This window comes from Thioalkalivibrio sp. ALJ3 (assembly GCF_000377205.1).
Lineage (GTDB): Bacteria > Pseudomonadota > Gammaproteobacteria > Ectothiorhodospirales > Ectothiorhodospiraceae > Thioalkalivibrio.
Genome location: NZ_KB897907.1, coordinates 111082 through 167916 on the forward strand (window position 1 = coordinate 111082; position 56835 = coordinate 167916).

The window sequence follows — 56835 nt, forward strand, 5'->3', positions numbered from 1 at the left end:
GAGGGCCAGTTTGTCGGCCCGGGCGATCCGATCGTGGTGCTGGAGTCTCTGGATCCGCTGTATGTGAACTTCACGCTGCCCGAGCGCCGCCTGGCACTGGTCGAGCTGGGGCAGGATGTCGAGATCACCGTGGATGCCTACGGCGAGACCTTCGAGGGGCAGATCACCGCGATCGAACCGCGTGTCCGTGCGGCCTCGCGGATGTTCCGGGTGCAGGCGATGATCTCGAACGAGGATCATCGCCTGCGGCCGGGCCAGTTTGCGCGGGTGACCCTGCAGCGAGGCGAGCCGGAGGAGGGTCTGGTGGTTCCGCAGACGGCCATTCGCTTTGCGCCCTGGGGTAATTCGGTATTCGTGATCTACGAGGACGATGACGGCCAGAAGCGGGTGGAGCAGCGCCTGGTGGAGATTGGCGAACGCCGGGGTGATCTCGTGCGGGTGGTTGATGGCCTGGAAGAGGGCGACGAGATCGCGGTCAGCGGTCTGCTGAAGCTGCAGAACGATACCCCCGTGAAGGTCACGGAGGATGCTCAGCCTGACGCCGCCCGCGATCCGCGGCCGGCGAACCGCTGAGCGGACCCGAAACGATGCGCTTCACCGATATCTTCATCCAGAAGCCTGTGCTGGCCACCGTGGTCAGCCTGTTCATCCTGTTGTTCGGAGTGCGGGCGGTGTTCGACCTGAACGTGCGCCAGTTCCCCGAAGTACAGAACGCGGTGGTCACGGTCAGCACCGCTTATATCGGCGCGGATGCGGACCTGATTCAGGGGTTCATTACCACGCCGATGGAGCGCGAGATCGCCGAGGCGGAGGGCATCGACTACATCGTCTCGAACAGTCTGGCGGGCGTGAGTACCGTGCAGGCATTTCTGGAGCTCGATTACGACCCGAACCAGGCCCTGACACAGATCTCCGCTCAGGTGGACAAGATTCGCAGTGATCTGCCATCCGAAGCTGAGGACCCGGTCGTGGACCTCTCGGTGGGTGACGATGTCGCGGCCATGTACCTCTCGTTCTATTCCGAGCGACTGTCCAACAATCAGACCACGGACTACCTGATACGCGAGGTCCAGCCGGAGCTCGCCACGGTCAATGGCGTGCAGCGTGCTGAGATCCTGGGAGATCAGAGCTTTGCGATGCGTGCCTGGCTGGATGCCGATCGCATGGCGGCCTATGGCGTGACCGGGCGCGATGTTCGCTCGGCACTGGAGGGAAATAACGTCCTCTCTGCGGTGGGGCAGACCAAGGGCTCAATGGTGAGTCTGGATCTGACCGCGGATACCGACCTCCAGACGCCCGAGGCCTTCGAGGAACTGATCCTGTTCGAACGGGATGGTGACCTGGTGCGTCTCGGCGATATCGCCGAGGTGGAGCTGGGCTCGGAGAACTACGACACTTCGGTGCGCTTCAACGGTCAGGCGGCGACTTTTATTGGTATCGAGCTGGCGCCGGATGCCAATGCCCTGGAGGTGATCGCCGAGGTGCGCGAGATCTTCGAGGAACGTATCGAGCCGCGGCTACCCTCGGGGCTGGAGGGCGAGATCGTCTATGACTCCACCGAGTACATCGAGAGCGCAATCAACGAAGTACTGACAACGATCGGCCTCGCGCTGCTGATCGTGCTGTTGGTGATCTATCTGTTCCTCGGGTCGTTGCGCAGTGTGCTGATCCCGGCCGTTGCGGTACCTCTGTCCCTGATCGGCACTTTCATGCTGATGCTGCTGATGGGATTCTCGCTGAACCTGCTGACGCTGCTGGCCATGGTCCTGGCGATCGGCATCGTGGTCGATGACGCGATCATCATGCTGGAGAATATCTCGCGGCACATCGAGGAGGGAATGTCGCGCATGGATGCGGCAATCCGTGGTGCGCGCGAACTTGCCTGGCCGATCGTCGCGATGTCGACCACGCTGGTCGCGGTATTCCTGCCGCTTGGCTTCATCGGCGGCCTGACCGGTACGCTCTTCATCGAGTTCGCGTTTACTCTCGCGGCGACCGTCGTGATCTCGGGGATTGTCGCGATCACGCTGTCGCCGATGATGTGCTCGAAGATCCTGCGCGATGGCACTGTGGAACGGCGCGGGCGTATCGAGTCCTGGCTGGACGCGCGTTTCGACAGCCTGCGCGAACGCTATCGCCGACGGCTGCACGGGGCGTTGAACGACCGCTTCACCATTGCTGCGTTCGGGGCCATCGTGCTGGTGTCGTGCTATTTCCTGTTCGTGACCTCGCAGACCGAGCTGGAGCCACAGGAGGACCAGGGCTTCGCCTTTTCGATCATGGAGGGCGACGCCTACATGGGGATCGACTATCTGGAGCGCAACACGGCGCTTACCGACGGCTTCTTCGACCGCATCCCCGAACTCGACAATATCTTTATCGTGAACGGCTTTGGCGGCGGCCCCGGCATGGCCGGGGCGACCAACCAGGCCCTGGGCGGCTTTGTGATGGCGCCGTGGGACCAGCGTGAGCGTTCAACCGCGAAGATTCTGGAAGAGGATCTGCAGCCGGCGCTGGAGGGGCTGCCAGCGCTGGAGGTGTTCGCCATACAGCCGCCGCAGCTGCCGACCCCGGGACAGGGCGCGCCGATCAGCGTTGTGTTTGGGTCGACCAGTTCGTTCGAGGAGTTGAACGAGCTTAGCCAGGAGATCAAGGACCGGGCGATGGCGACAGGCCGCTTTATCTTCCTGGATACCGATCTCAACTTTGACCAGCCCCGGGTGGATCTGAAGATCGACCGCGAGCGGGCCTCGCAGCTCGGCATCGACATGGCCACGCTCAATGCCGACCTGGCCACGTACCTGTCCGGCGGCTTTGCCGGGCGGTTTGCGATGGAAAACCGCAGTTATCGAGTAATCCCGCAGGTCCAGCGTTCCGACCGCCTGACCCCGGAACAACTGGAAGAGTTATATACACGCACTGCGGATGGCGAACCGGTGCCGTTGTCCAGCATCGTGACGCTGGAGGAAACGGTCACGCCGCGCCAGCTCAACCGCTTCCAGCAGCTCAATGCCGTGACCTTGCAGGGAGTGCCGCGACCGGGTGTTACGCTGGGCGAGGCGCTGGACATCATCGACGAGATCGCGGCCGAGGTGCTTCCGCCGGATGTGAACGTGGACTATGCCGGCGAGTCGCGCCAGCTGAAGGCCGAGGGTGGGGACCTCGTCGTTACGTTCTTCTTCGCGCTGGTCGTGATCTTCCTGGTGCTGGCCGCGCAGTTCGAGTCGTTCCGTGATCCCTTGATTATTCTGACCACGGTGCCGATGTCGATTGCGGGCGCGTTGATCTTCATAAGTCTCGGCGTGACCTCGTTGAACATCTACACCCAGGTGGGACTCTTGACGCTGATTGGGTTGATCGCCAAGCACGGTATCTTGATCGTGGAGTTCGCGAACCAGTTGCAGCGACAGGGCCGACCGCTCCGGGACGCGATCGAGGAAGCGGCCAGTCTGCGTCTGCGCCCGATCCTGATGACGACGACCGCCACTGTTGTGGCCATGGTGCCGCTGCTGCTCGCCTCTGGCGCGGGCGCCGGGTCGCGCTTTGCCATGGGTCTGGTCATTGCGGCGGGAATGGCCATCGGTACGCTCTTTACCCTGTTCGTGGTGCCAGCGATCTACACTTATGTCGCCCGCGATCACTACGCCGACGCCCAGGCGCGCGGCGAGGACCCGGATCCGGCGGCTTCCGTTTGAGCCTGATCTTCGAGCGCTCGATCCGGGGCGTTGCAATAAAGGCATGCATTGACTCCGGTCATGGACTACAATCCTGCTCCGCATCCCGAGCGTCGTGCCGTTGACCCGCCAGCGCTCGTGCGAGCCGAACCCCCACGCCGGTCCGCGGACACCCGCCGACCGGCCCTTTTATAAACGAACGTCTATTGGTCGTATCTAGATTATTTATTTGTTATTAGTAGTGTGCCTTCCTAATCTAGGCGACCGTCACGATTAACCAACGCGTAGGAGAAAGCCACATGGCCGCCAAGAAGTACTCCGCGGGCGTCAAGGATTACCGCGAAACCTACTGGATGCCGGAATACATGCCGCTGGATACTGATCTGCTGGCATGTTTCAAGATTACCCCGCAGCCGGGCATCGACCGCGAAGAAGCCGCGGCTGCCGTGGCCGCCGAGTCCTCGACCGGTACCTGGACCACGGTGTGGACCGACCTCCTGACCGACATGGATTACTACAAGGGTCGGGCGTACATGATCGAGGACGTCCCGGGTGACGACGAGTCCTTCTACGCGTTCATCGCCTACCCGATCGACCTGTTCGAAGAAGGCTCGGTGGTGAACGTGTTCACCTCGCTGGTCGGTAACGTGTTCGGCTTCAAGGCCATCCGTGCCCTGCGTCTGGAAGACGTGCGCTTCCCGATGGCCTACGTGAAGACCTGCGGTGGTCCGCCCGCCGGTATCCAAGTCGAGCGTGACCGCATGAACAAGTACGGTCGTCCGCTGCTGGGCTGTACCATCAAGCCGAAGCTGGGTCTGTCCGCGAAGAACTACGGCCGTGCCGTATACGAGTGCCTGCGTGGCGGTCTCGACTTCACCAAGGATGACGAGAACATCAACTCGCAGCCGTTCATGCGCTGGCGTGACCGCTTCGAGTTCGTGCAGGAAGCGACCCTGAAGGCCGAAGCCGAAACCGGCGAGCGCAAGGGTCACTACCTGAACGTCACCGCGCCGACCCCGGAAGAGATGTACAAGCGTGCCGAGTTCGCCAAGGAGATTGGCGCACCGATCATCATGCACGACTACATCACCGGTGGCTTCTGTGCCAACACGGGCCTGGCCAACTGGTGCCGTGACAACGGCATGCTGCTGCACATCCACCGTGCCATGCACGCGGTGCTCGACCGTCATCCGAAGCACGGTATCCATTTCCGTGTGCTGGCCAAGATCCTGCGTCTGTCCGGTGGTGACCACCTGCACACCGGCACCGTGGTCGGCAAGCTGGAGGGCGACCGTGCGGCGACCTTGGGCTGGATCGACCTGCTGCGCGAATCCTTCGTGCCGGAAGACCGCTCGCGCGGCATCTTCTTCGATCAGGACTGGGGTTCCATGCCGGGTGTGTTTGCCGTGGCCTCCGGTGGTATCCACGTCTGGCACATGCCGGCCCTGGTCTCCATCTTCGGTGACGACTCCGTGCTGCAGTTCGGCGGCGGTACGCTGGGCCATCCGTGGGGCAATGCCCCGGGTGCGACGGCCAACCGCGTCGCGCTGGAGGCCTGTGTCCAGGCGCGCAACGAAGGTCGGGATATCGAGCGCGAAGGCAAGGAGATCCTGACTCAGGCGGCGCAGCACAGCCCCGAACTGAAGATCGCCATGGAAACGTGGAAAGAGATCAAGTTCGAGTTCGACACCGTCGACAAGCTGGATACCCAGCATAAGTGATCGCCCGAGTGCGGGCAGTCTGAGGGGCTGCCCGCACCCAGAGAGAACCAGAGCATAGGATTACCGACATGTCCGATATTCAGAACTTCAAGCCGGTGCAGAAGTACGAGACCTTCTCCTACTTGCCGGAGATGAACGCCGACCAGGTCCGCAAGCAGATTGAATACTGCATTGCCCAGGGCTGGAACCCGGCGATCGAGTACAGCGAGAAAGAAAACGCCATGTCCCACTACTGGTACATGTGGAAGCTTCCTTTCTTCGGCGAGCAGTCCGTGGAAGCGGTGCTGTCCGAGATCGAACAGTGCCGCCGCGCGAACCCGGGCATGATGGTGCGCTTCATTGCGTACGACAACTACGCCCAGAGCCAGGGTATGGCCTTCGTGGTTGACCGCGGTCGCTAAGACCCCGGTTCGGTAGGAGGGCTGGGGCTCTGTGCGGGCTCCAGCCATTCCACCAAGCGTTATTACCGTTGCTGCCGCCAACTGTAAGGAAGTGCCATGAGTAATCCGACATCCGCGTCTGAAGGTCTCTCGGGTCGCGAACTCGCCCGGGAACGGCGCAAGGCCATGTCTCACAATGGCAAGGCTGCCGTGAAGAAGCCCGGCCAGACCAGGGAAACGTCGCGTTCCGCCGCGGCCGCGCAGAAGGCGCGCCAGGCCCAGCCCGTTTCCGAATCGGCCCCCGAAACGCGGGAGCCGGAAGTGCACTCCAACGAATCTTCGTCGTCGACTTCGTTTGTCGCTGACGAACGCTCCCGCGAGCGACGCCCGGAGCCGGGCGCGCATGCCGGGGCCTCCAATGGCCGCCAGGCCGCCCTTGAGCGTCGCCAGAAGATGGCGCGCCAGGGCAAGAAGGCCGTCGGTCGTTCCAACACCCGTGCGCGCGCGCTCGGTGGCCTGGCCCGTGCCGGTGCCGATCGTTCACGCCAGCTCGACGCACTGGCGCAGAGCCAGGGCATGGACATCGACTGCGCGAACATGAGCGGTCGCGAAATCTGTCGTCTGCGTCGCCAGGCACTGGCAACTGACGGCAAGAAGGCCATGGCGCCGGAACCCCGCCGCGAGGATCTCCTGAAAGGCCAGGGATCGTTTGCGGAGACCCGCCAGGACGAGAAGTCCGAGCGTGACGACAGCTACACCGCCGCCTCGAGTCAGCAGGACACTGTCGTCGAGAGTGGCCTCGACCAGCTGTGCGACAAAGTGGAATCCGGCGGTGAGGCCGCTGGGCCGCATCCGATGATCTCGGAGGTTCGGGCGATCTGCATGGCCCGCCGCGAGGCCCTGGCCCAGAACGGCAAGCGGGCTACCAAGCGCCGCTTTAACGGGTCCAAGGGCCGTGGCGCCATGCCGCAGGAAGGCGCCTGGAAGGCCGCGAAGCGCAAGGGTATGTCCACCCGTGAGGTGGCCCGCCAGCGCCGCGAAGAACTGTGCACGATTGGCCGCGGTTCGTCCGATCCGGGGCGTCCTTGTGGCCGGCCGCGGGGCGAGGTCAGCGAAGCCCCGCCCAAGGTGGAAGAGGGTACGACCCTTGCCGGCGGCCACATCAGCGGTACTCAGGTCGAGGCGACCCCGAGCGTGACCGGAGCGGAAGCAGGGAGTTGCTCGAACATCACCGGAACCGAGTATCTCGGTCTGGAACACTACGAGCGTTACTGCAACGTGCGCCCAAGAGCCAACCCGGCCAAGGTGGGGCACTCTCACACAGGCCGCGGCCAGGAGGTCAGTGGGACGGAAGTCGGTCGCTCGCCGCGCGTAACTGGCGACGAGTCGGGGTCCTGCGAGGCGATCACCGGAACGGAGTATCTGAGCAGCGAGCAGTACGAGGGCTTCTGCGGAACCCGTGCGCCGGCGACCAAGCCACGGACCAGCGTGATGATTACGCGCCAGGGCGAGGGTGTCTCCGGCACTAGCGTCGGCCGCAGCCCGCGGGTAACCGGTGACGAATCCGGCTCCTGCCGTGACATCACGGGCACCGAGTACCTGAACACGCAGGCGAGCGAGGTTCCGTGCAACACGGGAAAGTCGAACGGAGCGCCGATGAAGGTCGGCGTCATGCATACGCTTCGCGGTCGTGAACTGACCGGGACCGAAGTCGGGCGCTCCTCGCGAGTCACCGGTGACGAATACGGCAGCTGCAAGCCGGTCACCGGCACCGAATACATCGGTACGGAACAGTTCAAGGGCATGTGCGGTACTCGCCCCGAGCCGACGCCGGCCAAGGTGCAGGAGCTGCACACCATGGAAGACCAGAGCGTGACGGGTACGGCCGTGGGCCGGAGCCCCAAGGTGACCGGCGACGAATCGGGTTCCTGCCGACCTCTGACCGGTACCCCGTACTACAACCAGGCAGATTTTGGCGAGCTGTGTGATCGTCCGGCCGCCGGTGGTGTGCCCAAGGTGGGCGTCATGCACACACTGCGGGGCCGGGAAGTGTCCGGCACCCAGGTGGATAGCTCGCTGCGCGTGACCGGTGACGAGTACGGTGGCTGCAAGCCGATTACCGGTACCGAGTATGTCGGCTCCGAGCATTACGACGCCTTTTGTGGAAGCCGTCCGCAGCCGGGTGCGGAGAAGGTCTCCGTGAGCCGCACCTGGAATCAGCAGAACGTCTCCGGTACGTCCGTCGGCAGGTCTTCACGGGTGACGGGGGATGAGTACGGGGCGTGCAAGCCGATTTCCGGAACGCCGTACATCGGCGCCGATCAGTACGAAACCTACTGTGACCCGCGTGACGCACAGAGCGCCCAGACCCGAGTGGCCGAACGCCACGCGACGCCCGGGCATCCGGTATCGGGCAGCCAGCCTGGCTACGACGAGCGTGTGACCGGTACCGAACGCGGCGCTTGCCAGAATGTGTCGGGCGCGCCGTACGTGGGAGCCAATGAGTTTGCCGCGACCTGTCCGTCGGCCGCGAGCAGCCTGCATCCGCGGCTGCGTCCGGAGGGTCAGGCGACTGTGGCCGCGCCGGTCGCCGAAGTGCCGGCCTACGACATGCCCCACGCCGGTTTCAGTGTGCAAAGCCCGGCCCGCGAGGCCTGGGCGCGCCGCGAACGTCGTGTGACGGGTACTGCGTACGGCGCCTCCGGTGGCATCACCGGCCCGATCAACAAGGCGACGGGTCTGGTGTCCGGTACGGAAGAGTTCCGTTATCAGCCGGATCGTCACCAGCCGGTACCGGCTCAGGCCGAAGACACGGCCAAGGTGGGCGCCGAGCGCGTGACCGTTAACGGCAGCAGCAACGGCGTGACGATTACGGGCGATGACTGGGGTCGTGGTAGCAGTGTCACCGGCACCGAAGGGTTTGCCACGCGGCGCAATGCGACGCAGAAGGGCAACCCGCGGGGTGAAGGTCGCAGTGCGTATGCCAATCGTGAGCTTGAGCGAAAGGAAGTGCCGATGAGCAAGATTACGGGCTCATCCGGGAATAGTGGCAGTGGTTCTCTCGTGACCCTGTCCGGTGGTGCCCGCGGCTAAGCGGCGAGTAAGGAGGCAATACGACCACGATGGTGCGCCGAGGCCGCCGCAAGACTTCGCCTTTTGGCACGCGCTACGCGACGCCGCGGGGAAGTGCCGCCCGCGCGCCGGCAGCACAGGCGTCCACTGGGGTGGCGTCGCAGCCTCTGGTGAGTGCGGTGCCGCCGAAGGCCGCCGCGGCACTGGAAACGCCGGCCGGGCTCAAGCCCGGGCATCCACTGGCGGATGTGGCGGATAACGAACGGCTGTATGCGTTCGAGAGCGGGTTTCGTGATCGTTTTGCGAACCTGGTGCCGGTACTGAAAGAGGTCCATGCGCTGCAGCATGAGCGGGACTTCGAGGAAAAGGCGCAGCGGATCGTCGAGGACAACCTTGGCTATCGCTTGCCGGAACGTGTCCTTGAGGATGCGTGGATCAATGATCTGGACACGCGTGAACTGTACCTGCACGGGACGTTCGAGCTGTTCGATCAGCTGGTCAACGAATACTGGGCGGGTCGGGATGACCTGGTGGACGAGGCGGAGCGCGCGATTGCGTATTTCCTCGATTGCGATTTCCACGAAGTGGACATCTCGCCCTGTTCCGATGGGCGGCTGTTGAGCCTGCGGCGCTTTATTCTGCGCCTGCCGGATCTGGCCGTTCGGGTGAAGAGCTATGCCGGGGCGCAGTTCGATATCGAGGAAGATGTGCGCCACTGGACGAAACGGGAGCTGTTGCGCTTTCGCGAAGGACGGCCGACCACGGCGGATGTGCCGAGTCGCTACCTGAAGATCGCGGCGTATCACTACAGCAGTGCGGATCCACATCACCAGGGGTGTGCGGCGCACGGCAACAGCGAACGGGATGCGGCGGATGCGGCGTTGCGGCAGCTGCGGGCGTTTCGCCAGGCGATCGAGAACACCTACTGCTGTGGGGCCTCGGTCGACACGCTGCTGATCGGCGTGGATACGGATACGGATGCAGTGAAGATCCATATTCCGGATGCCGAAACGCGCATGAGTCTGTACCGCTTCGTGGACAGCGCGAAGCTGTACCGGGAGACGCAGGACCAGGATGCCCATAACGCGGAGCTGCGCGTGTATCAGGCGATCCAGGACGCGATCCACCAGCAGGGCTGGGGACACGGGAACGGGGCACCGCACGAAGGGATGCTTCGGCTGATCTCGCGGCTGCTGCTGAACAATATCTCACAGCTCGATTACGTGGCGCGCTACCACAACGGGCACTACGCCGATGTGGGCCACCGGGAGCGGGTGATCATCGTCGGCCAGGAAGTCGAGGAGATGCAGGTACGCAACTTTGCCTACTTCGCGCATCTGGAGACGATGGAAGAAGGCGCCCACGGCATGGATGTGGGGGTAAACAAGATTTTTCGGCAGTTGAATGTCGAGCGGGGCCTGCCGGTACCAGTGGTGATCCATTACCGCTACGACCGCAAGGTGCCGGGGTCGCGCGAGCGGGTCGAGGCCCGCTGCCGGCGGATTCGCGACCAGATTATGGCGCGCTACCGCGAACTGGCCGAAAAGGGCCTGATCGGGTGCCACATGGTGATTCGCGACAAGCGCAGCGGCAGCCAATTGGAACCGCTCGCCGGTTGAGCTAACGGGACACGGAATGAAAATCTGCAAGGTAGAGAAGACGCTCGTTTCGACCAACCGGATCCGGGATCTGGGCCACCGTCCCTTGCTGGTGGTGCAGGAAAAGGCCGGCGGGCCGCGCACGGTCGCGGTGGATGCGGTCGGCTGCATCCCGGGAGACTGGGTGATCGTGGTCGGATCGTCCGCGGCGCGCGAGGCGGCCGGCAGCAAGGAATACCCCAGTGACGCGACGATCGTCGGGATCATCGATTACTGGGAGGAGCAGTAGCTCCATGGAAATTATGCAGGTGCAGGACGAACTGGTGGTGACCCGTCGCGTGGACGGACTCAAGACCACGTCGCTGCGCGTGCTGGTGGATCAAAAGGGCGCGCTGAGCGTGGCCGTGGATCCGGTGGGAGCACACCCGGGCAACTGGGTGTTCACGATCTCCGGATCGGCGGCGCGTTACGCGCTCGATGACCCCAGGGTGACAACCGATCTTACGATCGGCGGCATCATCGATCACTGGGACGATGGTGGAAAGAAGGCGGAAGGGTCGAAGGACAAGGCTGGACAAGACCAGACCGATGCACAGCGCTCTGCTAGTGCCCGCAAGGCGGCTTGAGCGTCATTTTAATTGGAAAAACTGTAACTCCAGGAGAAAGAGAAATGGCAACTGAACGTTTTGGTGTGGCGCTGGGCATGATCGAGACCCGTGGTCTGGTCCCCGCGATTGAAGCCGCCGATGCGATGACCAAGGCCTCGGAAGTGCGTCTGATCGGTCGTCAGTTCGTGGGTGGTGGTTACGTGACCGTGCTGGTCCGTGGCGAGACGGGTGCCGTGAACGCCGCCGTGCGTGCCGGTGCGGATTCCTGCGAGCGTGTGGGTGACGGTCTGGTGGCCGCGCACATCATTGCCCGCGTGCATTCCGAAGTGGAAAGCATCCTGCCCGAGCAGGTTGAAAAGTAATTCATCAGTAACGCTTGATAGGAGTTGAGTAATGGCTAGCGAAAACTTTGGTGTGGCCCTCGGCATGATCGAGACCCGTGGTCTGGTGCCGGCGATTGAAGCCGCCGATGCGATGACCAAGGCCTCGGAAGTGCGCCTGATCGGTCGTCAGTTCGTCGGTGGCGGTTACGTGACCGTTCTGGTGCGCGGCGAGACCGGCGCTGTGAACGCTGCGGTGCGTGCCGGTGCGGATTCCTGCGAGCGTGTGGGTGACGGTCTGGTGGCCGCGCACATCATTGCCCGTGTGCATTCCGAGGTGGAAAACATCCTGCCGGAAAAGCCGTAAGTCCTTACGGCGGATGAACGCTGCCGCGGCCGACTGGCCCGGCAGCCCGTTTGTAGAAGAGGTTAGCAATGGCGAGCGAAATTTCTGGTGTGGCCCTGGGCATGATCGAGACCCGTGGTCTGGTGCCGGCAATTGAAGCGGCGGATGCGATGACCAAGGCCTCGGAAGTGCGCCTGATCGGTCGTCAGTTCGTCGGTGGTGGTTACGTGACCGTGCTGGTTCGTGGCGAGACGGGTGCCGTGAACGCTGCGGTGCGTGCCGGTGCGGATTCCTGCGAGCGTGTGGGTGACGGTCTGGTGGCCGCGCACATCATTGCCCGCGTCCACTCCGAAGTGGAAAGCATCCTGCCGAAGGCCCCGACCGCCGACGGCTCGGCCAGCTGAGGCAACCTCGATGGCGGATCCGCGGATCGTGGGGTACCTGAACCGCGCGGTGGCGCATGAGCTGTCCGCGGTTCAGCAGTATCTGGCCCAGGCGCGATTGACCGCGATGTGGGGCATGAGCGATGTCAGCGAGTGCCTGCGTCGGGACGCCCAGGAGGAACTGGACCATGCGGATCGTTTCATGACCCGCATGTTTCACCATGGAGTGACTCCCAACGGGAGCCAGTTGGCGCCCGTGCGTCTGGGACGCTCGATGAGGGAGTTGCTGGAACGCAACCGCGAACTCGAGATGGAGGCCGTTCGCCTGTATGACGAGGCGGCGGTGTACTGTCGACGCGTGGGTGCCGCGGCGGATGCCGAGTTGTTCGAGAGCATTCTGGAGGATGAGCTTGAGCATGTACGGGAGATCGACGCACAGGATGCGGCCGTTCGTTAAGGACGCGCCCGTCCAACGTTCTGGAGTAGTACATGGCGGATAGCGATCTCGTGGTGCCGGCCGGGTGGGAGCCGGGCAAGGGTTCCTCGGCGACCATCAGCAAGCAGTTCACCTTTGACCGCTACGGCATCACGCGGGAGTTTCTCGATCGCGTGGCCGAGTTGTCGGAGGAGGATGGCTATCATCCCAATATCAGTTTCGGTACGACGTATGTGAACATCACCATTGATGCGCGCGACGGCGACCAGATTGGCGAGGCGGATCAACGCTTTGCCCAAGCGGTGGATCGACTGGCCAGCGAGACAACTGGCTGATCGATCATCACGTCAGAGTCCAAGGAACCGGGCCGCCCGGTTCCCCAGGAGGCTAATTCGTGGGTTCCCGGGTATTCGCGGTAGTCAATCAGAAAGGGGGCACCGGCAAGACCACCCTCTCCATGAACCTCGCCGCCGGTCTGGCGCGCCGCGGCCGGACCCTGGTCGTCGATGCGGATCCGCAGGGATCCGCCGGTCAGTGGGCGCGGATGTCCTCCGACGAGCGGCCCTTTCCAGCCTCCGTGTTCGCAGTGGCGGGCCCGCTGGAACGCGAACTCAAGGCATTGCGCAAGGATTATGATCACATCGTGGTGGACTGTCCGCCAACGCTTGAGGGTGGCGCGGTGACTGCCGCACTTGCGGGATCCGATGTCGTGTTGATCCCCGTTCTCCCTTCCCCCGTCGACCTTTGGGGCAGCGTCCGGATGGGGCGCGGCCTGGAGGAGGCGCAGATGAAAAACCGTTCGCTGCGCCCCTATATCGTGGTCAACCAGCTCGAGGTCCGCAGTGCACTTTCGCGCGCGATGAAGCACGCACTGATGGAGATCGACATCCCCGCCCTGGAGCAGTCGCTGCGGCGGCGGGCCATCTACCGGCGCTCCGCGCTGGAAGGCTGTTCCGTGTATGACCTGGGCAAGCCGGGTGAACCGGCGGCCGAGGAGATCGAAGCCATCATCGAGGAGGTGTCGCAATGAGCAATCTGCAAGACAAACTGGCGGCCGGAGTGCGCAGCGCCCGAGAAGATCAGAACAAGGACAGCAGCGCGGCCGCGGACAGCGCGCCGAAGAAGGACACGAGCACGACCCCCGCGAGTGCTCAAAGCCGTCCGGCGGCGAGCACCAAGGCGGGTGCGACAAAGAAGGCCGCAGCCCCCAAGCGTTCGACCCGTAAAACGGCGACCCGCAAGGCCTCCACGACCAAGCGCAAGGCTCCGGCCCGAAAGCCCGCGGCACAGTCCGCGCGCAAGGCGACCCCAGCCAAATCCGGTGGATCTGCTCCGAGCAGCCGGGGACGTCGGTCAGCCGAGCTGGATCCGAACAAGGCCAAGGCAACGGCCGACGAGCCGTGGAAGAATCTGCACCCGAATCGTATCTGGCCGGACTAGGGCTGGGTGGTTCGGGGCCGGGGATGGCCGGGGAAGCAGCGATCCCGGCCCCCGGCCTTTTTTGATTGAGGAGTCTGGGCAATGCAAGACGATCTGCGCGATCACCTGATCACGGAAGAGCCGTATTACCAGCCGGTCGCGGACGAGATCGAGCTGTACGAAGCGGCGTACTCGGTGCGCATGCCGATGATGCTGAAGGGACCGACGGGGTGCGGGAAGACCCGCTTCGTCGAGCACATGGCCTGGAAGCTCGGCAAGCCGCTGATCACGGTCGCCTGTAACGAGGACATGACTGCATCCGATCTGGTGGGACGCTACCTGCTGGATGCCGATGGCACGCGCTGGCAGGACGGCCCGCTGACCCTGGCCGCGCGCCATGGTGCGATCTGCTATCTCGACGAGATCGTCGAGGCCCGGCAGGACACCACGGTGGTGATCCATCCGCTGACCGACAACCGCCGTGTGCTGCCGCTGGAGAAGAAGGGCGAGATGGTCCAGGCGCACGCGGACTTCCAGGTCGTCATTTCCTACAACCCGGGTTATCAGAGCCTGATGAAGGATTTGAAACAGTCGACCAAGCAGCGCTTCGGCGCGCTGGATTTCGACTATCCGGGTCACGAGACCGAGGCGAAGATCGTCGCCCACGAGGGAAAGATTAACGAGGAGATGGCCGGCAAACTGGTCAGCGTGGCCGAGCGCGCGCGCAACCTGAAGGGCCATGGTCTGGACGAGGGCATCTCCACCCGCATGCTGGTCTACGCCGCCTCGCTGATCGCCAAGGGGGTGGAGCCGCTGGGTGCGTGCCGCATGGCCCTGGTGCGCCCGATCACCGACGATCCGGACATGCGCGACGCGCTGGATTCGGCCGTCACCACGTTCTTCTAGCGCAGCTCGGGGCGCCAAACCCATGAGCATCCATCTGGAGGACTACCAGGACCTCCTTGACGATCTGGGGAACCACGCCGCGGGGGTGCTGGAAAGTTCCTGGCAGGAGGCCAGCCGCGCCTTCAGCGCCAGCGGGCTCAAGCGCTACTACCTTGAAGGTGCGCGTAGTCTCCAGGCCCTGGGGCGCGGTTCCGAGATGGTCGTGGCCTTTGTGCAGGAGGCCCCGGCACTGGCCCAGGAGCTGGGCGAGGATGCGGTTGCGGAACTGCTCAGCTCCGCGATCAAGATGTACTCCAAGACCTCCGCGGCGGTCATCACCCTGGTGATCGAGACAAGCCCGGTTGCGGCCCAGCGCTTGGGGGACTATTCGCTGTTCGAAGGTTATCTGCGCCTGCTGGACAACCTGCTGGGGCAGGCGCCGCGTGGCGTGCGTCCGATGCTGGAGCACCTGGACGAACTGCTGACCCACCTGACGCTGGGCGGGCTGAGGCGTTGGGCCTCGTGGGGTGCGCAGGCACACCGCACGGACCTGGAGGCCCAGATTGCCTACTTCGGCCTGGAGTCGCCGGAGTCACGCTCGGTGTTCCAGAAGGAGCGCCGCGGCACGCTGTTCGTGGACGTGCAGCGGCGCATCAACCTCTACTTGCGCTCGCTGTGGGCACGTGATTTCTTCATGCGCCCGACCAGTGGCGACTTCGAGTCCCGTGAGGGGTACCGCCCCTACATCGACGGCTTCACGATCTTCCTCCCGGATGCCTATGACGATGTCGAGGGCCTGACCGGGCTGGATCTCTATCGCGCGGCGGCCGCGCATGCGGCGTCGCATGTGGTGCACACCCGCGAGATGCAGCCGGAGGAAGCCCCGCGGGGCGTGGTCGGCATCCTGACCGAACTGTTCGAGGACGCGCGCGTCGAGTCCCTGGCCATCGCCGCCTTCCCGGGCCTGCGCCAGATCTGGGTGCCACTGCATACCGCCACGGCGGAGGATGGCGAGACACCGCAGGCACTGCTGGCGCGCACCGCGCGTGCCCTGCTCGATCCCGATTGCCACGACCCGCATGCGTTCGTGCAGAAGGCCGTGAGTGCGTTTGCGAAGCGCATGGACGATCTCGAGGCCGCAGGGTTCGCCCGCGAGCTGGCCGAAGCGCTGGCGCCCGAGTTCCCCGAGCAGGGCTACATGAATCCGGCCAAGGTCGCGCCGGATGTCCTCTATCGGGACGACAACCGCTATCTCTGGAACTTCGGCCGCGAGGAGGAAGAGGCGGAGGTCCTGGCTGCGCATGGCTCCGGGCAGGAGCGTTTCTACGTCACCCCGATGCAGATGATCAATACGCTGGACGTGCCGAATGCCGGCGACGATGCCCAGCAGATCCTGGTGCTGGCGACCGAGTGGTTCCGCGACGGCGAAAACGAAAGCATCAACCAGCAGGAGGGCAAGGAGCCGATTTCCCTGCCGTTCCACTATCACGAGTGGGACTACCAGATGCAGTTGGAACGGCCGCACTGGGTCACGCTGCTGGAGCGGCGCCCGAAAAAGGGCGAGATCGAGGAAATCGAGGCCATCTACGACAAGCACAAGCCGCTGGTCTCGCGCCTCAAATTCCTGATCGAGGCGATGCAGCCCCAGGGCGTGCAGCGCATGCGCAAGCAGCCGGAGGGCGACGAGCTGGACGTGAACGCGCTGGTCGAGGCACAGATCGATGTCCGCATGCGGCGCCAGCCCGACGAGCGCATCTATGTGCGCAATCTGCGCCATGTGCGCGACCTGTCCGTGCTGGTGTTGCTGGATCTGTCGGAATCGACCAACGAGACGATCGGCGACGGCGAGACGACCGTGGTGCAACTGGCACGCGAGGCGGCCACGCTGCTGTCCGGTGCGATCTCGCGCATTGGCGACCCGTTCGCCATCCATGGCTTCGCCTCCGACGGGCGCCACGATGTCGAGTACTACCGCTTCAAGGATTTCGACGCCCCGTTCGACGATACCGCGAAGGCCCGCCTCGCCGGGATGCAGGGCCAGCTCTCCACCCGCATGGGGGCGGCCATTCGCCACGCCGGCCAGCAGCTGCACAACCAGGGCACGGCGAAGAAGCTGTTGCTGATCATCACCGACGGCGAGCCGGCGGATACCGATGTTCGCGACCCGCAGTACCTGCGTCAGGATGCGAAGCGGGCGGTGGAGGAGGTTGGGCGCAAGGGGGTGTACACCTTCTGTATGAGCCTCGATCCGAACGCCGACGAGTACGTGGAGCGGATCTTCGGGGCCCAGCACTTCATGGTGCTGGACCAGATCGACCGGCTGCCGGAGAAGCTGCCGATGCTGTACGCGGGCCTCACGCGGTAAACGATACCTCACGTATGTCCCAGTCCCCTACGCCAAAGGAGTCCGGTCTCCCGCAGGTGATGCTCAAGTCGGAGCTGCCGGCGCACCTGATCCGGCACGCCACGCTGCGTCAGCTGCAGGTGTTCGAGGCGATCGTGCGCTTGGGGAGCTTTACCCGCGCGGCGGAAGAACTGCATCTGACCCAGCCAACGGTCTCGATCCAGATCAAGAAGCTCTCCACGGCGCTGGGGCTCCCCCTGTTTGAATATGTGGGGCGCAAGGCCTTCCCGACCGAGGTCGGTCTGCTGCTGTACGACACCTGCCGCGAGATGCTCGGCGCATTGACCAATCTCGAGATGAAACTGGCCGAAATGCACGGCCTCAAGCGCGGGCGTCTGCGTCTGGCGGTGATTACCACGGCGCAGTACTTCGCGCCGAGCATCCTCGGACAGTTCGCCCGGCGGTATCCCGATATCGAGCTGTCGCTGGAGGTCAGCAACTTTGACCGGGTGCTGGAGCGGCTGTCGAACAACGACGACGACCTCTACATCATCGGGCATGTCCCCGAGCGGCTGACCGATGTCGCCGTGCACCCGTTCGCGCCCAATCCGCTGGTGGTGATGGCCAGCCGCGACCACCCGCTGGTCGGTCGGCGCAATATCCCGCTGAAGGAGCTGGAGCAGGAGACGTTCCTGATGCGCGAGCCCGGCTCGGGTATCCGCGAGGCGACGCTCAAGCTGTTCCAGGAGCACGGGATCAGCCCGCCCGTGCGCATGGAACTGGGCAGTAACGAGGCGATCAAGCAGGCAGTGATCGGTGGCCTGGGGATTGCCGTGCTGTCGCTGCACACCCTGAGCGCCGAAGGGGCCGAAGGCCCGGTGGCGCTGCTGGATGTGGAACATTTCCCCATCCATCGCCAGTGGCACATCGTCTACCCGAAGAAGAAGGTCCTGTCCGTTGTCGCCCAGACCTTTCTCGACTTCGCCATCCAGGACGAGGCCCGGGTGCGCGGGCAGGTCGAGGACCTGCTGGCCGCGTTCAAGGCCCAGGCCGGCTGACTGGCGGCCATGACAGGCCCGGGAGGGTCCCTTGGGAAACGCTGATTGATCGGCGTTTCCCTGCGGCACGGGGATGTGCCGCCGGAATCGACCACCGTAGGCGGTTGATTCCGAAGCAAGCTGCAGACCGCGTTTGCAGCGCCGCGTGCGCTGAGAAAGCCAAGATGGCTTTATTCAGCGCTTTCTTTAAAATTCACGCTTTACCCGGCCGTCAGCGGCCCGAGTGGGAGAACACGCAGTGAGCACCGTGACCCGTCCGCGTATCAGCGGCACCCAGTTCATCAATGCCGACGAGGCGCCGCGTTCGCGCCTGAGCCTGAGCGCCTCGCACCGCGACCAGCATCACCCGGTGACCGGGACGGGCAGCGACATGCTCGCCGCCGCGATCGATACCCCGCCGAATGAGAGCTGTGTGGTCTGCGCACCCGCCACGCGCCGTCTGGCCGAGGAACTGTTCGACGCCTGGAACGACGCCCTGCAGACGGGCGATGCCCGTCGCGTGACGGAGCTCTACGCCGATGACGCGGTGCTGCTTCCGACCGTGTCCAACGTCCCGCGTACCAACCACGCCGAGATCCAGGATTACTTCGAGCATTTCCTCGAGAAGAAGCCCTTCGGCACGATCAATACGCGCAATGTGAAGCTCGGGTGCAACAAGCTGACCGACGCCGGCACCTATACCTTCCGCGTGACCGACGGCAACGAGACGCAGGAAGTTCCTGCGCGCTATACCTTTGTATACGAGAACCGCGACGGGGAGTGGAAGATCGTGCATCACCACTCTTCGATGATGCCCACCGCTTAAGCCGGCAGATCCCGATGTTGCACAGGGGGGGATCGACGGCAGGCTCGAAGGGCCGCTTTCACGCTGATTCGCGTTCCCGGTTGCCGATGACAAGGCGGCTTATGGCTGCGGCCCTGGTTGCGGCCGTTCTCGTGATGCCGGGCGCCGCGTTGGCGGCGGAGTGGCAATTCCTGCTGGGTGGCTGGACCGCGCACGAGAGGGGCTCGGAACCGGCCGTGCAGGGGCTGCCTGTGGGCACTTCTCGCTGGGTGGATGGTACAGGGGGCTGTCCTGCCGGGCGTTGCGGCTGGAACGAACGCCACGATGCGCTGATCGCGATTTATCGACCGAATGATTCGCGCTGGGGCGTTGCGGGGGGAATGATGCGTGATTCGTTTGCCTATCGCGGACCGGTCGCCGGTATCACCTACACTGTTGGGACCTATCAGCGAGATGACCTCCGGGTTCGCCTGGACGGGGTCGTGGGTGCCCATTACCGACAGACGACCTGGCGTGCCGAGGACGTGCATCTCGAAGGCAATACCGCGCGGGTGAATGCATGGTCGCGTGAGACCCAGTGGACACCCCTGGCGATGCCCGCGCTCACGGTGGATTATCGCGGCGTCGGCTTCACGGGCTTCGCCATTCCTCCCTTGCGTACCTCCGGCTGGGATATACCGGGTGTGGTTGGGGTCTTCCTGTCCGTCAGCCTGGGGGGTGACTGAGGGGCCGTTTGCGCCGTTCAGTAATGACGAGCGTTTGTCCCTCGTGGGACGAGCCGCGATACTGGGCGTTCGCCACCATCGGGAGAAAGGGAATGTCCAAGCGCTCACTCGTGGCCCTGGCCGCCGCCGGCGTGGTGCTGGCCGGCGCCGGCAGCGCGCAGGCCTCCAACAGCGCCGAACTGGAACTGGACGGCGAAACCTACACCCTGGATGTTCAGATCTGTGACTTCTCCGGCGAGGCCGACGAAGGCGACCTGCAAACACTCGTTGGCGATGCCGAGACCGATGATGGCCCGATACGCGTGTTTGTCTCGCGCAATGAGGTCAGCGGCATGCTGATGCATACGGTCAGTGTGCAGGTCGGGGACGTGATGTCGCCGGAGGGCGAGGTGCTGGAAGCCAATCGCAGCCGCTCGGGCGATCAATGGTTTTCCGCTGCCGACGGTCCCTCCGAACCCCTGATCCGGATCGACGGTGCGGAACTCACCGCCGAGGGCCTGTTTGCCGATACCGGCATGACGCGAGACCCGGTCGAGGGCCGCCTGACGGCAACCTGCAACGACCCGGGTGTCTGAGCCCCGTTGCAACGAATCGCAGGCGGCGATAGCCGCCGCCGTATGCGCGGCCACGGGCGCGCGCCGAGCGATCCCCATCGAGCACGTCCAGACCCTCTGGAGTGGCTACGGCGAGATCGTCCGCTATAGCCTCGAAGGGGCGTCCGTCCCCACCGTTATCGCGAAGCACATCGTGTTCCCGGACGATCGCCGCCACCCGAGAGGGTGGTCGGGCGCGCGGGGACACGAGCGCAAGCGGCACTCCTATCAGGTCGAGATGCACTGGTACCGTGACTGGGCGAGGCGCTGCAGGGACGCCTGTCGCGTGCCGCAATGCCACCTCACGCAGGATCTGGGCGATTCCCACCTGATTGTGCTGGAGGACCTGGACGCCGCCGGTTTTCCGCTTCGCCACCATCACCTGTCGCTGGAACAGGCCGGGGTCTGCCTTGCATGGCTCGCGGCCTTTCACGCGACCTTTCTGGGTGCCAGACCCTCTGGGCTCTGGACTACGGGTACCTACTGGCACCTCGCGACCCGCCCGGACGAGTGGGCGGCCATCGCCGATCCCCGACTGCGCGACGCGGCCCCGAAGCTCGATCAGCGACTCAATGCGGCGCGCTTTCAGACGCTGGTGCATGGCGATGCCAAGGTCGCGAACTTCTGTTTCAGCGAGAGTGGCGATCGGGTGGCTGCCGTGGATTTCCAGTATGTCGGGGGTGGCTGCGGGATGAAGGACGTTGCGTATTTCATCGGCAGCTGTCTGGGCGAGGCCGATCAGGAGCGCTTCGAGAAGGACCTGCTGGAAGGGTATTTCGCAGCGCTGCGCTCGGAGGTTGTCACCACGCACGGAGCGGGTGTGGAACTGGACGCACTGGAGGATGAATGGCGCGAACTGTTTCCGCTGGCCCAGGCGGATTTCCAGCGTTTTCTGGCCGGCTGGAGTCCGGACCACTGGAAACGCAATGGCTACGCCGAGCACCAGACGCGCAGGGTCCTCGATTGGCTCTGATGGGGCTGCCGTCCGGGGCCGGAGACGGGAAACGTGTGGGCGGTTTCCATTTGCAGGCCGCGCGCCCACTGGCTAGTCGGGTGGTCGTTGCGGGCAGCGTGGGTGAGTGGCGCAGGAGGGACTTGGCAGGATGGCACATGCGTCCGAGCGCGTCTTCGAGCATTATGAGACCGTTGTCACGTATCTGGGCCGCAAACCATCGTGACGGCGCTTCGACCAGGAGGGGGCGACTCCGGTGAGTGGCTGAGCCTTCGACCTTGTACTCACGGCAGCTTGGCAGCCCGCATGACCGATACGTCCGAACAACACGGGAGTGTTTCTCCACACCTGGTGGTGTTCACTCGGCAGGCAGAGTTGGCCGAACAACTCGCAGTCGATCTGGCAGCTACGGCGTTTCCCGGTCTGGAGGAGTATGACGCCTCCCGGGGCGAATGGGGTCCGGTGACGGCGTTTGTAGTCGACGCCGATTCATTGAACGACGCTGCAGCGATCACCCGAACCCTGCGACAGCGCGATGACACCCGGATGCGCCTTGTCTGGCTGCATGGGGAGGCAGATGCGGAAGCGCGGGCGCTGTCCGACGGTGCGTTCAGTTCCGTTGACAATCCCCGTGAGCGTATTGGCGACTGCGCGGGCCGGCTCGAGGCGGTCAACGGGGGGCGTACACCGCGCAGCCAGGACGAAATACTGCTGGCGCTCCTGTGGAGTCACCCGGGGCTTTATCTCGTGCCGGTGCGGGACTGGCGCGCCCAGCAGCTGTATCGCTACCCGTTGCTGGAGGCGCTGATCGAAGAAGACACCCCGGAATTCTGGCTGCGCGGCCTGCGCCAGCGGCGCCTGGTGGAAGGGCTGGAACTGCTGGATCGCGTGCGTCTTTGCCCGGGCTGCAGACAAGGGCATCTGAGCTTTGTGGATGTGTGTCCGGAGTGTGATTCGCTGGATATCCGCACGGAGCCGGGGTTGCACTGCTTTTCCTGTGGGCATGTGGGGCCCCAGCGTGTGTTTCAGGATGGCGGCATGCTGCGCTGTCCCAACTGCACGGCGGTGCTGCGCCACATTGGCGAGGACTATGATCGACCGCTGGAGAACCACGTTTGTGGAAGCTGCCAGCACATGTTCATGGAAGGCCGTGTCCGGGCGCGATGTCTGGGCTGCGGTCAGGCACACGATCCTGACGATCTCGAGCCGCTGAGCGTTTACCGCTATCGCTTGTCCGAGGCGGGTCGGTTGTTGGCGCGTACCGGCGAACTGGGGGATCTGTACGGCGCCTTCGACGAGATCAACTACGTCAACCCCGAGCATTTCGAATACTTTCTCGACTGGTCCCTGAAACTTCGGCGCCGCCACGGAGAGATACGGTTCGGGCTGATCCTGCTGCACATGGGCGGAATGCCCAAGGTGATTGATGCGCTGGGATACGGGCGTGGCGTGGCCCTGGTGGATTCATTTGCCGAGCGAACCAAGGCACTGGTGCGTTCCACGGACCTGATGACGCGCACGGGCGAAGATCGGATCTGGCTGTTTCTCCCACAGACCACCGCGAGTGGCGTGGATGTGCTGGCGGGGCGGCTGTCGGAGTTGCTGGAGGACATCGTGAGCGAGGCGGGCATAAAGCGCCTTGGCAGTGTTTACCACGAGTCCTCCATGGGAATGGCCGAAGCCGAAGACGCGGCAGCCGTGATGGCTCGCCTGGTGTCGCGTTCGCAATGACCGACGCGGTGCTCGATTTCCTGGCCCATGTGGTTGCCGCATTGACCGGGCTGTTCGCGGATTCGGACGCGCTGGTTCTCGCCTACATGTTCATCCCGTTCGTGCTGTTTCTGGAGCTGCCGCTGAATCTGCTGATCTGGCTTGGGGTGCTGCGCCATTACACGCGCCAGATTTATGCCGTGCCGACCTGGTATCCGTATACACCGCGCATTACCTGCATCGTGACCTGCTATGCCGAGGGGTATTCGGTCCAGGGAACCGTTCGCTCGCTGCTGGAGCAGGTCTACCCGGGACAGATCGAAATCATCGCCGTGGTGGACGGGGCCGACCAGAATCGTGAAACCCTGCAGGCGTTGCGTGCCATGGAGGCTCATGTCGATGAGTATGCGAGCCGCCGGTTGGTCATTGTGCCCAAGGTGCCACGGGGTGGTCGGGTCTCGTCGCTGAATGCCGGACTGAACCTGGCCCGTGGAGAGATTGTGATGGCGGTGGACGCCGACACATCCTTCGACAACACGATGGCCCAGCAGGCGGCTGGGCACTTTCGCGATCCCAACGTGATCGCGATGGCGGGGTCCTTGCGCGTGCGCAACTGGCGGCAAAACATGCTGACACGGTTTCAGGCGCTGGAGTACATGATCACCATTCACCTGGCAAAGGTGGGCCTGGGCGAGTTTCGCAGTATCAATAATATCTCGGGGGCGTTCGGGGTTTTTCGCACCGAGATGGTGCGCCAGATCGGGGGCTGGACCACGGGCTCGGCCGAAGACCTCGACCTGACACTGCGCCTGAAGCAGTATTTTGGCCGTCACCCGGGGTTCTACATTCCCTTCGAGCCGCGCGCGATCGGGCACACCGATGTCCCGGGCACGGTTGGGGGGTTGCTGAAGCAACGTCTACGCTGGGACGGTGATTTGTTCTACATGTACGTGCGCAAGCATCGTCATGCGTTCTCGCCCCGCCAGATGGGCTGGTGGAATCTGATCATTGGCATATGGTTCGGGATGCTGTTCCAGATGGTGATGCCGATCCTGATCGTGCTCTATACGCTATGGCTGGTCGTGGTCGCGGAGCCGAGTGTAGTGGCAGCCGCGTTCGTTGTGATCATGGGCCTTTACGCCGTATTGACCGCGTTGCTGTACATCACCGCCCTCGTGTTCATCTCGGAGCGCCGCATCACGGATCTGCGGCTGGCGTGGTTGATTCCGGTATTTCCCTTCTATGCACTGGCGGTCCGGGTCTGGTCACTGGTGGCCATCGTCAACGAATGGTGGCGCCACTCGAACCAGGAATCGTCAATGGCCCCGTGGTGGGTGCTGCGGAAGAGCAAGCGTTGATGGTGATCCGAAGCTCGGCAATTCGGGGCCTGTTGCTGGCGGGGCTGCTGCCGGTGGCAGCCGCCGCGGACAGCCTCCCGCAGTTGCTGGATGCTGCGGAGCAGGCGCCTTCGCTCCTGGCGGACCAGGCGGCGTTCGAGCGGGCCGAGGCGCTGCGTGAGCGCCGGCATCAGGAAGGTGGCTGGGAACTGTTCGGGAACGTCGGGGCGGGTACCTACCGTGAACCCGTCGTGGAGGGCATCAATCGGCGCTATCGGGGCGGGAGCGGGTCGATCGGCGTACGCCGTCCTCTTCTGGGAACGGACGAACAGCAGCGTCGAGCACAATGGCAGGCACAGGGCGAGGCCGGTGCCGCCTGGTACCGCTACGAAGAAGCGCTGCAGTCCCTTCGTCGCGATATCGCGGAAGCCTATGCACAGGTATGGCATGCGCGACAGCAACAGCGCCTGAGCCAGTCGATGCTCGCGGTTGCCCCGGAGCTGGATCGGGCCCTGGGTGAACGTCGTGACGAGCGCTTGATGCGCGAGGACGAAGTCGCAGCTTTGAAACGCATGCTGGACGGTGCGCGCCTCGATGCGGACGAGGCAGCGATGGAGGAACGCGAGGCCCGTGTCGAACTGGAGGCCCTGCTGGGCCGGACGGTGCGCCTGGACGCGACCCCGGCATGGTTCGACCCGAGCAGGGCCTCCTGCCCGGCGCCCGACCTCGAGGCCGCGCCCGAGGTGCTGGCACTGGAAGAGGAATTGCGGGCGGCGGAGAAGCGTGAATCCCTGACACGCTTCCATGCCCTGCAATCGGATGTGCAGCTGCGCTACAACTCGACCTACGAGGATGATGTCAGTCGTCTGGGCAGCGGGCTGGAAATCGTATGGTCCGTCGCGGTCCCGCTGCGCGCGCTCAGGGGCGAAAATGCCCTTCGAAGGGAGGTCCGGGCAGAGCAGAGCCAACTGCGCTACGAGCGGGCAGCGGCCACCGATGCGGTTGCCCAGCGTCGCGAACTGGCACGGGAGCGTCTGGGCATCCACAAGCGGCGCCTCGACGCGAGCGGGCGCGATATGGAGAACGCGGCGCAGGCCCTTAAGGTCGTGCAGGAACGCGCGCAAAGCGGCACCGCAGGTTCATGGGACGAGGTCCTGTCCGCGCGTGAGGCCTTTTATCGGGCGGCTCACGGCTGGCTGGACGCGGCGCTGGGCGTGTGGCGCGCCCAGATCGGTTGCGACCGGCTGGCCAGCGATCGTCCGCAGCCGGTCAGCCGGATGAAGGACGCAAGGGGTGTACTGGAGGAAGGTTTGGTGCGCGAGTCGATGCTGCCGGGGCCCGTGCGGATTTACCTGTGGGACAGCGAGCCGGTCATTCAGGGAAGCGACCCCGACTTCTGGCCGATACTGGATCGGGCCGGGGTGGACCATGTGTGGCTTTCTCTCGACGCGGACCAGATTGCGCGTTACGCGGAACGTCCCGATGCCCTCGAGGCCCTGATGGGCCGGGCGCGTGACCGGGATGTCGAGGTGGGCCTGCTGCTCGGTGAACCGACCTGGGTTTTCCCCAAAACGCGACAGGATTTGCTCGACATCATCCGCAAACTCGAGCGGATCGGGTTTGCCGACCTGCATCTGGACATCGAGATCGATCAGCTCGACACCGAGGCTTATGGTCGAGAACGTCTGCTCGATTACTGGCTGGAGACAGTGGAGGCGGTCGCGGAGATCACCCCGTGGCCCGTTGGGCTCAGCGCACATCCGCGCGACTTCGGGCAACCGGATCGCTGTCTTGTCTGCGAATTCGAGGAAATGGGCGTGGACGAGGTGGCGTTGATGACGTACGTCACGCAAATCGACGGTATTACGCAACGACTCGAGCCGGTGCTGGATCGGGACTCCGCAGTGACGATTACGCTGGCCCAGAGTGTTGAATCGGCCCTGCCGGCCAGAAACAGCTGGTTCCATCATGGCTGGGAGCCGATGACCCGGGGCCTTCGTGCCGCCATGGACGTCCTCGATGAGCCGCGCCTGCCGGTGGCCATCCAGAGCTATTCCGATCTGAAGGACATGTGGGCCGATGAAGATACGCTTTGATTCCAGCAGCCGCAGGCAGGCGAATCAGGACAGCGGACTCAAAGTGCGCTACGGGTCGGCTCGCCGTGTCGCATTCCGTTTGCGCTGGTACCTGATCCTGCTGTTGGTTGCCAGTCCTGTGCTGTACTTCCTGTACACGCTCGTGGACGACGCCCTGTCGACCGAAGTGCCGGCGCTGGTCTGGTACCCGCAGCATCAGCTCCTGGCGCAGGTGCCCGGGTTTGTCGAGTCCATTGAAGTGGAGCCCTGGGACCGTATAGCACAGGGCGATGAAGTGGTACGCCAGCACAGCCCGGAGCTGGAACGCCGCGAGCGCCAGATCGAGGATGACCTGGAGCGCCTGCGCACGCGAGCGGAGCGGACCGGTCAGGAACAGCAATCGGACCTCGAACGCCGTATCGAACTGCTGCGCGACAGCCTGAGCGAATTTCGCGCGCAGGAGCAGCGCCTGGAGGCGTTGTTCGAACGCGGCTCCGCCAACCGGGGAGAGGTGTTGCCGGTGCGCACGGAGCGGGCCCGGGTCGAGGAACGTATCGCCGAGCTTGAGGGCGATCTTGCACGTGTGCCGCGGGGAGACGCGGTGGAATCGTGGCCCGAAAGCCTGCAGCTGCGTCATGACGACTTGTTGAGCGATCAGGCGGAGGTTCGTCAGGAGCGTCGTCAACTGGTCAAGAAGGCTGATCTGGACGGGGTGGTGACGGAACTGCTGGCAGAGCCTGGCCAGTTCGTCGCGATGGGCACGCCACTGTTGCGTTACAGCGGGACGCGTCTGCGCGTAGTGGCCTATGTCGAGCCCCGCCACCTGGAGCGCCGGATCGAACGTGGGCGAGAGGTCACGCTGATCCTGCCGGACGGAGAGCGCCAGAAAGCCACGGTGACCGCAACCGTCGGGGCTGCCGACCGATTGCCGGCTGCCTTGCGTACCGGTCTCGGCAGCGCCGACAGCACGGTTCCGGTGATCGTCGAGCCGGCCACGGACTTGCCGGAGATCTGGCGAGTGGACCGCCTGCCGCTGCGTGTGAAATTCTAGAAAGCGCTGAATAATCAGCGCTTCCCTTTCCCTGGCCGTCGTCCGGCCAGTCCCTGCGCCCGAGCCGCGACTTGATCCCGATCAGGAGGCGAGGCGCTTGTACTTCACCCGGTGGGGCTGGTCGGCCTCGGCGCCCAGGCGCTTGCGGCGGTCCTCCTCGTATTCCTGGTAGTTGCCGTCGAAGAACACCACGTTGCCATCCTCCTCGAACGCGAGGATGTGGGTGGCGATGCGGTCGAGGAACCAGCGGTCATGCGAGATCACGATCGCGGAGCCGGGGAAGTCCAGCAGGGCTTCTTCCAGCGCGCGCAGGGTCTCCACGTCCAGATCGTTGGTCGGTTCGTCGAGCAGCAGGAAGTTGCCGCCGCTCTGCAGCAGCTTGGCCAGGTGCACGCGGTTGCGTTCCCCCCCGGACAGCTCCTTCATGCGTTTCTGCTGATCGGTGCCCTTGAAGTTGAAGCGGCCGACATAGGCGCGTGAGGGCATCTGAAAGTTTCCGACCTGGATGATGTCCTGTCCGTTGGAGATCTCCTCCCAGACGGTCTTCTCGTCCTGCAGCGCGTCGCGGCTCTGGTCCACGTAGGCCAGCTGCACGGTCTCGCCCAGCTCGATCGCGCCGTCGTCCGGTTGGTCCTGCCCGGCGATCATGCGGAACAGGGTGGTCTTGCCGACGCCGTTCGGGCCGATCACACCGATCAGTGCACCGCGCGGCACGGAGAACGACAGGCCCTGGTAGAGCACGCGGTCGCCAAAGTGCTTGGACAGGTTCTCCACCTCGAGCACCTTGTCGCCCAGGCGCGGGCCCGGCGGGATGTAGATCTCCTTGGTTTCGGAGCGCTTCTGGTAGTCGCTGGAGGCGATTTCCTCGAAGCGTTTCAGGCGCGCCTTGCTCTTGGCGCCGCGGCCCTTCGGGTTGGAGCGCACCCACTCGAGCTCGGATTCCATCGCTTTCACGCGGGCGGCCTCGGCCTTTTCTTCCTGCTTCAGGCGCTTTTCCTTCTGTTCCAGCCACTGCGAGTAGTTGCCTTGGAACGGGATGCCCTGGCCGCGGTCCAGCTCGAGGATCCAGCCGGCCACGTTGTCGAGGAAGTAACGGTCATGGGTGACCGCGACCACGGTGCCCTGGAACTCCTGCAGGAAGCGCTCCAGCCAGGCCACGGACTCGGCGTCCAGGTGGTTGGTCGGCTCGTCGAGGATCAGCATGTCGGGGCTGGATAGCAACAGGCGGCACAGCGCCACACGGCGGCGTTCACCCCCGGACAGGGTCTTCACGTCCGCATCCCACGGCGGCAGGCGCAGGGCGTCCGCGGCGACCTCCAGCTTGCGCTCGAGGTTGTGCCCATCGGCCGCCTCGATCTTCGCCTCCAGCTCGCCTTGCTTGGCGGCCAGGGCATCGAAGTCGGCATCGGCCTCGGCATAGGCGGCATACACCTGATCCAGCTCGGCCAGCGCCTCCTTGATCGGGGCCACGGCCTCCTCGACATTGCCGCGCACGTCCTTGCTCTCGTCGAGCTGGGGCTCCTGTGGCAGGTAGCCGATATTGATGCCCGGCTGCGGCCGCGCCTCGCCGACGATCTCGGTGTCCACGCCGGCCATGATGCGCAGCAGGGTGGATTTCCCCGCACCGTTGTAGCCCAGCACGCCGATCTTGGCGCCCGGGAAGAAGTTCAGGTTGATGTCCTTTAGGATGTACTTCTTCGGCGGGACGATCTTGCCCACGCCGTTCATCGTGAAGATGTACTGCGCCATGATGCTCCTGCGACCAATGCGGTTTGAATGATGGGCAGGCCACTGACGACCCGCGCTGGGCCCGCACTTTACCATCCCAGCCGGTGGGAAGCGCATGAGGACCGCGTTCGACCTGGGCGATGGTCGGCGTTTCAGCCGGTGGCTGTGCCAGAGGATGCCTTTGTGGGGGGCGACCTTGCCGCCTGTTCGGCAATGACTGACAGCTTCATCCAGCGCCCGATGCTGCGTTCCAGCTCCAGTCTTCCGAGAACCCGAATATCCCTGCGTTCGATGACCGGCGCGAGGGGTTGCTGGCCAATCCATACCGGGCCCATCACCCGCACGGTAGTGGCGATGTACAGGTCGACCTCGAATCCGGGGTCGGACTGGCAGAGGTCGACATCATCGTCTTCGATGACTAGCCACCAGCGTCGAAGTTCGGGCGGTGCGTCGCTGTAGTCGAACTGGACGACGGTTCGCCCAGGGGGAAGGACCGCGGTATCGATGCGCCGGCGCATGTCCCACATGAGAACGCCCGCGTCCCAGTCCGGGCCGTCGGCAGCGCTTTCCACCCAGCGCCGCCCCCACAGGCCCATCGAGATGATCACAGGGCCCAGGGCCTCGCCGGCCTCCGTCAGACGATAGTCCGTACGTTCTCGGACTACGACGCCGTTGGCAATCAGGTCCCGCAGACGGCGGGCCAGCAGTGCACGCGACATCAGCGGCACGCCGCGATGGATCTCGTTGAAACCCGAGGACCCGCTGATCAGCTCACGCAGAATCAGGGGGGTCCAGCGCGTTGTCAGGATCTCCGCCGCCTTTGCCACAGGGCAGAACTGACTGTATCCCGTTCGGTCGGTCATGGCGCTTCTCCGCAGCCATTTTCCCGATTATGGCTCCGCCAACGGGTGTTTTCCGGTTCATTTTCTGAACTAGCGGGGCGGGTCTCCCCTTCGCAATGCTGATCTCACGGCGTGCCTTGTCTTGCCGTAACCCATCGCAGCCGAAACCAAGGGGAGCCGACGATGACACTCACATGCGAATCGATCGCCAGTCGAGTCCTTCCACATCAAGCCGCACGGAGTGCGTGCGCGACATACGGCGCCGAGGGTGCCGCTGTCGGGGAGTGCTCGCCCCAAACAAACTCAAAGGAGAATGTCATGAACAATCCCGGATTCCTTGCCAGGACCAGAGCCGCCATATCCCTCACGGCGTTTACGCTGCTGGTGCTCCTGGCCACGCCACTGGCACACGCGGACCCCGATCCGATCACGGCCAAGCCATTGACCGAACGTCACGCCTTTAGCGGCGAAGTCTCGATGCAGATCACGCAGGAGCTCGACGGTTTGCCCAGGAAGACCTTCGACATTGAAGACGCATCGAATGTCAGCGTATTCGAGTTCACCATCCAGCCGGGGGCCGTGTTTCCCTGGCATACCCATCCGGGGACGGTACTCATCATGGTCACGGAAGGTGAATTCGTATTCATGTTCGCGGAGGACTGTGTAAGGCGCGAGCTTGAACCCGGCATGGCCCTGGTCGATCCCGGGAACAGTGTGCACACGGCCTACAACCCCAGCCGGGATGAGCCCACGGTGGTGATTGCCACGCTGCTTGGGGTTCCGGAAGAGGGTCCGCTGACGATGCCCGTCGACGCGGACGACAACTCCGAACTGGACGAGAAGTGCGGTATTGAGCGCACGGACGAAAGCCGGCTCCAGGGACATTGAGGAGGTGATGTTCGGCCACCACGGCCGTGACGGGGGCGGCCGTGGTTGTCGTTGAGCCGTGTGCAGAAGGCACGGCGCTCGCTTTCAGCCCTTGAACTTCACCAGGCGGCTGACCTGGATGTCGGAGATGAAGACGACACCACTGTGCTGGTTGAAGAAGGGCGTGAACCCTTCGAGGATCGGCTCGACCAGTTCTTCGGGGATCGCCGCGATGATCATGATCAGGACTTCGTCCTCGTTGAACATCAGGTGCCCCGAGTGGAAGCCCTGGCTACCCTTGCCGGAGAGATTGCCGATGATGGTGTAGCCCTTGACGCCCGCCCGATCCAGCAGATCGGTGGCAAACGCCTGGTGTTCGCCTTCGAGAATGATCTCGATCTTTTTCAGTGATTTGAGATTCAGGTCGTTCATGCGCGGTTTTCCTCCACGGCAGGTCGGTCGGCCGCATCTTGTGTGGAACGGGGCGGGGGTTCCTCGCGCCAGTCGCCGTCGGCGAATCGGTACAGCCGGTCGGTTTCCGGGTCGAGGATGACGCACAGTACCCAGCCATTCGCAATCAGGCTCCGGACCTTGGGCACGTTTTCAATGGCCCGGCGCGCATGCGCGAGTGGGGCCTCGATCAGGGCCAGCAGCCGGATCGGGTCGTGGTAGGGCAGCCCGTCGTAGAGTACGGTCTGGGCGGGCAGGCCGGTGCGCAGGTCCGAGAGGTTGCCGGTCATCACCCCGACGCGACAGGCGACGTTATGGTAGGCCTTGCTGCCTGAACCGTAGCGTTCGTTGTCGACCGCCGAGAAATAGTGCTCCATGTTGATCCACTGGGCGACGATCAGCGGGCCGGTGAGAATGCTTTCCAGGAGTCGGCCTTTGGGGTCGACGCGATAGTCGTAGGAATGCAGGAACGTGCGTCCCTGCAGGTCGCTCGCCGCGGTCAGGTGTCGCCGGCCGATGATGAAGCCCGCATTGCGTGCCAGGCCCCATTCGGGGCGGACCTGGGCCCAGTCGACCGTGTTGCGTCGTGCCCGCCGAGCGGCCGTTATGGTATCGGGGGCGTCCTCGAGATCCGGTTCCAGGGTCTGCAGCCGCTCGCGTGCCGTTCGGCGCGTGGCGGCGCGCAGGCCGTTGCGCAAGCGCTCGAGATAGACCAGGTGGCTGGCCGGCAGCAGGTCGAGATCATGCAGCCGGATCTCGTCGGATGTGGTGTTGTGCATGGCGGGCAGAAACCAGGCGTCATCGGGGATGTCGATGCCCTGGATCCGCAGTCGCCGGCGAACCTCGGGCTTGTTGCCCATGTGTGCGAGTACTCGCGCGCTGACGATACCGTGGCTGCCGCCGCAGGCACCGCAGTCCAGCGCCGATTCGTAGGGGTTGTTGTCCGACTGGCTGCCGTGCCCCGTGAGGATGATGAAACGCGAGAACTGTTCGGTCAGGCCGATGGAGCGCAGCGCCTGGGCGACAAAGTAGGCCTGCTCTTCGAGGGAAAAGCCGATTCGTCCCAGTCGCTCGAGCTGCATATGGGCATAGGAACGGTTGATCCGATAGTCGCTCCGCAAGGTCTTGATGAAATCCCACTCGGCACTCTCGCTCAGGCCGAATTCGCGGGCGAAGACGGTCGGTCCGCTGCTGTTTCCCATTGCCGTCTCGCGCAACTCGCGGATCATGGAGTCGGTGATCGCTTCGCGTTCGATGTCGAACTGCTGGTGAATCGCCTGAACGATGATGACCCGCTGCTGGGCGCGAACCACCGAATCCGCCTGTTCACGGGTAAGCTTGTCGACCATCAGACGAGTCGAGGGCTGGTCCGACTCGATCTTGTCACGCCATCGGTGGTAGGCCGCCGGTGCGACGGTCTTGCCAATCATGTCGAATCCGAACAGCAGACCAATGGCCTCGACGGTGAAATACGGCGACAGCACGGAGTGCTTCAGGTCGTGCAGCAGGTATTCCGCCGAGGAGTACAGGTCCAGGTCCAGTTGCTCGGCGCCCGTGGTCACCTCCAGCACGAGGTTTTTCGGTGTGACCACGACCGGGCAGAGGTGATCCTCGCTGCCCTTGCCGAGCGCGATGAAGCTCACCGGTACCCCGAAGAAGCCGGCAATGCCGTAGGTCTGGTAGTCGCCGATGGTCTCGAGTTGACGCCGGACACGTTCGGAACGCACGTCGATGCAGAACAGCAACTGCGCGAACGGGCGTTTTTCGCGCGGCGCGGGCGGTTCGAGTCTCAGGCCGGACAGAACGCTGCGGCGGTAGGTCGCCTCCATGGCCTCCAGCCAGACCATACCCTCGTGCCGCTCGAACTCGCCAAGCTGTTCCAGCACGGCGTGAAGCTGTCCGCGCTCGAGCCCGTCAAACAGCGAGGGATTCCCGGCGAGCGACGCCAGGGCGTGAAGCGCGCGGGCCTGGTCGCGGCTTTCCGCGCGGCGTTTGGCCGGCAGGTAATGCTCCAGCTGCCGGGCGATCTCGGCCGGCCTGCCACGCGCGATGGCGTCTTCGACAAGCTCGGCCTGAGTCGGCAGTACGGCTCCGGTGAACAGTTCGTGGCGCAGGTAGGCCTCGCCGGGCCGCTCGGTCAGGAAGGCCTCGAGCGCCTTGCGGTCACCGGGCAACTTGTGCCGACGGCCATGTTCGCGGATCAGCGACAGCGCGAGCACCAGGCGGATGGCCAGGAAATCAATCAGGTCGGCCGGATGTTCGCGTGCCCAGTGATAGTGGCTTGCCGTCGAGCGCCAGCGGATGAAGCCGGCCCAGCCGTGCAGGCGAGTCAGTTCGTGAACGATCAGATCGGGCCAGGCCTCTTCGGGGATCCCGATCGCGTCCAGGACATGGGCGATGATCGCCTCGGGACTGTCACACTCCGCCAGGATTTTGTGAGTGTGCTGGCCGCGCAGGAACAGGCGCGGATGGTGATGGACGACGGTCTTCCACGCGGCGAACAGGCCTTGTTCGCGGCCGGGCATCTGCCATGCCGACTGACCTTCGTCGAAGTAGTCCAGGCAGATCCTGATCAGTTGTTCGTCCAGCGTGGGCCCGACACGTGTGCCGAACAGCGAATCGAGCGCCTCGTAGAGCGGCCGCATAGCCGGAAACGCTGCGTGCAGCCGTTTGGCGAGTATCCCGGTATCCGTCGCAGAGGGTGTGTGTTCGCGACCGTTCAGGGCGGCCGCCACGTCGTCGGCATCGGCGAGCGTGCGCGGCGTGATCACCGGATCATGGCATTCGGTCAGCAGCGTGCAGAGCAGGTCGAGCCCGCCAATCGCCCTAAGGGCCGGGTGGCTCTCAAGAGCGGCATCGACGCGCGCCTCGAGGGTGTCGCGGTCCACGCGGCCCTCGCGGAACAATCGCTGGTAGTCGGCTCGGGGCAGGAATCCCCGCCCGTGAAACAGCTCTTCACCGCGCCGGATCGCGTCCGGGAACGGCAGGTCCTCCAGCCCGTGAAGCGGGTTGTGATGGATGAAGGTGCGCATGGGCCAGAAGTTGGCAATCGGCTCGGCCGCCATGTGCACCATCGAGCGGATCTTGAGCTTGCGTCCGAGGGTCAGCTTCACGGGACACCTCCAGTCCACAGCAGTCCGGATACCACCAGCAATGCCACCAGTCCGGCGAAGGCCCATACCGATGTGGCCGGCAGGTCCTCGGCGATGGCGCCACTGCGCGGCCCGAACACTGTTCCTTGCAGCAGCCGCGCCCCTGCCCAGCTCCACAGCAACCAGGTCAGCAGGACCCCGAGGGCAGCCCCGGGCGTGGCACCACCCAGCAGCGTCAGCAGAGCGAAGAAGCCGGGGAACAGTGGCAGGGCCATTGCGCAGAGCGTGGCTACCACGATCATGCCCGACAGGCGGGGGAGATCCCGCGCCAGTCCGCCATGCAGTCCGGTATAGGCGGTCTCCAGCCGTCGAACAAGCGCATCGCGTACCAGGAGCATCAGCAACGGGGCGGCTGTCATCGCGAGGGCGAAGCCGATCACGTCCGTTTCAGCCGGCAGCTGCAAGGCGAACAGCCACACCAGGGGCCAGGTGGAGCTGGCCAGCAAGGCCGCCCAGCGCCCGACGTCGCGGATGGTCAACAGGCGAAAGGCGTACAGGATCGCACTCAGGGTCGCCCAGACGACAAGCACTCCAGCGAATGGTGCGATATCACCCCACAGGATCAGTGCCACGCCGATCTGCGGCCAGGCCACGAAAAGCGCCACCTGCACGTAGGTGTTGGTGATGCGCGCAGCCAGCGCATTGAACGCCAGGCTCATCGGGAACAGTGGCAGGAAGAATGCCGCGACGAGGATCAGCAGAGCGGACATCTCAACCCCACCTCAGCCAGAGATTCAGGCGCCGGGACAGCGCCAGCAGCGAGACTGTCATGCGAGTGTAGAGCTCGGCGACGTAGAACTCGCGGGAGAACAGCGAGTACAGCGTCAGCCAGGTTCGTCCATGTTCGCGGTCGACTCGCTGGCGGCGCACGTGGGTCAGATAGGCGCCCATCCACCCGGCCACCATGACCAGCGCCAGCAGCGCGATCAGCACACCGAAGGTGATTTGGTCGATGCCTGCCGCGGTATAAAGCGCTTCGCGGAACTCGGCATCCGGATACAGGAAGCCCTCGAAGCTGTGCCCGACAAAGCTGTAGCCGACCACGATCACCGCGAATGACAGGACGATCAGGGCCATCATGCGCAAGGGATTGCCGGTATCCAGCCGGTGCGTGGCGAACAGCACCTGGACGCCCGTGATCCAGCCAAAGAACAGGAGCACGATCGCGCCCTGTTTCTGGAAGAAGTCCGGGGCTACCCAGTAGTGTGCCAGCACCAGGATCACCAGCGGCACGATCAGCATCGCAGCCCCGATCAACAGCCACGGCAGTCGGGCCGGGGCCGACTTGCGTTCGACCAGAAAGTCGTAGAGGGGATCGTTGGGCACGCCGTCGTGTTTGCGCGCGGCGCCGATCACCTTGCCGGCACCGAGGAACAGGGTTCCCTTGAACAGGCCGTGGGCAATCAGGTGGAAGATCGCCAGCGCGAACGCACCCGCACCGGTCTCCATGATCATGAAGCCCATCTGGCCCACGGTGGAATAGCCCAGCGACTTCTTGATGTCGTTCTGCGCGAGCATCAGCATCGAACCGAGTACCGCCGTGAACAGGCCCACGATGAACAGCAGATGCAGGACCTCGCTGCTGTGGACGAATACCGGCGCGAAGCGATTGATGATGATGCCGCCGGCGTTGACGATACCCGCGTGCATCAATGCCGAAACCGGTGTCGGTCCCTCCATGGAATAGGGCAGCCAGGTGTGCAACGGAAACTGAGCGGATTTGGCAAACGCCGCCAGCGCCACCAGGAAGGCCACGGTTCCGGCGACCGGCAGGTCCAGGAACGTACGGGCGTCCGGCGTCGCTTCGATGCGGGCGAACAGGGTGGGGAAGTCCAGCGCCCCGTAGGCCTGGAAGAGCACCATCGCGGCCAGTACCAGCGGCAGGTCACCCAGGCGATAGGTAATGAACGTCCAGAACGCGTAGCGCTGCGCGTTGACGGGTTCGGTGTTGTGCGCCAGCAGGAAATAGAGGAAGACGCCGATCAGGTGCCAGGCCACCAGCAGGGTGATCAGATCGCCGGCCATGACCATCAGCAGGATCGAGCCGGTCATCAGGTCCAGCAGCATGAAAAAGCGGGCGTAGCCCGGCTCCTCGATCATGTAGCGGATCGAGTAGATGTGGACCACCAGACTGATGCCGGCGACCACCAGCGCCATGATCGCGCTCAGCGGGTCGATCTGCAGGCTGCCCAAACCGCCGGCGAGGGCCGCCCATTGGGGCCCTGTGTCGTTGACGATGTAGGCGGTCAGCTGGAATGCAGCCACCAGCACCACGACCAGGTTGATGCCGACACTCAGTTGCGCGACGCGCTTGCCCAGCCGGGCACCAGACAACTGGACCAGTAACGCCGAGAGAAAGGGGAGGAGAGGGATCAGCCACTGCGTCTCGATCATCGTCTTGACCACTCTTGGGGCTGTTGACTGACCGTCGGGGCGTTTACTGCTACTCCCCGGATAATAGGGTAAAGCGGCCCTCAAACCCACGGGGTTCGGAAGTAGAACAGGAGGCGGATTGCAAAGTCTGGGCTTTCGTCACGGGCGGCCTGACAGTGATGACGCGTGTGCGGCCCCGGAACATCCGCACCGTCAGGTGGCTGAACAAGCCGGACACCGCGATCAGGCCTGGAGCCAGCCCGGCGGCCGTCTACTGGTGGGGGTTGAAACCACGGCGTCGCAGCACCGTTTTTTCGAGCTCGACCAGAGTGAACAGGATCAGGCCGAACGCGAGGATGCGCAGCCACTCTTGCGGTCCGATGGCGGTGGTGCCGAACAGGAGTTGCAGTGGCGGGGCATAGGTAAAGAGGCTCTGGAGTACGATCAGGATCCCGATTGCGATCAGGGCCGGCCGGCTGGCGACGAGGCTTGCATGGCTGAGAGCGGGCGCCAGAAGAGAGCGGCTGGTAAGCATGAAGAACAGCTGCCCCATGACCAGGGTGTTGATGGCCACCGTACGGGCGAACTCGTGTTCGGCCCCCTGCTGCTCCAGCCACAGGAAGTGGCCAAAGGCGCCGGCGACCAGCAGGGTGGACACGAAACTGACGCGCCAGAGCAGGAAGCCGGACAAGATAGGCGTATTGGGCGGGCGAGGAGGGCGTTGCATCACGCCCGGCTCGGTCGGTTCGAAGGCCAGCGCCAGTCCGAGGGTAACCGCACTGACCATGTTGACCCACAGGACCTGCACCGGGGTTAGCGGCAGGGTCAGACCCAGCAAAATGGCAGCGACGATCGTAAAGGCCAGTCCCCCGTTGCTGGGCAGCAGGAACATGATCGCCTTTTTCAGGTTGTCATAGACCGTGCGGCCTTCCTCGACCGCATTGGCGATGGAGACGAAGTTGTCGTCGGCCAGCACCATTGCGGAGGCCTCGCGTGCGGCCTCGGTGCCCTTCAGCCCCATGGCCACGCCAACATCGGCGCGTTTGAGTGCAGGGGTGTCGTTTACGCCGTCACCGGTCATTGCCACCACGTCGCCGTGGCTCTGAATCGCGCGAACGAGCCGTAGCTTGTGCTCCGGTGTGGTGCGGGCAAATACGTCGACCCGCTGGACCATCGCCTTGAGGTCATCGTCCGAGGTGTCGTCCAGTTCGTGGCCGACCACCACACCGCCTTCGGTGCTGATGCCCAGTTCGTCGGCGATCGCCCGTGCGGTGACGCCGTGATCGCCGGTGATCATCTTCACGCGGATCCCGGCCCCCTGACAGTGGGCTACCGCTTCGATCGCCTCTTCGCGCGGCGGGTCGATGATCCCGCAGACAGCGACCAGGGTGAGCCCTCCGTTCTCGATGTCGGCGAACTCGAGTTCTTGGCAGTGCCCTTCCACGCGCCGGGTAGCGAGAGCGAGCAGGCGCTGACCGCGGGAGGCGACATCATCCATCCACTGCTGCCAGTGTTCGGTGTCCAGCGGTTCATCCTCATCGTTGGTGCGCTGGTGGCTGCACAGCGCCAGTACGCGTTCCGGCGCGCCCTTGAGGAAGAGGAAGGCGTGCCCCTCATGATCGTGGTGCAGGGTGGCCATGAACTTGTAGGACGATTCGAACGGGATCACGTCGTCGCGCACGAATTCCTTGTTCACGAGCTTCGGCTCCAGCCCGCCCTTCATCGCCGCGGTGATCAGGGCGCCTTCGGTGGGGTCGCCCTCCATGGTCCATGTGTCGTCCTTGCGGTAGACCTCGGCGTCGTTGCACAGGAGGATGCCGTGCAGCACCTCGGCCAGCAGGGGGTCGGTCTCCGGGTCGGCCTCCTGGCCGTCGCGGGTGATCCCGCCGTGCGGTTCGTAGCCCACCCCGCCCAGCTCGTACTCCGCCTGGGTGGTGATGATGCTTTTTACCGTCATCTCGTTACGGGTGAGGGTGCCGGTCTTGTCCGAGCAGATGGTGGTAACCGAGCCGAGGGTCTCCACCGCCGGCAGGCGGCGGATGATCGCGTGACGGGCAGCCATGCGCTGCACCCCGATTGCCAGGGTGATGGTCATGATCGCCGGAAGGCCCTCCGGGATCGCCGCCACTGCCAGGCTGGCGGCGGCGAGGAAGGTCTCCACCAGGTCGTAGTCGCGCACCCAGAACCCGAATGCAAAGGTAAGTGAGGCCAGTACTCCAATCGCGACCGACAACCAGCGGCCAAACTGGGCGATCTGCTGAAGCAGCGGGGTGGTAACGCTCTCGACCTCGCCGAGCAGGGTGGAGATGTGGCCGATCTCGGTATTGGCGCCCGTGGCCACCACTACGCCGCGCCCCTGGCCGGAGGCGACCAGGGTCCCGGAGTAGGCCATGGACCGACGGTCGCCAAGATCGGTGTCGCTGTCCACGGGGTCGGTCTGTTTGTCGCTGGCGATCGACTCGCCGGTCAGCGTGGCCTCGTCGACCCGCATATTGTGCGCCCCGATCAAGCGCAGATCAGCCGGGACTCGGTCTCCGGCCTGCAGATAGACGATATCGCCGGGGACGAGCTTCTCGGCGGGGATGCTGCGGCGTTGTCCGTCGCGCAGCACCTGTGCCTGGGGCGAGAGCATCCCGCGGATGGCTTCGAGGGCCTTTTCGGCCTTGCCCTCCTGGATGTGGCCGATGGTGGCATTGATCAGCACCACCCCGAGGATCACGCCGGTATCCAGCCAGTGACCAAGGAGCGCTGTGCCAACGGCTGCGGCGATCAGTACGTAGATCAGTACGTTGTGAAACTGCCCCAGAAAGCGCATCAGCGGTCCACGGCGTGGCGGCTGGGGCAGCCGGTTGTACCCGTGTTCTTCCAGCCGCTGCTGGGCGGTTTCGCTATTCAGGCCGTCAGCGTTGGTACCAAGGGCATCCAGGGTCCGATCGGCACCCCGGCTGTGCCAGTCGCGGTCTGATTCGCGATCGCTCATGTGTACCCCTGATGGGTGGAGGCTGTGCATTGCTTCCGGTTGTCCCGATCACGCGCCGGGAAAGGCGATGTGGCAGGGCTTGTCGATGAACAGGCGCACCAGCGTGAGCCAAAGCATGGCCAAATTGCATTTGAACAGATCCGTGGAGGGCGGTGAATCGCCGCGCCGAATGCAAATGCTCGACAGGGCGGCTGCGGGCACAGACAATGCCGCCATGATCGTCTGGTGGGAGGGCCTTGTGCTGGTGGGGGCAGGGGGCGCGCTGGGAGGGCTGGCGCGCTTCTGGCTGTCGCAGTGGATTGATAACCACACCGGAGGCCGTTTCCCGTGGGGAACGCTGGCCGTGAACGCCTCGGGCGCGCTGCTGATCGGCGTGGTGCTTGGGGTCGTGGCGGACCCCTCCGGAGCGTCCTGGCTCTGGTTGTTGCTGGTGGTGGGAGTGCTCGGCAGTTTCACCACGGTCTCCTCGTTCAGCCTGCAGACGGTGGGTGTTGCGGAACGCGACGGCTGGCGCCCGGCGATTGCCTACGTCCTGTTGACACTGGGCGGTGGGCTGACGCTGGTGTTTGTCGGCCATGTCCTGGGCCGTGCCGCGGGTGGCGCGGGATGACGGGGTACTCGCTGCGCCTGTCCGCGTTCGTCGCCCTGGGCGCCGCATTGGGCAGCATGGCGCGCTATGCCCTGTCGTGGACCGGGCTGCACCTGATGGGGGCCGGGTTTCCCTGGGACACGCTGGCGGTGAATGTGGCCGGGTCCTGGCTGATCGGGCTTTACGCCGTGATCAGTGCCCCGGAGGGGTGCCGGCCCGCCGATCCGGTGATCCGCCAGTTTGTCCTGGCCGGCTTCTGCGGGGGCTTTACGACCTTCTCGGTATTCAGCCTGGAGAGCCTGTGGTTGCTGGAGACGGGCGATCCCGGACGTGCGGCGCTGTATGTGTCCGTATCTCTGGTGCTGTGGCTGGCGGGCGTGTGGCTGGGCAGCGCGCAGGGGCGCCGCTGGAATGCCGCCGCGTTACGTGGCTGAGGCCGAGCGGGCCTGACGGCCCAGCCATGGACGGGGCGCGGCCGCGACCGTAGACTTCCCGGTCGTTTGTGAACGGATGACCGACATGCTGGATATTCGCAGTCTGCGCCAGGACCTTGACGCGACCGTGGCGGCCCTGGCCAGCCGCGGCTTCGAGCTCGACCGGGAGCGCTTCGAGTCGCTGGAAGCGCGGCGCAAGGATCTCCAGGTTCGCACCCAGGAACTCCAGAACGAGCGCAATACCCGCTCCAAGGGGATCGGCCAGGCCAAGGCGCGGGGAGAGGACATCGAGCCCCTGAAGGCCGAGGTCGGCCGTCTGGGTGACGAGCTCAAGCAGTGCGAGGCCGATCTGCACGCCGTGCAGCAGGAGCTGGACGCGCTGCTGATGCGCATCCCGAACCTGCCGCAGAAGGACGTGCCCGTCGGCCAGGACGAGGAGACGAACGTCGAGTTGCGTCGCGAGGGCACCCCGCGCGAATTCGACTTCGAGCCCCGTGACCATGTGGATCTGGGTCTGCCCGGCGGCTGGCTGGATTTCGAGGCGGCGGTACGCGTGGCCGGCTCCCGCTTTGTGGTGATGCGCGGCGAGATGGCGCGTCTTCACCGGGCACTGACCCAGTTCATGCTCGACCTCCACACCCAGCAGCATGGCTACCAGGAGACCTATGTCCCGTACCTGGCGAACCCGGAGTCGCTGGAGGGAACGGGTCAGCTGCCCAAGTTCGACGAGGAACTGTTCTCGGTGGACTGCGACCAGCGTTTCCGGCTGATCCCGACCGCAGAGGTCACACTGACCAACCTGGTGCGAGAGCAGATCCTCGATGCTGGTGCGTTGCCGCTGAAGATGACCGCCCACACCCCGTGCTTCCGCTCGGAGGCAGGCAGCTACGGGCGTGACGTCCGCGGCCTGATCCGTCAGCACCAGTTCGAGAAGGTGGAGCTGGTGCAGGTGGTGCATCCGGAACAGTCCGACGCGGCCCTGGAAGAGCTGCTCGGGCACGCGGAGGCGGTGCTGCAGGCGCTGGAGCTGCCCTACCGCGTGGTGCTGCTGAGCACGGGCGACATGGGCTTTGCGGCCGCGCGCACCTATGACCTGGAGGTCTGGCTGCCGGGTCAGCAGGCCTACCGCGAGATCTCCTCGTGCTCCAATTTCGAGGCCTTCCAGGCGCGGCGCATGCAGGCGCGCTTCCGCCCGGAAGCAGGCAGCAAGCCCGAGCTGGTGCATACCATCAACGGGTCCGGCGTCGCGGTGGGCCGGGCCCTGGTCGCGCTGCTCGAGAATCACCAGCAGGTCGACGGCTCGATCACGGTCCCGGAGCGGCTGCGTCCCTATCTCGGTGGAACCTCGATCCTGAAACCGCCGTCTGAACAGTAAGTTGATTCAGTTGGGGTGGATGTGAGCCAATTCGGAAAGCTAGGTGCGTTCGTCAGTCTGCTGGCGCTGTTGCTGTGCTGGCCGCTGTGGGCACAGGCCGAGATCGAGGAGGGTTTCGATTTCGACGATGCGCCGCGCATCATCGGCCTGCACACCCCGGACTGGTTTGAACTCAGTTTCCTCGACTTGCCGGAAGACCTGGAGCGCGCGGTGGAGCGTGGCAAACAGGGGCTGGCGGTGTACTACGGGATGGACGATTGTCCGTACTGCGAGGCCCTGTTCGAGGTGAATTTCGAGAAAGACGACATTCGCGCGCAGCTATCGGACAACTTCGACGTGGTGGCGATCGACGTCCTCGGGAGCCGCGAGGTCACCGGGCTTGATGGCAAGGTCAGGTTCGAGCGCGAATACGCCTCAGAACAGAGGCTTAATTTTACGCCTTCGATTGCTTTCTATGACGCCGAGGGCGAGCGCATCCACCAGATGCGCGGCTATTATCCGCCATATCGTTTCCGCGCGCTGCTCGACTACGTGACCGAACGCCACGACCGCGAGATGAGCTTCCGCGAGTACTTGGATCGCGCCGACCCCCCGCCCAAGTTCGATGTCGAGGACATCAACGAGCGCGATTTCTTCATCAACAAGCCGTATGCGCTGGATCGCAGCAGGATCCGCGCTCAGCGCCCCTTGGTAGTGTTCTTCGAGCGCGAGGCCTGCCATGCCTGCGATATCCTGCATACCGAGCCGTTGCAGGAAGACGCGGTGCTGGACCGCATCGCCCTGATGGATGCCGTACAACTGGACGCCGAGGACAGTGACACGCCGGTCCTGACCCCGGATGGTCAGCGTACCAACCCGCGCGACTGGGCGGCGGAACTCGACGTGCACTGGGCCCCGACACTGATCTTCTTCGACGAGGCAGGCGAGGAGATCATCCGCATCGACTCGGTCGTGCACCTGAACCGGCTGCGCAACGTGATGGACTATGTGCTCACGCGCGGTTACGAGGATTATCCGACCTTCGAACGCTGGCGCGCCCAGCAACCATAGTCGTAAGGGAAACACTGATGAATGTACACACTCGCATTGGTACCCCAGGTTTTCCGAGACAAGTCGCGTCGCGTAGCGGGTAGTGGTTCTACCCGCCCGTTTTTGATGAATGCGGGGCGCAACGCAGGATCGGGGAACCTGGGGTGTCAACCCCAAAGGGGCTCGGCCTCTTTGGCGTGGGAACGGCGTCGCGGTTCCCTTGTGCAGAATGACTGCACGGCAGTCACTGCGCCTTGTTCGCACGCAAAAGCGACTCGAGCGCGAGCGTGTACATTTATCAGTGTTTCCCTAAGGACCGTACTGCATGCATTTCGAACGTGACTTCGTCCTGCGCAACCGCGAGGTGCTGGAGGGCATTGTGGCCCGTGCCCACCGTGTCGCGCTGGGGATCTTTGTGCTGACCTTCAGCGGCTACGGCATTGCCGTCTGGCTGTGGTTCCAGGATCAGATGTGGGCGGCGCTCATTACCGCGACCGTCAGCTATCTGGTCTTCCGCCAGTTCCGCATGCTGGCACTGGGTATCGCGCGTATGCCGCTTCGCGGTGACCCCGAAGCCCTGGAGGCGACCCGGACACTGGACAATGCGCTGGAAGAGGACCGACCGCACCCGGTGCTGGCCGAGCTTGAGGCTCACCTGCGGGCACTGGACGAGGAGGGATCTCCTGAAGCGCCGTCGGAGGAGAGTGAAGACGACCGGTCGGGTCGCCGGGACTAGGAAGACGCTGATTTCATCGCACGTCCGCGCTCAATCAGCGTCTCGCTATAGCTCGACGCGCACGCCCAGCTTCTGACCGATCACGCGGGCCACAGTCTCGCGCAGGTCGTCCCCGTTGCGATCATCCAGCCAGGCATCTTCGTCCTCGTTGTAGCCGAAGTGGGCCGGCCCCTCGGGCGAGGACAGCCAGATCTGCTGCGCGGCCTCTTGGCGGTTCAGGATCATCTGCGCGCCGTCCTCGAACTCGAGGGTCAGGACACCATCGATCAGGTCGATGTCCAGGTCGTCGAGACCGTCCTGGTCGCTGAGGGAGTTGTAGATCTCGTCGAGGGTCTGTTCGGCGAATACGGCGAAGGAGGGCTGGCTCATGGGTCTCTCGGTTCGGTTATTGCCTCTGGGCGCGGGCAGTATAAGTCAGAGAAAGCGGATGAACGCGATACTGGCCTTCCGGGCGTGGGCAAACCTTCCTATGCCCGCCAGGCGGCGATTGCCAGGCCCAGCCAGCCGAGGATAAAGGCGGTGCCGCCCAGTGGCGCGATGGCCCCCAGTACGCGCGGGGCGCCCAGGGCCAGGGCGTAGAGGCTGCCGGCAAAGAGCAGGATGCCGAGCACGAAGGCCACGGCGCTGGCGGTGGCCCAGCCGGTGGCCAGGTGCGACCACAGCGCCGCCAGCAGGAGCAGGGCGAGGGCGTGGATGAAGTGATACTGGACGCCGGTCTGCCAGGTGGCCAGCGCGCGCTCGGACAGTCGTTCCTGCAGGGCGTGCGCGCCAAAAGCACCGAGTACCACTGCGACGGCGGCGAGCAGCGCCGCGATCACGACCAGCGCGCGGATCATCGGCTCGGTTTCCGTACCTGGCATTAGTGTTTCCCCTAGGCTAGGCGTCGTCGCCCATCTCGTTGTCGACGTCCTGCCCGGCGACCCAGCCCTGTTCGCGGGCCCGTTCGATGGCGGCATCGTGGATGCGCGTGTGGCGCTCGCGAATCTCGGGTGGAAGGTTGGTAATGCGCAGGTCGTACTTGTCCCACTCCGCGTTAACCTGGTCGTGAAGCTGCTGGATGCGGCCTACATCCCAGCCCTCGCAGGTCTCGGTCTCGGGCAGAAAGCCGAATACCCAGGCATCGCGGATAATATTGCCGATCGGCGTCATGCCGCCGTACAAGTCGTTGTGGATGCCGACATAGTGGCGGCTTCCAGAGCGTCTGGCCGTGTTCATGCGCGTAGTGTAGAGGCACGGCGGCCGGGCGCAAAGCACATTTCGTATACAGCGGAGAACAAACATGCATCCCGCGGGCGACAGCCTGAACCGAATGCGTCTGCGCGTCCTCATGAAGCTGATGGTGCTCGGCGCCGCGATCGTGTTCGTCGGCATTCTGGGGAGCTACGCGCTGTCCATGCTGGGGGGTGGCGAGACCGAACGTCGCATCGTGGAGCTGGATGCGATTGCCCCTGGCGAGCTCAAGCGGCTGAACTGGGAGGGTCGGCGCATCCTCGTGTTGCACCGAGATTCAGCCCTTCAGCAGGCGCTGGGCGAGGACGAGGAGTTGGTGGATCCACGTGCCCGGCGGGGCCAGCAGCCGGATGGACTGGAACTGCCGCTGCGCAGTCTGAGACCGGAGTGGCTGGTTGTCATTGGCGAAAGCACCGATCTCGGCTGTGAGCTGGATCTGGTGCACCCGGACGAGGCGGAGGACTGGTCCGGTGGGTTCGTCGATCGCTGCCGTGGGGGGCGTTATGACGCCGCCGGGCGGGTGTATGACGGGCAGGACGCCCGGCGAAACCTGCCGATTCCTGAGTACCGCTTCTCCCGAGACGACCGGCTGATCCTGGGTGGTCCGTAATCGGTGAGGTGGGGGTGGGCCCGCGGGCCGGATTCAGGCGTGCGCGGCGGGTGCGTAGACGTCGAAACGCACGCTCTTGCCCCTGACGCTGCCCTGGGGCGTGTCGGGACCCAGGGCGGGGGCATGCAGGGGCCGCTTCACGACGACCCGCCGCGTGGCTGCCTCGCGTAGCCGCTGCAGCGTCTTTTCCGGGTCGGGGTCCGGGTCACCTTCCATCAGGGCCTGGGTCAGCTGCATGTCCTTCTTGACCGCGGCGCGCTTGGCCCGCTCCGGAAACATGGGATCGAACACGGCGGCGACGGGCGGCGTGCTCAGGCTCGCCGGCGTGGCCAGGCCCGCGTGTAGCGTTATGCGCTCGACGATCGAGGCCAGCGCCTCGTCATGGGCGGCGCGCTGCAGGGCATCCGCCAGCAGCAGGTAGACAACCGGTTGGCGTTCCCAGGCATCCACGCGGAAGCCGTGCGCGGCCAGCAGCAGCGTATCGCGCCCCAGGCCGGCGGTGGCGTCCACCACATGGCTGTCCCGCGGGATATTGCCCATGGCCCGGATCAGGCCCTCTCGCTGATGCCCGCTATGGGCCAGGCGATACCCCTGACGGCCGGTGGCAAAGTCCAGATGTAGACGCAGTTCGCGCCGACCTTCCTCGCGGGTCAGCGACAGTCCGTCCGCGCCGACCTCCAGTACCAGGGGCGCCTCGCCCAGATGCCGATATCCGTGGGCTTGCAAGTAGTGCTCGACCTCCCGGGCTCGGGGCTCCTGCCCCGGTTCTGCGCGGACTTGAAGGGTCACGGTCAGTAGTGCGGCGGAGGCGGCTCGTTGCCGTCTCCGGGGCCGCCGCCCTGGTCCTCGAGTTCCCGCAGCCGGTCGCGGAGCCACTGGAGCTGGCGGCGCAGCTCCTGGTTGTCCTGCTGGAGCTCATGCTGGACGCGAGCCTGCTCTTCCTGGGTGTACTCCTGATGGGCCAGGCGAACCTCCAGCGCCTCGATCCGTGCGATCAGTTCGCGGTCGGTGCGGGATGGATCAGCTGACGACATGCCGGGGCTGTCCCTTGGCGAAAGAGCGGATGTTGGTCGCAGTCTCCTCGATCACGCGCTGGCGGGCACTGCGGGCTGCCCAGGCGGTATGCGGCGTCAGCACGAGGTTCGGGATTTCCGCTGCCAGCAGGGGGTGGTCCGCTGGCGGGGGTTCGGGCTCCAGGACGTCGATGCCGGCACCGCCCAGGCTTCCGGCCCGAAGATGGCGTGCGAGGGCCTCGGGGTCGACCAGGCCACCGCGCGCGGTATTGAGCAGGATCGCCCCCGGACGCATGCGCCGCAGCGCGTCATCGTCGATCAGGTGGCGGGTTTCGGGGGACAACGGGCAATGCAGGCTGACCACGTCGCTGGTCGCAAGGAGCTCCGGCAGCGGGACTCGATCCTCGTCATCCCCGGGCGAGGGCGCCGCTTTTCGCAGGGTCGCGGCCACCCGAACCTGCATGCCGAAGGCTCGGGCCACGCGCGCCGTGGCCTGACCCAGTACGCCATAGCCGATGATGCCCAGGCGCATGCCTGCCAGGGTCCGGATCGGATGATCCAGCAGGCAGAACTGTTCGGAGGCACTCCAGTGGCCGGCGCGGACATCGGCGCGATAGTCGTCCAGCCGCGTGACCAGCGTCAGCAGCAGGGCCAATACATGCTGCACGACGGAGCCCGTTGCGTAGTCGCGCGCGTTGCTGACGGTGATGCCTAGCCGGTTTGCGGCGGCAACATCGATATTGTTGGTGCCGGTGGCCGCCGCGCAGATCAGCTTCAGCTTGGTGGCCGAGGCGAGCAGTGTTTCGTCGAGCACGACCTTGTTCGTGACCACGACATCGGCATTCGCGATGCGAGCGGCGATATCCCCGGGTTCCGTACGCGGGTGCAGATCCCAATCGGGCAGGGCCTCGCGCAGGGGGGCGAGGTCCAGGTCGTCACGATCCACCGTGGACAGGTCGAGAAATACCCCGTGTCGCAGTCCAGTCATGGCGGTACCAAGGAAAAGGGCCCCGCATCGCGGGGCCCGAATCGCTTGCTTGTCAGCCGCTGCTGTTAGTTGTCGCCCATGAAGGCGTGGAACAGGTTCAGCAGGTGGAGGAACATCACGTAGAGGTTCGCGTACAGCGAGACCGTCATCATGATGTAGTTGGCCTCCGGGTCGTGAATCATGCGGCTGGTGTCGAACAGGATCGCCGCCGACAGCAGAAGTACCACGGCCGCCGAGATGGTCAGCGACAGCGCCGGGATCGCCAGGAAGAGGTTGGCGACAATCGCCAGCAGGGCGACGATCAGGCCGACCACCAGGAAGCCACCCAGGAAGCTGAAGTCCTTCTTGGTGGCCAGGGCATAGCCGGACAGCGCGACAAAGGCGACCGCCGTGGCGGTAAAGGCATTGCCGACGATCTGCGGCCCGTTGGGCAGGCCCAGGTACATGCTCAGGATGGGGCCGAGGAAGAAGCCCAGCACGCCGGTGAAGGCGAAGGTCAGCACCAGTCCGAGCGCGGAATTGCGCGCGGCATGGATGGCAAACGGCCCGCCAATCAGCACCGCCAGCAGGACCAGCCAGTGAACCGCCGGGGCGCCCACGGCCATCGCTACGAAGGCCATCACTGCGCTGAATGCCAGCGTCACCGACAGCAGCATGTAGGTCTGGCGGATGACCTTGTTGGTCGAGATGGTCTCGCTGATGGAGCCAGTGCTAGACGGGTTGCGACTCGAGCGAACGATCTGGTCTCGGGACACGGGTCAACTCCTCATTGGGTTCGTAACCTGCTCAGTGTAGCGACTGACGCCGGTGGTTGCAGCCCTTTTCGCCGTCCGTGGCGGGGGCTTCCGGCATCACTTGATCGGTTCCCCCACGCGCTCGGAGATCTCCTTCACCGCGTGGTCTGTGGACTTGAAGATGTTGTCCTTGCCGATGATGTCCTCGAGCCCGGTGCGCTGCATGACCTCCAGGACCTGCGCCTTCACGCCGGCGAAGACCAGGGTGATGCCGCGCGCCTTCAGGCGGTGGACCAGCTGGTGGATGACTTCTTCGCCGGAGGCGTCGATCTCGTTGATGCCCTTGCCGACCACGATCAGATACTTGGCCTGCGGGTGGCGCGCCAGCAGATCCAACACCGCATCCTCGAAGTAGGGGACGTTGGCGAAGTACAGCGAGCCGTCGAAGCGCATCAGGCCAACCTTTTCGTTGGTCTCCAGGCCGTAGCGCTGGGCCTCGCGCAGGGTCCCGTCCTCAAAGCGGGCCAGTTCGGACACGCGTGGCTGCATGGTGCGATACAGGTACAGCACGATGGCCAGTCCGGCGCCTATCAGGATGCCGTAGTCCAGGTTCGGGGCCATCGCCAGTGTGGCGACAAAAGTCACGACCGCTGCAGTACCGTCATGCTTGTTGGCCACCCAGGCATGCTTGATTGCCTTGAAGTTAATCAGTCCGACCACGGCCATCATGATGATGGCTGCCAGCACTGATTGTGGCAGGTGGTAGATCAGCGGCGTCAGGAAGAGCAAAGCGATGCCGATGATTACGGCCGTGAAAACCGAGGCCAGGCCGGTTCTCGCACCGGAATTCAGGTTCACCGCCGAACGTGAGAACGACCCACTAACGGGGTAGCCCTGGGTAAAGCCGCCAGCGATGTTGGCCATGCCCTGGGCCATCAGCTCCTTGCTGGGATCCAGGCGCTGTCCGGTGCGCGCGGCCATCGCCTTCGCGATCGCGATGGCTTCGGTGAATCCGACTAGCGCGATAACGAACGCGGTGGTCAGCAGCGTGGTGATGGTGCCGAAGCTGATCTCCGGCGCCGAGATCGAGGGCAGGCCCTGGGGCACGTTGCCGACGACCGCACCGCCGCCATTCAGGGTCACGTCATTGCCGTCCACTCGCTCGATTCGCCAGGCGGTGCGCTCGGCACGCTCGCGTTCGGCGTCCGTCAGGTGGTCATCGGCGACAAAGCGCTCGGGTTCGTCGTCGGTCGCCGGGAGGCGTCGCAATGTAATACCGCGCAGTTCTTCGCGCAGTGGGGCCAGTTCGGCGCGCAGCTCGTCGCGCGCCAGTCGCACCTGTTCCTGCTGGAAGCGCAGGGCCGGCGCATCGCCGCGAGCGGCCTCCTCAATCTCCACTTCCAGTTGGCGTATACGCTCCTCGAGTTCCGCTCTCTCGGTCCGCTTGTCCTCGACCTGCTGCGCGAGTTCGACGATCTCGTTCGGAGCGATCTGGTCCAGCGTGGAGTCGGCCTTGCGTTCGTAGCCGATCAGCCAGGAGATCAGGATGGTCACGATGACAGCGACCAGCACCCCGGGAATCTTGGGCGCGACGCGCTTCATCCCCACCATCACTGCGATGGCGCCCAGTCCAAACGCGAGGGTAGGCCAATGGGTGTTGCCCAACTCGAGCACGACACCCCACAGGCCCAGCAGGAAGTGGCCCGACGTGTCGATCGGTACGCCCAGCAACTTGTTGAGCTGAGACAGGCCGATGATGATCGCCGCGGCGTTGGTGAAGCCGACGATCACGGGGTGAGAGATGAAACTGACCAGCGCGCCCAGCTTGAAAAGGCCCATGACCAGCTGGATCACGCCCACGATCAGGGCCAGCGCGATCGCCAGCATGATGAACTCGGAAGAGCCCTCGGCCGCGAGAGGCACCAGGGCAGATGCGGTGAGCAGCGACACCACTGCGACCGGGCCGGTCGCGAGCTGATTCGAAGACCCCCATAGCGCCGCGACCATGACCGGCAGCAGCGAGGCATAAAGGCCATAGACCGGCGGGAGGCCGGCAAGCTGGGCATAGGCCATGGACTGGGGAATCAGCACCAGTGCCACGGAGATCCCCGCGATCAGATCCGCGTTGAGCGTTTGTTTGGTCGGACGCCAGCTCAAGAACGGAAAGATGCGCAGGAGGATCGGGTTCATTGCGGTACTCGCTTGGCCTGTTCGTGACGTAGACGACGGCGCGTCGAGCGATCCCGCATGCCCGGCGTACCCGGGCCGTGTGGCTGCCAGGGCCGTCGTCACGCTTTTGGCAGCCATCTCTGGCCCGGGCTCAGGCCGGGCGCAGTCGGGGGAAGGGGCGATTATAGAGCGCCGCCTTATTTTCTTCTATCAAAGACATTCAATACGAAACATAGCCTACAGGAAATGCATTTGTGGCTCGTGCGGACGCAGGATCCATGTAAAAACGCCCCGGTCACCAGCGGCGATCGGGGCGCAGTAGCGTCAGGTGTAGGTGTGACTTACTGCGGGGGTGCCATGCCCGGGCTGCCACCCTGCTGCATTTCCTGCTGCAGGCTCTCCAGACGCGCGATGATGTCATCGATCTCCGGATTCTCTTCGCGCATCGCGGCCATGAGGTCTTCGCGCAGCGATTCCTGGGCGGAGATGATCTCCTCGTCCTGCGCGACGGCCTGCTGGGCCTCCTGCAGGTTCATCTGCGCCTGCTGGACGTCTTCGGACTGGATTACCTGCTGGCGTTCCTCGGCGCTCAGATCCGGGTCGCGCAGGCGTTCTTCGGCACCTTCCAGGGTTTCGAGATCCTGACGCGGCTGATAGCCAGCCTGTTCCATCTTGTCGAGGACCAGGTTTTCAAGCTCTTCGCCCTTTTGCTCCAGATCGGGGTTGTTTTCGATTGCCTGCTGCTGCGTCTCGGCCAGGGTCTGCTGCAGCTGCTGCATTTCCATTTGCGGATTGGCGCCGCCTTCCTGCTGCCCCTGCTGGCCCATGCCTTGCTGACCCATGCCCTGGGCCATGACCAGCGGGCTGGCCAGCGCGAGCGCGGCGGCGGCAATCAAACCGGCGAGAGGCCGGAAACGGTTCGTCATGATCATTCTCCTCGTGAAATTACGGTGGGAAGCTTAATGAGTGGCAACTTAACAACAGCTTAACAGGCGCAAGCCGAGGTTTCCGGGGCAGCCCGGTTTTCGTTGCAGGCTTCTCGTTTTCTGTGTTGCTCAGGCCCCCGGGGTGCGAAAGAGTGCGATGTCGTTAGTCGGTAAATGAATCTGCCAACCCAGATGTGCGGCGATCCAGCGCAGGGTGGCGGGCCCGTAGAAGGCCACATGGGTTGGGTCACGGCGGTAATGCCAGCGATGGAAAATGCACGCGGGGGGTGGCCAGCCGGTCATGATCGCAATCGTGCCACCGGAGCGTAGCAGGTTGGCCATCGTGTCCAGCGTGGCAAGCGGGCTGTGCAGATGTTCCAGCACCTCGGTGCAGGTGACGAGATCGAAATGGTCGCCGGGAGCAGGTCGCTCGGGGTCGAACACCGGATCGTATGCCTGCATGGCATAGCCACGCGTGCGCAGCATATCCGCCAGAACCGGATGGGGGCCACAGCCCCAGTCCAGGCCCTGCGCTGGCGGTGGGCAGTGCGCCTCCAGCGGCGACAGCAGGCGGCCCAGGAAATGCCGATATCCAGCGTCATCCGGCCGGTTCTCGTGGGTCTGGTAGTACTCGCGCTCGACTTCGGGTGTAGGCCAGCGCGAACGCTCCAGGACAATCAGGGAGCAATGGCGACAGCGCTGGTAATCCCCGGGCGAGGGGTCACGCACTCCACGGCTGAAAAACGGGCGCAGAGGGCTGGCGCACAACGGACAGCGGGCCATGCGTCAGTGTCTCCCTAGCGGCGCAGGAAGCGGAACCAGGACGCGATGTTCAGCAGGCTCATCAGGGACTGGGCGAGATAGGTATAGGCCGCGGCCTTCAGGATCCGCTGGGCGTGGGGATAGTCCGGGGGGTGAAGGTAATTGCCCCGGCGGAGCATCGGCAGGGCGCGGCGAAAGCTCGCGTCGAACTCGGTGGGCAGGGTGACGAAGTGCACCAGGGCGGCGAGCCCCATCGACAGGATCCCGGCCAGAAAGAACAGGATGCCCGGTGCCGGATGTCTGGCGATCAGAGTGATCACGGGTATCGCGACCATTAGCCAGGCCCCGATTTGCTGGCCGTAGCGCGACAGGCATACAAGGTTGCTGCGCATGCGCAGGGGCGGGTAGTCCTGAGCATGCTGGATCGCATGCCCCACTTCGTGCGCGGCCACGGTGATCGCGGTGAGCGAGCGGCCACCGTGGTTGTCCTCCGACAGCCGTACCGCGCGATCAAAGGGGTCGTAGTGGTCGCCGTCGCGGGTGGATTCGACACGCACGTCTTGCAGGCCATGGCGATCCAGCAGGTCACGCGCCAGTTCGGCCCCGGTGCCGTTGTAACGGTCCTCCGGCTGGCTGTACTTCTTCATTGTCTGGCGTACCCACCAGCTCGGGGCCCAGGCCAGGAGCAGCACGAGCGGTGCGAGCAGAATCAGCAGTCGCATGCCTTCATCATGGCGCGACTTCCACTTCGGGGGAAGTCGTCCGCATAAATCCGTACACCGGTCCTTTCTCGCTCAGTCTTCGGCCTCGTCGTAATCGCCCTTGTGCTTCGGATTGGGACGGGCCCGCTGGTCCTTCGAGTAGTCGCGACCGTCTTCGGTGTCCTCGCCCGTTTCCTGCGTGAGGCGCAGATGCGCGGGCGGGGCCGTCCCGTCCTTTTCCTGACCGAAGTAGACGGTCTGATGGGGGAACGGGATCTCGATGCCGGCCGCGTCGAAGTGCTTCTTGACGAGGCGGTTGTATGCACGACCCAGGCCGAACTGGGTTCCGGGCAGCGTCTTGATGCGGATGCGCACGTTGACGGAGCTGTCCGCCAGCGCGGTAACCCCGTGCACTTCCATCTCGTCGAGGATGTTCGGACCCTGATCCGGATCTTCCTTGAGCTCCTCGAAGGCCTCGCGCAGACGCACGATGACCTCGTCGATGTCCTCGCGATAAGCGACGCCGTACTCGCCGACGTGGTAGGCGTACTCGCGCATGTAGTTGGAAACGGCATCCACCGACGAGAACGGAATCAGGTGATAGGTGCCGGACAGGTCGCGCAGGCCCATGGAACGGATTGTGAGCTTCTCGACCACCCCGGTCATGCCGGCCACCGTGACCACGTCCCCGGTGTTGATGGCCTTTTCCAGCTGGATAAATATCCCCGTAATGATGTCCTGCACCAGTTTCTGTGCACCAAAACCAACAGCGAGGCCAAGGACGCCGGCACCGGCCAGTAGTGGCCCGATATTCACGCCGATCTCCGCCAGCACGATCATGGTGGTCATCACGGCCAGTACGATGGCGACTGCGTTGCGGAACAGGGTCAGCAGGGTCTTCTCGCGCGCGCCGGGCTCGCCCTCGCCGGTAGCCGGGCTCAGGCGGTGCTCGATCCAGCTGGCGAATACGAGCCAGATGGCCAGGGCGGCGATCAGAATCAGGGCGACCGAGATGGCGGTTCCGAGGACGTACATGCCCGCATCGGAGGCGATCCAGGCGCCAAGATTGAACGCGCCCCAGGCATCCAGGATGACCGCCAGCACGATGAGCAGGATCACCAGGCGCATTGTCTTGAGGGCCATCGGAATGTAGGAGTTCAGGCGTGCCTCGAGCATCGGGAACTTGACCCGCGTCTCGTCCGGGACCCGGATCTCGCGGCCAATGATCTGGCTGAGCACGTTGGCGACAAAGACGCCGATGAAGATGGCCAGTAGCGTCTGTCCGGTGGCCTTGGCCATGAAGGGAAGGGCATCTTCCGGACGGGTAATGCTGACGATCGCCAGGGTCAGGAAGTAGACCAGCGCGATCCAGTGCCAGGCGTTCGCCAGGAAGGTCAGCGTCATGCGCGTGAAGGCGAACCCGGCGCGGTTGGCGACCAGGATCAGGCGATCATGCACGCGCTGGCGGTTCTGCAGGATGATGACGGCCGCGTAGAGGAAGGCCGTCAGCATGACCAGCAGCCCCAGCGAACGGCCAGCCTCGCTGGAGAGGTGATTGTTGGTCAACGGGACCAGCAAGAGCAGGCCGTAACCGATGTAGGTCACCAGGCGCGCCAGCCAGGCATTCCAGTAAGCGGCCTCGTCGCCGGCCATCGGCAGCAGCCGCAGGCCGTGGTAGCGCGTCGCGAAAATCAGGCGCAGCGCGGCTTTGGTCACCTCGATCAGCAGGAAGGCATTGAGGAACAGCGAATGCCGCATAAGCATCTCGCCGGATTCCCCGAGCACAAAGAGTGCGAGCCCATAGCCCGCCACCCAGGCCAGGAGAACGATCAGAAAGTCGATCAGTGCCGCCAGGAGGACGGCGGGAAGCGCCCGTAGCAGGTGATACTGTCTCGCTGAGTGGATCACCCAGCGGTCCAGGGCGGCGAACATCGGGCTGCCAAGGCGCCGCAGGATCAGGAAGGCGGCGACCGTCAGCACGATCAGGATTGCCAGGTCCAGCATCCCGGCGCCAAACACCACCGGATCGATCGTGCGCATCTGTTCGCCAATGTCCGCGGCGATTTCGTTCAGCGCCCGAATCTCCTGCACCGTGCCTTCTGCGAGCGATTGCGTAATCTGGGCAATCTGGCGCGGGATCGACATCGGCTCGTCGGTGTTGACGGCCTCATCGTCCGCGGCGGCTTCTTCGTCCTCTGGCCGTTCGGCGCGCAGTGTTTCGAGCAGTCGTTCGCGAGCTTCCTCGTTTTCCAGTGCCTCGATCAGTGCGTCGTGCAGCTCGCGCCCGTCGCCGTCCTGGGCTTGAGCACCCACAGGCAGCAACAGTGACAGTGTGAACAGGGCGAGGAGAACAAAGGGGAAGCGCAAGAAGCGGCTCGGGGACACGGGCGGACCTCGGGTTTGGACGGGGTTCGCGGGTCGCGCGGAAGAGCAAAATGCGAGCATCCATGCGACAGCGGAGGAGGCCAGTCTAGGGAAACACTGATCAATGTGCACGCTCGCGCTCGAGTCGCTCTCGCGTGCGAACAAGGTGCGGTGACGGCCGTGGAGTCAGTCTGCATAAGGGAGTTGCAACGCCGTGTGCGCGCCCGTTCCTGACAACAACGGGTGACCGCTCCGGGACTATTCCAGCAGCATGGGGTCCAGCCAGGCGATGCCCAGCTGGGTCATCTGGCGCTCGATCCACGCGATGCGCTGGGTAAGGCGTGGACCCGGGTTGACCGGGTTGTAACTGCCCGGGCTGGGGAGGATGGCGGCCAGACGGGCGGCCTGGTTCCGATTCAGTTCGCGCGCCGGTATGCCAAAGTAGTGCTGGGCTGCATTTTCGATCCCGTAGATGCCGGGGCCCCATTCCGCCAGGTTCAGGTAGACCTCAAGGATACGTCGCTTGGGCCAGACGGTTTCCATGCCCGCCGTGAGTCCGGCCTCGAGTGTCTTGCGGATCCAGGAACGCTCGTGCCACAGGAAGAGGTTCTTGGCGGTTTGCTGGCTTATGGTGCTGGCCCCGCGCAGGCGCTGGCCGTGCAGCATGTGGTCATCCACTGCCTGGCGCACCGAGCCCCAGTCGAAGCCGCGATGCACGGGGAAGTGCTGGTCCTCCGCCGCGATAACGGCCAGCATCAGGTGGCGTGGCAGATCATCCAGCCGCTGCCATTCCGGACGCAGCCGCGAGGCGGTCTGCCAGTCCGTAGCGACGACCATCGCCATGCCGTAGGGCGGGTTGACCTTGGCAAACAGTACAATCAGCCCGAGCGCGAACGTCACCACGAGCGCAAGTGTGCCGGCCAGCAGCCAGGCCAGCGTGCGTATCAGGCGAGCAATCGGTCCGCGCCGTCGGCGGGCCATCAGGTACTCCCTGGATGTGAGCGGCGAGCGGAACTCATGGAAAAAGGATACCTCGACTCGTGCGTCGACCGAGCGCTGTCGGAGGGGCGTTGTGGCAATATTCCATCATCTCGGCCGGATGAGGAATCTCGTCACCGGGTGAACTGTTTCCATCGTACGTGGCCCAAGTTTTCAAACCGGTCTGTGGCCGGGTGGCTCCATCCCATTCACGCGAATCAGAAGGAGAGACCCATGGACGTGATGCCCTATCGGTATACCACCCCCAGTGGCGAGGCCGTTTCCTTCGAGTTCCGCTTGCACCCCGAGACCGGATCGGCCGTCCGTGTCCAGC

55 protein-coding genes (2 of these 55 cut by a window edge) are annotated in these 56835 nt (G+C 64.4%); 34 read left to right on the forward strand and 21 right to left on the reverse strand.

Annotated elements, in window-relative coordinates:
• From C935_RS0107040 to C935_RS0107165, 26 genes are all read left to right on the forward strand, one after another.
• Positions 1 to 573: the 3' portion of an efflux RND transporter periplasmic adaptor subunit gene (locus C935_RS0107040; RefSeq protein ID WP_018861813.1), read on the forward strand. Its footprint begins 540 nt before the window's first position; only the last 573 of its 1113 coding nucleotides appear in the window; its start codon lies beyond the left edge, outside the window; it ends in the stop codon at positions 571 to 573.
• 14 nt (positions 574 to 587) lie between these two features.
• Complete coding sequence (locus C935_RS0107045; protein ID WP_018861814.1) at positions 588 to 3695, forward strand: efflux RND transporter permease subunit; 3108 nt, start codon at positions 588 to 590, stop codon at positions 3693 to 3695.
• Between the two features lie 278 nt (positions 3696 to 3973).
• Positions 3974 to 5395 carry a form I ribulose bisphosphate carboxylase large subunit gene (locus tag C935_RS0107050; protein ID WP_018861815.1) on the forward strand — a complete coding sequence of 474 codons (1422 nt, stop codon included), beginning with the start codon at positions 3974 to 3976 and terminating at the stop codon, positions 5393 to 5395.
• 68 nt (positions 5396 to 5463) lie between these two features.
• Positions 5464 to 5796 (forward strand): ribulose bisphosphate carboxylase small subunit, encoded by a 333-nt coding sequence (locus C935_RS0107055; RefSeq protein ID WP_018861816.1) that lies wholly within the window; start codon positions 5464 to 5466, stop codon positions 5794 to 5796.
• 165 nt (positions 5797 to 5961) lie between these two features.
• The gene (locus tag C935_RS0107060) at positions 5962 to 8868 is read left to right on the forward strand and encodes a CsoS2 family carboxysome shell protein (RefSeq protein ID WP_018861817.1); all 2907 of its coding nucleotides are present in this window, start codon (positions 5962 to 5964) and stop codon (positions 8866 to 8868) included.
• Between the two features lie 29 nt (positions 8869 to 8897).
• The gene (locus C935_RS0107065) at positions 8898 to 10466 is read left to right on the forward strand and encodes a carboxysome shell carbonic anhydrase (protein WP_369771392.1); all 1569 of its coding nucleotides are present in this window, start codon (positions 8898 to 8900) and stop codon (positions 10464 to 10466) included.
• Between the two features lie 16 nt (positions 10467 to 10482).
• On the forward strand, positions 10483 to 10734 hold the full coding sequence (locus C935_RS0107070; RefSeq protein ID WP_018861819.1) for a carboxysome peptide A: 252 nt from the start codon (positions 10483 to 10485) through the stop codon (positions 10732 to 10734).
• A 4-nt stretch (positions 10735 to 10738) separates the two neighbouring features.
• Entirely contained in the window at positions 10739 to 11071 is a 333-nt protein-coding gene (locus C935_RS0107075; protein WP_018861820.1) for a carboxysome peptide B, read from the forward strand.
• A 44-nt stretch (positions 11072 to 11115) separates the two neighbouring features.
• Entirely contained in the window at positions 11116 to 11415 is a 300-nt protein-coding gene (locus tag C935_RS0107080; protein ID WP_012982275.1) for a BMC domain-containing protein, read from the forward strand.
• A 31-nt stretch (positions 11416 to 11446) separates the two neighbouring features.
• Positions 11447 to 11740, forward strand: coding sequence for a BMC domain-containing protein (locus tag C935_RS0107085; protein WP_012982276.1), 294 nt, complete (start codon positions 11447 to 11449; stop codon positions 11738 to 11740).
• A gap of 68 nt (positions 11741 to 11808) precedes the next feature.
• Complete coding sequence (locus C935_RS0107090; RefSeq protein ID WP_012982277.1) at positions 11809 to 12123, forward strand: BMC domain-containing protein; 315 nt, start codon at positions 11809 to 11811, stop codon at positions 12121 to 12123.
• A gap of 10 nt (positions 12124 to 12133) precedes the next feature.
• Positions 12134 to 12559, forward strand: a complete 426-nt coding sequence (locus C935_RS0107095) for a bacterioferritin (protein WP_018861822.1) — start codon at positions 12134 to 12136, stop codon at positions 12557 to 12559.
• 32 nt (positions 12560 to 12591) lie between these two features.
• A complete protein-coding gene (locus C935_RS0107100; RefSeq protein WP_018861823.1) occupies positions 12592 to 12873 on the forward strand; it encodes a 4a-hydroxytetrahydrobiopterin dehydratase in 282 nt (93 codons plus the stop codon).
• A gap of 59 nt (positions 12874 to 12932) precedes the next feature.
• Positions 12933 to 13568, forward strand: a complete 636-nt coding sequence (gene parA / locus C935_RS0107105) for a ParA family partition ATPase (protein WP_018861824.1) — start codon at positions 12933 to 12935, stop codon at positions 13566 to 13568.
• Entirely contained in the window at positions 13565 to 13978 is a 414-nt protein-coding gene (locus C935_RS0107110) for a hypothetical protein (protein WP_018861825.1), read from the forward strand. Before parA ends, C935_RS0107110 begins: the two co-directional genes overlap by 4 nt.
• A gap of 81 nt (positions 13979 to 14059) precedes the next feature.
• Entirely contained in the window at positions 14060 to 14863 is an 804-nt protein-coding gene (locus tag C935_RS0107115) for a CbbQ/NirQ/NorQ/GpvN family protein (RefSeq protein ID WP_018861826.1), read from the forward strand.
• 22 nt (positions 14864 to 14885) lie between these two features.
• A complete protein-coding gene (locus tag C935_RS0107120; protein WP_018861827.1) occupies positions 14886 to 17207 on the forward strand; it encodes a nitric oxide reductase activation protein NorD in 2322 nt (773 codons plus the stop codon).
• Between the two features lie 59 nt (positions 17208 to 17266).
• Entirely contained in the window at positions 17267 to 18244 is a 978-nt protein-coding gene (locus C935_RS0107125; protein WP_018138841.1) for a LysR family transcriptional regulator, read from the forward strand.
• 238 nt (positions 18245 to 18482) lie between these two features.
• Complete coding sequence (locus C935_RS0107130; RefSeq protein WP_018861828.1) at positions 18483 to 19049, forward strand: SgcJ/EcaC family oxidoreductase; 567 nt, start codon at positions 18483 to 18485, stop codon at positions 19047 to 19049.
• A 101-nt stretch (positions 19050 to 19150) separates the two neighbouring features.
• Positions 19151 to 19753, forward strand: a complete 603-nt coding sequence (locus C935_RS13010; RefSeq protein ID WP_018861829.1) for a hypothetical protein — start codon at positions 19151 to 19153, stop codon at positions 19751 to 19753.
• 92 nt (positions 19754 to 19845) lie between these two features.
• Positions 19846 to 20328 carry a hypothetical protein gene (locus C935_RS0107140; protein ID WP_018861830.1) on the forward strand — a complete coding sequence of 161 codons (483 nt, stop codon included), beginning with the start codon at positions 19846 to 19848 and terminating at the stop codon, positions 20326 to 20328.
• Positions 20321 to 21319, forward strand: coding sequence for a phosphotransferase (locus C935_RS0107145; RefSeq protein WP_026278706.1), 999 nt, complete (start codon positions 20321 to 20323; stop codon positions 21317 to 21319). Before C935_RS0107140 ends, C935_RS0107145 begins: the two co-directional genes overlap by 8 nt.
• A gap of 285 nt (positions 21320 to 21604) precedes the next feature.
• Positions 21605 to 23029, forward strand: a complete 1425-nt coding sequence (locus tag C935_RS12760) for a diguanylate cyclase domain-containing protein (RefSeq protein ID WP_231372837.1) — start codon at positions 21605 to 21607, stop codon at positions 23027 to 23029.
• On the forward strand, positions 23026 to 24366 hold the full coding sequence (locus C935_RS0107155; RefSeq protein WP_018861833.1) for a glycosyltransferase: 1341 nt from the start codon (positions 23026 to 23028) through the stop codon (positions 24364 to 24366). The genes C935_RS12760 and C935_RS0107155 overlap by 4 nt, the downstream gene beginning before the upstream one ends.
• Positions 24366 to 26441: a TolC family protein gene (locus tag C935_RS0107160; RefSeq protein ID WP_018861834.1), complete on the forward strand. Its 2076-nt coding sequence runs from the start codon at positions 24366 to 24368 to the stop codon at positions 26439 to 26441. Before C935_RS0107155 ends, C935_RS0107160 begins: the two co-directional genes overlap by 1 nt.
• Positions 26425 to 27471, forward strand: a complete 1047-nt coding sequence (locus tag C935_RS0107165) for an HlyD family secretion protein (protein ID WP_018861835.1) — start codon at positions 26425 to 26427, stop codon at positions 27469 to 27471. Before C935_RS0107160 ends, C935_RS0107165 begins: the two co-directional genes overlap by 17 nt.
• Before the next feature lie 81 nt (positions 27472 to 27552).
• Here the strand turns inward: C935_RS0107165 and ettA are convergent, their stop codons facing one another.
• Both ettA and C935_RS0107175 read right to left on the reverse strand, forming a co-directional pair.
• The gene (gene ettA, locus C935_RS0107170) at positions 27553 to 29220 is read right to left on the reverse strand and encodes an energy-dependent translational throttle protein EttA (protein WP_018861836.1); all 1668 of its coding nucleotides are present in this window, start codon (positions 29218 to 29220) and stop codon (positions 27553 to 27555) included.
• A 131-nt stretch (positions 29221 to 29351) separates the two neighbouring features.
• Positions 29352 to 30062 (reverse strand): helix-turn-helix domain-containing protein, encoded by a 711-nt coding sequence (locus C935_RS0107175; protein WP_018861837.1) that lies wholly within the window; start codon positions 30060 to 30062, stop codon positions 29352 to 29354.
• A gap of 297 nt (positions 30063 to 30359) precedes the next feature.
• Between C935_RS0107175 and C935_RS0107180 the strand changes: the two genes are divergently transcribed.
• Complete coding sequence (locus C935_RS0107180; RefSeq protein WP_018861838.1) at positions 30360 to 30929, forward strand: cupin domain-containing protein; 570 nt, start codon at positions 30360 to 30362, stop codon at positions 30927 to 30929.
• Between the two features lie 84 nt (positions 30930 to 31013).
• Here C935_RS0107180 and C935_RS0107185 read toward each other — a convergent pair whose 3' ends face one another.
• The 6 genes from C935_RS0107185 to C935_RS13360 all read right to left on the reverse strand — a co-directional run bounded on the left by C935_RS0107185 (position 31014) and on the right by C935_RS13360 (position 40079).
• Positions 31014 to 31340 carry a P-II family nitrogen regulator gene (locus tag C935_RS0107185; RefSeq protein WP_018174440.1) on the reverse strand — a complete coding sequence of 109 codons (327 nt, stop codon included), beginning with the start codon at positions 31338 to 31340 and terminating at the stop codon, positions 31014 to 31016.
• A complete protein-coding gene (locus tag C935_RS0107190) occupies positions 31337 to 34471 on the reverse strand; it encodes a DUF2309 domain-containing protein (protein ID WP_018861839.1) in 3135 nt (1044 codons plus the stop codon). Before C935_RS0107190 ends, C935_RS0107185 begins: the two co-directional genes overlap by 4 nt.
• Entirely contained in the window at positions 34468 to 35220 is a 753-nt protein-coding gene (locus C935_RS0107195; RefSeq protein WP_018861840.1) for a hypothetical protein, read from the reverse strand. Before C935_RS0107195 ends, C935_RS0107190 begins: the two co-directional genes overlap by 4 nt.
• A gap of 1 nt (position 35221) precedes the next feature.
• Positions 35222 to 36904, reverse strand: coding sequence for an NADH-quinone oxidoreductase subunit L (locus C935_RS0107200; protein ID WP_018861841.1), 1683 nt, complete (start codon positions 36902 to 36904; stop codon positions 35222 to 35224).
• 250 nt (positions 36905 to 37154) lie between these two features.
• A complete protein-coding gene (locus C935_RS0107205) occupies positions 37155 to 39863 on the reverse strand; it encodes a cation-transporting P-type ATPase (protein ID WP_018861842.1) in 2709 nt (902 codons plus the stop codon).
• 48 nt (positions 39864 to 39911) lie between these two features.
• Entirely contained in the window at positions 39912 to 40079 is a 168-nt protein-coding gene (locus tag C935_RS13360) for a hypothetical protein (protein ID WP_196799772.1), read from the reverse strand.
• On the opposite strand from C935_RS13360, the gene C935_RS0107210 reads away from it, so the two are divergent.
• From C935_RS0107210 to C935_RS0107230, 5 genes are all read left to right on the forward strand, one after another.
• Entirely contained in the window at positions 40039 to 40473 is a 435-nt protein-coding gene (locus C935_RS0107210) for a CrcB family protein (RefSeq protein WP_018861843.1), read from the forward strand. The two genes, C935_RS13360 and C935_RS0107210, sit on opposite strands and share 41 nt — an antisense overlap.
• Positions 40470 to 40886 (forward strand): fluoride efflux transporter CrcB, encoded by a 417-nt coding sequence (gene crcB / locus C935_RS0107215; RefSeq protein WP_018861844.1) that lies wholly within the window; start codon positions 40470 to 40472, stop codon positions 40884 to 40886. The genes C935_RS0107210 and crcB overlap by 4 nt, the downstream gene beginning before the upstream one ends.
• Before the next feature lie 85 nt (positions 40887 to 40971).
• Positions 40972 to 42261, forward strand: a complete 1290-nt coding sequence (gene serS / locus C935_RS0107220) for a serine--tRNA ligase (RefSeq protein ID WP_018861845.1) — start codon at positions 40972 to 40974, stop codon at positions 42259 to 42261.
• Positions 42262 to 42276: 15 nt separating this feature from the next.
• Positions 42277 to 43311 carry a thioredoxin fold domain-containing protein gene (locus C935_RS0107225; RefSeq protein WP_018861846.1) on the forward strand — a complete coding sequence of 345 codons (1035 nt, stop codon included), beginning with the start codon at positions 42277 to 42279 and terminating at the stop codon, positions 43309 to 43311.
• Positions 43312 to 43615: 304 nt separating this feature from the next.
• Entirely contained in the window at positions 43616 to 44026 is a 411-nt protein-coding gene (locus C935_RS0107230) for a hypothetical protein (RefSeq protein WP_018861847.1), read from the forward strand.
• 45 nt (positions 44027 to 44071) lie between these two features.
• Here C935_RS0107230 and cyaY read toward each other — a convergent pair whose 3' ends face one another.
• The 3 genes from cyaY to C935_RS0107245 all read right to left on the reverse strand — a co-directional run bounded on the left by cyaY (position 44072) and on the right by C935_RS0107245 (position 45175).
• Complete coding sequence (gene cyaY, locus C935_RS0107235) at positions 44072 to 44395, reverse strand: iron donor protein CyaY (RefSeq protein WP_018861848.1); 324 nt, start codon at positions 44393 to 44395, stop codon at positions 44072 to 44074.
• Between the two features lie 98 nt (positions 44396 to 44493).
• Positions 44494 to 44886, reverse strand: a complete 393-nt coding sequence (locus tag C935_RS0107240; protein WP_018868455.1) for a DUF423 domain-containing protein — start codon at positions 44884 to 44886, stop codon at positions 44494 to 44496.
• 16 nt (positions 44887 to 44902) lie between these two features.
• Positions 44903 to 45175, reverse strand: coding sequence for a hypothetical protein (locus C935_RS0107245; protein ID WP_018861850.1), 273 nt, complete (start codon positions 45173 to 45175; stop codon positions 44903 to 44905).
• Positions 45176 to 45305: 130 nt separating this feature from the next.
• On the opposite strand from C935_RS0107245, the gene C935_RS0107250 reads away from it, so the two are divergent.
• A complete protein-coding gene (locus tag C935_RS0107250) occupies positions 45306 to 45866 on the forward strand; it encodes a hypothetical protein (RefSeq protein ID WP_018861851.1) in 561 nt (186 codons plus the stop codon).
• A gap of 33 nt (positions 45867 to 45899) precedes the next feature.
• On the opposite strand, the gene C935_RS0107255 is transcribed toward C935_RS0107250, so the two are convergent.
• The 10 genes from C935_RS0107255 to mtgA form a co-directional block, all read right to left on the reverse strand.
• Positions 45900 to 46655, reverse strand: coding sequence for a class I SAM-dependent methyltransferase (locus tag C935_RS0107255; RefSeq protein ID WP_026278709.1), 756 nt, complete (start codon positions 46653 to 46655; stop codon positions 45900 to 45902).
• A gap of 2 nt (positions 46656 to 46657) precedes the next feature.
• Entirely contained in the window at positions 46658 to 46900 is a 243-nt protein-coding gene (locus C935_RS0107260; RefSeq protein WP_018861853.1) for a SlyX family protein, read from the reverse strand.
• Positions 46887 to 47867 (reverse strand): D-2-hydroxyacid dehydrogenase, encoded by a 981-nt coding sequence (locus tag C935_RS0107265; RefSeq protein WP_018861854.1) that lies wholly within the window; start codon positions 47865 to 47867, stop codon positions 46887 to 46889. Before C935_RS0107265 ends, C935_RS0107260 begins: the two co-directional genes overlap by 14 nt.
• A 65-nt stretch (positions 47868 to 47932) precedes the next feature.
• The gene (locus C935_RS0107270) at positions 47933 to 48622 is read right to left on the reverse strand and encodes a Bax inhibitor-1/YccA family protein (RefSeq protein WP_012982306.1); all 690 of its coding nucleotides are present in this window, start codon (positions 48620 to 48622) and stop codon (positions 47933 to 47935) included.
• Between the two features lie 96 nt (positions 48623 to 48718).
• Positions 48719 to 50791 (reverse strand): SulP family inorganic anion transporter, encoded by a 2073-nt coding sequence (locus tag C935_RS0107275; protein ID WP_018861855.1) that lies wholly within the window; start codon positions 50789 to 50791, stop codon positions 48719 to 48721.
• Positions 50792 to 51111: 320 nt separating this feature from the next.
• Positions 51112 to 51696 carry a hypothetical protein gene (locus tag C935_RS0107280; RefSeq protein ID WP_026278710.1) on the reverse strand — a complete coding sequence of 195 codons (585 nt, stop codon included), beginning with the start codon at positions 51694 to 51696 and terminating at the stop codon, positions 51112 to 51114.
• Between the two features lie 129 nt (positions 51697 to 51825).
• Positions 51826 to 52479, reverse strand: coding sequence for a class I SAM-dependent methyltransferase (locus tag C935_RS0107285; RefSeq protein ID WP_018861857.1), 654 nt, complete (start codon positions 52477 to 52479; stop codon positions 51826 to 51828).
• A 14-nt stretch (positions 52480 to 52493) separates the two neighbouring features.
• Positions 52494 to 53180 carry a zinc metallopeptidase gene (locus C935_RS0107290; protein ID WP_018861858.1) on the reverse strand — a complete coding sequence of 229 codons (687 nt, stop codon included), beginning with the start codon at positions 53178 to 53180 and terminating at the stop codon, positions 52494 to 52496.
• Between the two features lie 72 nt (positions 53181 to 53252).
• Positions 53253 to 55544 (reverse strand): mechanosensitive ion channel domain-containing protein, encoded by a 2292-nt coding sequence (locus C935_RS0107295; protein ID WP_018868452.1) that lies wholly within the window; start codon positions 55542 to 55544, stop codon positions 53253 to 53255.
• 237 nt (positions 55545 to 55781) lie between these two features.
• Complete coding sequence (gene mtgA / locus C935_RS0107300) at positions 55782 to 56504, reverse strand: monofunctional biosynthetic peptidoglycan transglycosylase (RefSeq protein WP_018861860.1); 723 nt, start codon at positions 56502 to 56504, stop codon at positions 55782 to 55784.
• Between the two features lie 231 nt (positions 56505 to 56735).
• Between mtgA and C935_RS0107305 the strand changes: the two genes are divergently transcribed.
• Positions 56736 to 56835, forward strand: partial view of a hypothetical protein gene (locus tag C935_RS0107305; protein ID WP_018861861.1) — the beginning only. 227 nt of this gene lie beyond the right edge of the window; the window shows 100 of its 327 coding nt (coding positions 1–100); it begins with the start codon at positions 56736 to 56738; the stop codon falls past the right edge of the window.

What these genes read in the sequence shown, in the direction of transcription:
- C935_RS0107185 (WP_018174440.1), bottom strand. Translation starts at nt 31,340, where the DNA reads ATGAACGACCTGAATCTCAAATCACTGAAAAAGATCGAGATCATTCTC.
- C935_RS0107085 (WP_012982276.1), top strand. Translation starts at nt 11,447, where the DNA reads ATGGCTAGCGAAAACTTTGGTGTGGCCCTCGGCATGATCGAGACCCGT.
- C935_RS0107080 (WP_012982275.1), top strand. Translation starts at nt 11,116, where the DNA reads ATGGCAACTGAACGTTTTGGTGTGGCGCTGGGCATGATCGAGACCCGT.
- C935_RS0107050 (WP_018861815.1), top strand. Translation starts at nt 3,974, where the DNA reads ATGGCCGCCAAGAAGTACTCCGCGGGCGTCAAGGATTACCGCGAAACC.
- C935_RS0107155 (WP_018861833.1), top strand. Translation starts at nt 23,026, where the DNA reads ATGACCGACGCGGTGCTCGATTTCCTGGCCCATGTGGTTGCCGCATTG.
- C935_RS0107095 (WP_018861822.1), top strand. Translation starts at nt 12,134, where the DNA reads ATGGCGGATCCGCGGATCGTGGGGTACCTGAACCGCGCGGTGGCGCAT.
- C935_RS0107125 (WP_018138841.1), top strand. Translation starts at nt 17,267, where the DNA reads ATGCTCAAGTCGGAGCTGCCGGCGCACCTGATCCGGCACGCCACGCTG.
- C935_RS0107180 (WP_018861838.1), top strand. Translation starts at nt 30,360, where the DNA reads ATGAACAATCCCGGATTCCTTGCCAGGACCAGAGCCGCCATATCCCTC.
- C935_RS0107060 (WP_018861817.1), top strand. Translation starts at nt 5,962, where the DNA reads ATGTCTCACAATGGCAAGGCTGCCGTGAAGAAGCCCGGCCAGACCAGG.
- C935_RS0107165 (WP_018861835.1), top strand. Translation starts at nt 26,425, where the DNA reads ATGAAGATACGCTTTGATTCCAGCAGCCGCAGGCAGGCGAATCAGGAC.
- C935_RS0107265 (WP_018861854.1), bottom strand. Translation starts at nt 47,867, where the DNA reads ATGACTGGACTGCGACACGGGGTATTTCTCGACCTGTCCACGGTGGAT.
- cyaY (WP_018861848.1), bottom strand. Translation starts at nt 44,395, where the DNA reads ATGAGCCAGCCCTCCTTCGCCGTATTCGCCGAACAGACCCTCGACGAG.
- C935_RS0107250 (WP_018861851.1), top strand. Translation starts at nt 45,306, where the DNA reads ATGCATCCCGCGGGCGACAGCCTGAACCGAATGCGTCTGCGCGTCCTC.
- C935_RS0107200 (WP_018861841.1), bottom strand. Translation starts at nt 36,904, where the DNA reads ATGATCGAGACGCAGTGGCTGATCCCTCTCCTCCCCTTTCTCTCGGCG.
- C935_RS0107075 (WP_018861820.1), top strand. Translation starts at nt 10,739, where the DNA reads ATGGAAATTATGCAGGTGCAGGACGAACTGGTGGTGACCCGTCGCGTG.
- C935_RS0107205 (WP_018861842.1), bottom strand. Translation starts at nt 39,863, where the DNA reads ATGAGCGATCGCGAATCAGACCGCGACTGGCACAGCCGGGGTGCCGAT.
- C935_RS0107240 (WP_018868455.1), bottom strand. Translation starts at nt 44,886, where the DNA reads ATGCCAGGTACGGAAACCGAGCCGATGATCCGCGCGCTGGTCGTGATC.
- C935_RS0107110 (WP_018861825.1), top strand. Translation starts at nt 13,565, where the DNA reads ATGAGCAATCTGCAAGACAAACTGGCGGCCGGAGTGCGCAGCGCCCGA.
- C935_RS0107285 (WP_018861857.1), bottom strand. Translation starts at nt 52,479, where the DNA reads ATGGCCCGCTGTCCGTTGTGCGCCAGCCCTCTGCGCCCGTTTTTCAGC.
- mtgA (WP_018861860.1), bottom strand. Translation starts at nt 56,504, where the DNA reads ATGGCCCGCCGACGGCGCGGACCGATTGCTCGCCTGATACGCACGCTG.
- C935_RS0107045 (WP_018861814.1), top strand. Translation starts at nt 588, where the DNA reads ATGCGCTTCACCGATATCTTCATCCAGAAGCCTGTGCTGGCCACCGTG.
- C935_RS13010 (WP_018861829.1), top strand. Translation starts at nt 19,151, where the DNA reads ATGGCTGCGGCCCTGGTTGCGGCCGTTCTCGTGATGCCGGGCGCCGCG.
- serS (WP_018861845.1), top strand. Translation starts at nt 40,972, where the DNA reads ATGCTGGATATTCGCAGTCTGCGCCAGGACCTTGACGCGACCGTGGCG.
- C935_RS0107160 (WP_018861834.1), top strand. Translation starts at nt 24,366, where the DNA reads ATGGTGATCCGAAGCTCGGCAATTCGGGGCCTGTTGCTGGCGGGGCTG.
- C935_RS0107260 (WP_018861853.1), bottom strand. Translation starts at nt 46,900, where the DNA reads ATGTCGTCAGCTGATCCATCCCGCACCGACCGCGAACTGATCGCACGG.
- C935_RS0107275 (WP_018861855.1), bottom strand. Translation starts at nt 50,791, where the DNA reads ATGAACCCGATCCTCCTGCGCATCTTTCCGTTCTTGAGCTGGCGTCCG.
- C935_RS13360 (WP_196799772.1), bottom strand. Translation starts at nt 40,079, where the DNA reads ATGGCGGCATTGTCTGTGCCCGCAGCCGCCCTGTCGAGCATTTGCATT.
- C935_RS0107120 (WP_018861827.1), top strand. Translation starts at nt 14,886, where the DNA reads ATGAGCATCCATCTGGAGGACTACCAGGACCTCCTTGACGATCTGGGG.
- C935_RS12760 (WP_231372837.1), top strand. Translation starts at nt 21,605, where the DNA reads ATGACCGATACGTCCGAACAACACGGGAGTGTTTCTCCACACCTGGTG.
- crcB (WP_018861844.1), top strand. Translation starts at nt 40,470, where the DNA reads ATGACGGGGTACTCGCTGCGCCTGTCCGCGTTCGTCGCCCTGGGCGCC.
- C935_RS0107210 (WP_018861843.1), top strand. Translation starts at nt 40,039, where the DNA reads ATGCTCGACAGGGCGGCTGCGGGCACAGACAATGCCGCCATGATCGTC.
- ettA (WP_018861836.1), bottom strand. Translation starts at nt 29,220, where the DNA reads ATGGCGCAGTACATCTTCACGATGAACGGCGTGGGCAAGATCGTCCCG.
- C935_RS0107065 (WP_369771392.1), top strand. Translation starts at nt 8,898, where the DNA reads ATGGTGCGCCGAGGCCGCCGCAAGACTTCGCCTTTTGGCACGCGCTAC.
- C935_RS0107290 (WP_018861858.1), bottom strand. Translation starts at nt 53,180, where the DNA reads ATGCGACTGCTGATTCTGCTCGCACCGCTCGTGCTGCTCCTGGCCTGG.
- C935_RS0107230 (WP_018861847.1), top strand. Translation starts at nt 43,616, where the DNA reads ATGCATTTCGAACGTGACTTCGTCCTGCGCAACCGCGAGGTGCTGGAG.
- C935_RS0107100 (WP_018861823.1), top strand. Translation starts at nt 12,592, where the DNA reads ATGGCGGATAGCGATCTCGTGGTGCCGGCCGGGTGGGAGCCGGGCAAG.
- C935_RS0107090 (WP_012982277.1), top strand. Translation starts at nt 11,809, where the DNA reads ATGGCGAGCGAAATTTCTGGTGTGGCCCTGGGCATGATCGAGACCCGT.
- C935_RS0107245 (WP_018861850.1), bottom strand. Translation starts at nt 45,175, where the DNA reads ATGACGCCGATCGGCAATATTATCCGCGATGCCTGGGTATTCGGCTTT.
- C935_RS0107195 (WP_018861840.1), bottom strand. Translation starts at nt 35,220, where the DNA reads ATGTCCGCTCTGCTGATCCTCGTCGCGGCATTCTTCCTGCCACTGTTC.
- C935_RS0107175 (WP_018861837.1), bottom strand. Translation starts at nt 30,062, where the DNA reads ATGACCGACCGAACGGGATACAGTCAGTTCTGCCCTGTGGCAAAGGCG.
- C935_RS0107115 (WP_018861826.1), top strand. Translation starts at nt 14,060, where the DNA reads ATGCAAGACGATCTGCGCGATCACCTGATCACGGAAGAGCCGTATTAC.
- C935_RS0107280 (WP_026278710.1), bottom strand. Translation starts at nt 51,696, where the DNA reads ATGACGAACCGTTTCCGGCCTCTCGCCGGTTTGATTGCCGCCGCCGCG.
- C935_RS0107140 (WP_018861830.1), top strand. Translation starts at nt 19,846, where the DNA reads ATGTCCAAGCGCTCACTCGTGGCCCTGGCCGCCGCCGGCGTGGTGCTG.
- C935_RS0107055 (WP_018861816.1), top strand. Translation starts at nt 5,464, where the DNA reads ATGTCCGATATTCAGAACTTCAAGCCGGTGCAGAAGTACGAGACCTTC.
- C935_RS0107070 (WP_018861819.1), top strand. Translation starts at nt 10,483, where the DNA reads ATGAAAATCTGCAAGGTAGAGAAGACGCTCGTTTCGACCAACCGGATC.